51 protein-coding genes (1 of these 51 cut by a window edge) are annotated in these 56,518 nt (G+C 65.0%); 38 read left to right on the top strand and 13 right to left on the bottom strand.

The annotated features are described in order from the left end of the window. Both ligA and def read left to right on the top strand, forming a co-directional pair. Positions 1 to 1,627: the 3' portion of an NAD-dependent DNA ligase LigA gene (gene ligA / locus ACO2Q9_RS18140; RefSeq protein WP_423313349.1), read on the top strand. 443 nt of this gene lie to the left of the window's left edge; 1,627 of the gene's 2,070 nt are visible here — the last part of the coding sequence; its start codon lies off the left edge, out of view; it ends in the stop codon at positions 1,625 to 1,627. Positions 1,628 to 1,672: 45 nt separating this feature from the next. Next, on the top strand, positions 1,673 to 2,212 hold the full coding sequence (def, locus tag ACO2Q9_RS18135) for a peptide deformylase (RefSeq protein WP_423313347.1): 540 nt from the start codon (positions 1,673 to 1,675) through the stop codon (positions 2,210 to 2,212). A gap of 18 nt (positions 2,213 to 2,230) precedes the next feature. On the opposite strand, the gene ACO2Q9_RS18130 is transcribed toward def, so the two are convergent. The 3 genes from ACO2Q9_RS18130 to map form a co-directional block, all read right to left on the bottom strand. Beyond that, on the bottom strand, positions 2,231 to 3,073 hold the full coding sequence (locus ACO2Q9_RS18130) for a DUF4198 domain-containing protein (protein WP_423313345.1): 843 nt from the start codon (positions 3,071 to 3,073) through the stop codon (positions 2,231 to 2,233). A 149-nt stretch (positions 3,074 to 3,222) separates the two neighbouring features. Beyond that, the gene (locus ACO2Q9_RS18125; protein ID WP_423313343.1) at positions 3,223 to 5,832 is read right to left on the bottom strand and encodes a [protein-PII] uridylyltransferase; all 2,610 of its coding nucleotides are present in this window, start codon (positions 5,830 to 5,832) and stop codon (positions 3,223 to 3,225) included. A 7-nt stretch (positions 5,833 to 5,839) separates the two neighbouring features. Next, complete coding sequence (map, locus tag ACO2Q9_RS18120) at positions 5,840 to 6,646, bottom strand: type I methionyl aminopeptidase (RefSeq protein WP_423313341.1); 807 nt, start codon at positions 6,644 to 6,646, stop codon at positions 5,840 to 5,842. Positions 6,647 to 6,781: 135 nt separating this feature from the next. On the opposite strand from map, the gene purL reads away from it, so the two are divergent. Further along, the gene (gene purL / locus ACO2Q9_RS18115; RefSeq protein ID WP_423313339.1) at positions 6,782 to 10,798 is read left to right on the top strand and encodes a phosphoribosylformylglycinamidine synthase; all 4,017 of its coding nucleotides are present in this window, start codon (positions 6,782 to 6,784) and stop codon (positions 10,796 to 10,798) included. Between the two features lie 43 nt (positions 10,799 to 10,841). Beyond that, positions 10,842 to 11,753, top strand: a complete 912-nt coding sequence (locus ACO2Q9_RS18110) for a DUF808 domain-containing protein (protein WP_423313337.1) — start codon at positions 10,842 to 10,844, stop codon at positions 11,751 to 11,753. 73 nt (positions 11,754 to 11,826) lie between these two features. Here the strand turns inward: ACO2Q9_RS18110 and ACO2Q9_RS18105 are convergent, their stop codons facing one another. The 5 genes from ACO2Q9_RS18105 to ACO2Q9_RS18085 are packed head-to-tail and all read right to left on the bottom strand — an operon-like array spanning position 11,827 to position 15,446. Then, positions 11,827 to 12,606: a peptidylprolyl isomerase gene (locus tag ACO2Q9_RS18105; RefSeq protein WP_423313335.1), complete on the bottom strand. Its 780-nt coding sequence runs from the start codon at positions 12,604 to 12,606 to the stop codon at positions 11,827 to 11,829. Continuing rightward, on the bottom strand, positions 12,603 to 12,902 hold the full coding sequence (locus ACO2Q9_RS18100) for a BolA family protein (protein WP_423313334.1): 300 nt from the start codon (positions 12,900 to 12,902) through the stop codon (positions 12,603 to 12,605). Before ACO2Q9_RS18100 ends, ACO2Q9_RS18105 begins: the two co-directional genes overlap by 4 nt. After that, entirely contained in the window at positions 12,899 to 13,456 is a 558-nt protein-coding gene (locus tag ACO2Q9_RS18095; RefSeq protein ID WP_423313332.1) for a septation protein A, read from the bottom strand. The genes ACO2Q9_RS18100 and ACO2Q9_RS18095 overlap by 4 nt, the downstream gene beginning before the upstream one ends. 23 nt (positions 13,457 to 13,479) lie before the next feature. Beyond that, positions 13,480 to 13,923 (bottom strand): peptide-methionine (R)-S-oxide reductase MsrB, encoded by a 444-nt coding sequence (msrB, locus tag ACO2Q9_RS18090; RefSeq protein WP_423313330.1) that lies wholly within the window; start codon positions 13,921 to 13,923, stop codon positions 13,480 to 13,482. Continuing rightward, a complete protein-coding gene (locus tag ACO2Q9_RS18085; RefSeq protein ID WP_423313328.1) occupies positions 13,920 to 15,446 on the bottom strand; it encodes a protein adenylyltransferase SelO in 1,527 nt (508 codons plus the stop codon). The genes msrB and ACO2Q9_RS18085 overlap by 4 nt, the downstream gene beginning before the upstream one ends. A gap of 121 nt (positions 15,447 to 15,567) precedes the next feature. On the opposite strand from ACO2Q9_RS18085, the gene ACO2Q9_RS18080 reads away from it, so the two are divergent. From ACO2Q9_RS18080 to ACO2Q9_RS17995, 18 genes are all read left to right on the top strand, one after another. Beyond that, entirely contained in the window at positions 15,568 to 17,214 is a 1,647-nt protein-coding gene (locus tag ACO2Q9_RS18080) for a 3-(methylthio)propionyl-CoA ligase (RefSeq protein WP_423313326.1), read from the top strand. Between the two features lie 132 nt (positions 17,215 to 17,346). Further along, a complete protein-coding gene (locus tag ACO2Q9_RS18075; protein ID WP_423313324.1) occupies positions 17,347 to 18,579 on the top strand; it encodes a branched-chain amino acid ABC transporter substrate-binding protein in 1,233 nt (410 codons plus the stop codon). 136 nt (positions 18,580 to 18,715) lie between these two features. Further along, positions 18,716 to 19,750: a branched-chain amino acid ABC transporter permease gene (locus ACO2Q9_RS18070; RefSeq protein ID WP_423313322.1), complete on the top strand. Its 1,035-nt coding sequence runs from the start codon at positions 18,716 to 18,718 to the stop codon at positions 19,748 to 19,750. Between the two features lie 4 nt (positions 19,751 to 19,754). Continuing rightward, positions 19,755 to 21,050: a branched-chain amino acid ABC transporter permease gene (locus ACO2Q9_RS18065; RefSeq protein WP_423313320.1), complete on the top strand. Its 1,296-nt coding sequence runs from the start codon at positions 19,755 to 19,757 to the stop codon at positions 21,048 to 21,050. Continuing rightward, positions 21,047 to 21,838, top strand: coding sequence for an ABC transporter ATP-binding protein (locus ACO2Q9_RS18060; protein ID WP_423313319.1), 792 nt, complete (start codon positions 21,047 to 21,049; stop codon positions 21,836 to 21,838). Before ACO2Q9_RS18065 ends, ACO2Q9_RS18060 begins: the two co-directional genes overlap by 4 nt. 2 nt (positions 21,839 to 21,840) lie before the next feature. Continuing rightward, positions 21,841 to 22,536, top strand: a complete 696-nt coding sequence (locus tag ACO2Q9_RS18055; protein WP_423313317.1) for an ABC transporter ATP-binding protein — start codon at positions 21,841 to 21,843, stop codon at positions 22,534 to 22,536. 129 nt (positions 22,537 to 22,665) lie between these two features. Beyond that, positions 22,666 to 24,777 (top strand): 3-hydroxyacyl-CoA dehydrogenase NAD-binding domain-containing protein, encoded by a 2,112-nt coding sequence (locus ACO2Q9_RS18050; protein ID WP_423313315.1) that lies wholly within the window; start codon positions 22,666 to 22,668, stop codon positions 24,775 to 24,777. Between the two features lie 8 nt (positions 24,778 to 24,785). Beyond that, positions 24,786 to 26,261 (top strand): M20 family peptidase, encoded by a 1,476-nt coding sequence (locus tag ACO2Q9_RS18045; protein ID WP_423313314.1) that lies wholly within the window; start codon positions 24,786 to 24,788, stop codon positions 26,259 to 26,261. 42 nt (positions 26,262 to 26,303) lie between these two features. Beyond that, positions 26,304 to 27,479 (top strand): acetyl-CoA C-acyltransferase, encoded by a 1,176-nt coding sequence (locus ACO2Q9_RS18040; protein ID WP_423313312.1) that lies wholly within the window; start codon positions 26,304 to 26,306, stop codon positions 27,477 to 27,479. A gap of 21 nt (positions 27,480 to 27,500) precedes the next feature. Next, a complete protein-coding gene (locus ACO2Q9_RS18035; protein WP_423313311.1) occupies positions 27,501 to 29,333 on the top strand; it encodes an acyl-CoA dehydrogenase in 1,833 nt (610 codons plus the stop codon). Further along, positions 29,333 to 29,545, top strand: a complete 213-nt coding sequence (locus ACO2Q9_RS18030) for a hypothetical protein (RefSeq protein WP_423313309.1) — start codon at positions 29,333 to 29,335, stop codon at positions 29,543 to 29,545. The genes ACO2Q9_RS18035 and ACO2Q9_RS18030 overlap by 1 nt, the downstream gene beginning before the upstream one ends. After that, positions 29,542 to 29,862, top strand: coding sequence for a Dabb family protein (locus ACO2Q9_RS18025; protein WP_423313308.1), 321 nt, complete (start codon positions 29,542 to 29,544; stop codon positions 29,860 to 29,862). Before ACO2Q9_RS18030 ends, ACO2Q9_RS18025 begins: the two co-directional genes overlap by 4 nt. Continuing rightward, the gene (locus tag ACO2Q9_RS18020; protein ID WP_423313306.1) at positions 29,859 to 30,656 is read left to right on the top strand and encodes an SDR family oxidoreductase; all 798 of its coding nucleotides are present in this window, start codon (positions 29,859 to 29,861) and stop codon (positions 30,654 to 30,656) included. The genes ACO2Q9_RS18025 and ACO2Q9_RS18020 overlap by 4 nt, the downstream gene beginning before the upstream one ends. 18 nt (positions 30,657 to 30,674) lie before the next feature. Beyond that, the gene (locus tag ACO2Q9_RS18015; RefSeq protein ID WP_423313304.1) at positions 30,675 to 31,097 is read left to right on the top strand and encodes a PaaI family thioesterase; all 423 of its coding nucleotides are present in this window, start codon (positions 30,675 to 30,677) and stop codon (positions 31,095 to 31,097) included. A 51-nt stretch (positions 31,098 to 31,148) separates the two neighbouring features. After that, entirely contained in the window at positions 31,149 to 32,165 is a 1,017-nt protein-coding gene (locus ACO2Q9_RS18010) for an NADP-dependent oxidoreductase (protein WP_423313302.1), read from the top strand. A gap of 1 nt (position 32,166) precedes the next feature. Further along, a complete protein-coding gene (locus ACO2Q9_RS18005; RefSeq protein ID WP_423313300.1) occupies positions 32,167 to 33,813 on the top strand; it encodes an isovaleryl-CoA dehydrogenase in 1,647 nt (548 codons plus the stop codon). A gap of 2 nt (positions 33,814 to 33,815) precedes the next feature. Then, the gene (locus ACO2Q9_RS18000; protein WP_423313298.1) at positions 33,816 to 34,769 is read left to right on the top strand and encodes a glutathione S-transferase family protein; all 954 of its coding nucleotides are present in this window, start codon (positions 33,816 to 33,818) and stop codon (positions 34,767 to 34,769) included. Then, positions 34,766 to 35,674 (top strand): SDR family oxidoreductase, encoded by a 909-nt coding sequence (locus tag ACO2Q9_RS17995; protein ID WP_423313296.1) that lies wholly within the window; start codon positions 34,766 to 34,768, stop codon positions 35,672 to 35,674. Before ACO2Q9_RS18000 ends, ACO2Q9_RS17995 begins: the two co-directional genes overlap by 4 nt. A 27-nt stretch (positions 35,675 to 35,701) precedes the next feature. Here ACO2Q9_RS17995 and ACO2Q9_RS17990 read toward each other — a convergent pair whose 3' ends face one another. Beyond that, positions 35,702 to 36,487 carry a DUF1223 domain-containing protein gene (locus ACO2Q9_RS17990; protein ID WP_423313294.1) on the bottom strand — a complete coding sequence of 262 codons (786 nt, stop codon included), beginning with the start codon at positions 36,485 to 36,487 and terminating at the stop codon, positions 35,702 to 35,704. Positions 36,488 to 36,591: 104 nt separating this feature from the next. On the opposite strand from ACO2Q9_RS17990, the gene ACO2Q9_RS17985 reads away from it, so the two are divergent. After that, positions 36,592 to 37,383, top strand: coding sequence for a glycosyltransferase family 32 protein (locus ACO2Q9_RS17985; protein WP_423313293.1), 792 nt, complete (start codon positions 36,592 to 36,594; stop codon positions 37,381 to 37,383). A gap of 22 nt (positions 37,384 to 37,405) precedes the next feature. Here ACO2Q9_RS17985 and ACO2Q9_RS17980 read toward each other — a convergent pair whose 3' ends face one another. Then, a complete protein-coding gene (locus ACO2Q9_RS17980; protein WP_423313291.1) occupies positions 37,406 to 39,271 on the bottom strand; it encodes a monovalent cation:proton antiporter-2 (CPA2) family protein in 1,866 nt (621 codons plus the stop codon). A 138-nt stretch (positions 39,272 to 39,409) separates the two neighbouring features. On the opposite strand from ACO2Q9_RS17980, the gene ACO2Q9_RS17975 reads away from it, so the two are divergent. The 4 genes from ACO2Q9_RS17975 to ACO2Q9_RS17960 all read left to right on the top strand — a co-directional run bounded on the left by ACO2Q9_RS17975 (position 39,410) and on the right by ACO2Q9_RS17960 (position 44,720). After that, positions 39,410 to 41,767 carry a Tex family protein gene (locus ACO2Q9_RS17975; RefSeq protein ID WP_423313289.1) on the top strand — a complete coding sequence of 786 codons (2,358 nt, stop codon included), beginning with the start codon at positions 39,410 to 39,412 and terminating at the stop codon, positions 41,765 to 41,767. 125 nt (positions 41,768 to 41,892) lie between these two features. Beyond that, complete coding sequence (locus ACO2Q9_RS17970; protein ID WP_423313287.1) at positions 41,893 to 42,696, top strand: HDOD domain-containing protein; 804 nt, start codon at positions 41,893 to 41,895, stop codon at positions 42,694 to 42,696. 108 nt (positions 42,697 to 42,804) lie between these two features. After that, positions 42,805 to 43,629, top strand: a complete 825-nt coding sequence (locus ACO2Q9_RS17965) for an HDOD domain-containing protein (RefSeq protein WP_423313286.1) — start codon at positions 42,805 to 42,807, stop codon at positions 43,627 to 43,629. 5 nt (positions 43,630 to 43,634) lie between these two features. Continuing rightward, complete coding sequence (locus ACO2Q9_RS17960; RefSeq protein WP_423313284.1) at positions 43,635 to 44,720, top strand: phospholipase; 1,086 nt, start codon at positions 43,635 to 43,637, stop codon at positions 44,718 to 44,720. A 19-nt stretch (positions 44,721 to 44,739) separates the two neighbouring features. Here the strand turns inward: ACO2Q9_RS17960 and ACO2Q9_RS17955 are convergent, their stop codons facing one another. After that, complete coding sequence (locus ACO2Q9_RS17955) at positions 44,740 to 45,876, bottom strand: iron-containing alcohol dehydrogenase (RefSeq protein WP_423313282.1); 1,137 nt, start codon at positions 45,874 to 45,876, stop codon at positions 44,740 to 44,742. A 91-nt stretch (positions 45,877 to 45,967) separates the two neighbouring features. Here ACO2Q9_RS17955 and ACO2Q9_RS17950 point away from each other — a divergent pair, with 91 nt between their 5' ends. Beyond that, positions 45,968 to 46,927, top strand: a complete 960-nt coding sequence (locus tag ACO2Q9_RS17950; protein WP_423313281.1) for an alpha/beta hydrolase — start codon at positions 45,968 to 45,970, stop codon at positions 46,925 to 46,927. Positions 46,928 to 46,952: 25 nt separating this feature from the next. Continuing rightward, complete coding sequence (locus tag ACO2Q9_RS17945; protein ID WP_423313279.1) at positions 46,953 to 47,810, top strand: YbgC/FadM family acyl-CoA thioesterase; 858 nt, start codon at positions 46,953 to 46,955, stop codon at positions 47,808 to 47,810. Positions 47,811 to 47,829: 19 nt separating this feature from the next. Here ACO2Q9_RS17945 and ACO2Q9_RS17940 read toward each other — a convergent pair whose 3' ends face one another. Next, on the bottom strand, positions 47,830 to 48,828 hold the full coding sequence (locus ACO2Q9_RS17940) for a YgfZ/GcvT domain-containing protein (RefSeq protein WP_423313277.1): 999 nt from the start codon (positions 48,826 to 48,828) through the stop codon (positions 47,830 to 47,832). Positions 48,829 to 48,893: 65 nt separating this feature from the next. Here ACO2Q9_RS17940 and mltG point away from each other — a divergent pair, with 65 nt between their 5' ends. From mltG to ACO2Q9_RS17895, 9 genes are all read left to right on the top strand, one after another. After that, positions 48,894 to 49,889, top strand: a complete 996-nt coding sequence (mltG, locus tag ACO2Q9_RS17935) for an endolytic transglycosylase MltG (RefSeq protein ID WP_423313275.1) — start codon at positions 48,894 to 48,896, stop codon at positions 49,887 to 49,889. A gap of 4 nt (positions 49,890 to 49,893) precedes the next feature. Continuing rightward, positions 49,894 to 50,598: a dTMP kinase gene (gene tmk / locus ACO2Q9_RS17930; RefSeq protein WP_423313273.1), complete on the top strand. Its 705-nt coding sequence runs from the start codon at positions 49,894 to 49,896 to the stop codon at positions 50,596 to 50,598. Next, complete coding sequence (locus ACO2Q9_RS17925; protein WP_423313271.1) at positions 50,595 to 51,635, top strand: DNA polymerase III subunit delta'; 1,041 nt, start codon at positions 50,595 to 50,597, stop codon at positions 51,633 to 51,635. Before tmk ends, ACO2Q9_RS17925 begins: the two co-directional genes overlap by 4 nt. After that, positions 51,632 to 51,997 (top strand): PilZ domain-containing protein, encoded by a 366-nt coding sequence (locus tag ACO2Q9_RS17920; RefSeq protein WP_423313270.1) that lies wholly within the window; start codon positions 51,632 to 51,634, stop codon positions 51,995 to 51,997. The genes ACO2Q9_RS17925 and ACO2Q9_RS17920 overlap by 4 nt, the downstream gene beginning before the upstream one ends. A 41-nt stretch (positions 51,998 to 52,038) precedes the next feature. Beyond that, positions 52,039 to 52,845, top strand: a complete 807-nt coding sequence (locus ACO2Q9_RS17915) for a TatD family hydrolase (RefSeq protein ID WP_423313268.1) — start codon at positions 52,039 to 52,041, stop codon at positions 52,843 to 52,845. Further along, positions 52,842 to 53,501: an ankyrin repeat domain-containing protein gene (locus tag ACO2Q9_RS17910; RefSeq protein WP_423313266.1), complete on the top strand. Its 660-nt coding sequence runs from the start codon at positions 52,842 to 52,844 to the stop codon at positions 53,499 to 53,501. Before ACO2Q9_RS17915 ends, ACO2Q9_RS17910 begins: the two co-directional genes overlap by 4 nt. Positions 53,502 to 54,409: 908 nt before the next feature. Beyond that, positions 54,410 to 54,640: a hypothetical protein gene (locus tag ACO2Q9_RS17905; RefSeq protein ID WP_423313265.1), complete on the top strand. Its 231-nt coding sequence runs from the start codon at positions 54,410 to 54,412 to the stop codon at positions 54,638 to 54,640. 48 nt (positions 54,641 to 54,688) lie between these two features. After that, entirely contained in the window at positions 54,689 to 55,027 is a 339-nt protein-coding gene (locus tag ACO2Q9_RS17900) for a helix-turn-helix domain-containing protein (RefSeq protein ID WP_423313263.1), read from the top strand. Continuing rightward, the gene (locus ACO2Q9_RS17895; protein WP_423313261.1) at positions 54,960 to 55,982 is read left to right on the top strand and encodes a reverse transcriptase family protein; all 1,023 of its coding nucleotides are present in this window, start codon (positions 54,960 to 54,962) and stop codon (positions 55,980 to 55,982) included. The genes ACO2Q9_RS17900 and ACO2Q9_RS17895 overlap by 68 nt, the downstream gene beginning before the upstream one ends. 65 nt (positions 55,983 to 56,047) lie before the next feature. Here ACO2Q9_RS17895 and ACO2Q9_RS17890 read toward each other — a convergent pair whose 3' ends face one another. Continuing rightward, entirely contained in the window at positions 56,048 to 56,269 is a 222-nt protein-coding gene (locus ACO2Q9_RS17890; protein ID WP_423313260.1) for a heavy-metal-associated domain-containing protein, read from the bottom strand. Positions 56,270 to 56,518: the final 249 nt, after the last annotated feature.

Here is a 56,518-nt window from a genome sequence, read left to right as displayed (position 1 = left end):
CACGCGCGGCGACGGCGAGATCGGCGAGGATGTCACACAGAACATCCGCACCATCGGGCAGATTCCCCTCAGGCTCACCGGCAAGGCGCCGCATGTGCTGGAGGTGCGCGGCGAGGTCTACATGCGCCGCGACGATTTCGACAAGCTCAACGAACGCCAGCGCGAGAAGATCGCCGCCGGCCAGAAGAACGAAAAGACCTACGTCAATCCGCGCAACGCGGCCGCCGGAGCCGTACGCCAGCTCGACCCGGCCATTTCCGCGCAACGCCCGCTCAGTTTCTACGCCTACGGCTGGGGCGAGACGCAGGGCTGGGACGACAAACCCGACACGCAGGACGGCGTGTTGCGTGCGATGCAGGCCATGGGGCTGCCGGTCAGCGACCATCGCGAAGTGGTGCTGGGTGCCGAGGGCCTCGTCGCCTTCCATGCACGCATGGGGTCGTTGCGCGACCAGTTGCCCTTCGACATCGACGGTGTCGTCTACAAGGTCAACAGCCTGGCGCTGCAGTCGCAACTGGGCTTCGTGACGCGCGAGCCGCGCTGGGCCGTCGCGCACAAGTACCCTGCGCAGGAGCAACTGACGACGGTGCAGGCCATCGACGTGCAGGTCGGCCGCACCGGCAAACTCACGCCGGTGGCCAAGCTCGCGCCGGTGTTCGTCGGCGGCGTCACCGTCACCAACGCCACGCTGCACAACGAAGACGAAGCCCGCCGCAAGGATGTGCGCGTGGGCGACACCGTCATCGTGCGCCGCGCGGGGGACGTGATTCCCGAAGTCGTGTCTGTGCTGGCCGACAAACGCCAGCCGGGCGCGGAACTCTTCACCATGCCACGCAAATGCCCGGTCTGCGGCAGCGATGCGGTGCGCGAAGAAGGCGAGGCCGACTACCGCTGCACAGGCGGCCTGTTCTGCAAGGCGCAACGCAAGGAAGCATTGCTGCATTTCGCGCAGCGGCGCGCGATGGACATCGAAGGCCTGGGTGACAAACTGGCCGACCAACTGGTGGACGCAGACATCATCCGCACGCTGCCCGACCTGTACCGCCTCGGCCTCAGTGCACTTGCCGAACTCGACCGCATGGCCGAGAAGTCCGCGCAGAACCTGCTGGACGGACTGGAAAAATCCAAGCAGACGACGCTGCCGCGCTTCCTGTTCGGCCTTGGCATCCGCCACGTGGGCGAGGCGACGGCGAAGGACTTGGCGCGGCACTTCGGCAAGCTCGACGGCATCATGGACGCAACCGAAGCGCAACTGCTCGAAGTGAACGACGTCGGTCCGATCGTCGCGCAGAGCCTGCACACCTTCTTCAGCCAGCCGCACAACCGCGAAGTGATCGAACAGCTGCGCGCCTGCGGCGTCACCTGGCCCGAGAGCGAGCCCACCGCACAGGCCCCCAAGCCGCTGACCGGCAAGACGATTGTCATCACCGGCACACTGCCCACGCTGGGCCGTGACGAAGCCAAAGACCTGCTCGAAGCCGCCGGCGCAAAGGTGGCCGGCTCGGTGAGCAAGAAGACGGACTACGTCGTCGCCGGTGCCGAGGCGGGCAGCAAGCTGGCGAAGGCGCAGGAACTTGGCGTACCTGTGCTCGACGAAGACGGCATGCGCGCGTTGCTGGCGGGTTGAAGCCGCGCAGCCGTCTGAGCCGATGCCGAAAGGTATGCTTGCCGCATGACCGTCCGTGAAATACTCAAGATGGGTGATTCGCGCCTGCTGCGCATCGCCCAGCCTATCGCCCAGTTCGATACGCCGGAACTCCATGCACTGATCGCCGACATGTTCGAGACGATGCATGCGGTGAACGGCGCGGGGCTCGCCGCACCGCAGATCGGCGTCGACCTGCAGCTCGTCATCTTCGGCACAGACACCGTCAATCCGCGCTATCCGGATGCACCGCCCGTTCCGCGCACGGTGATCTGCAACCCGGTGATCACCCCGCTTGGTGCGGAAGAAGAAGAGGGCTGGGAGGGTTGCCTCTCCGTGCCCGGCCTGCGCGGCGTGGTGCCGCGGTGGTCGCGCATCCGGTACACGGGCTTCGACCCGAAGGGCGAGCCCATCGACCGCATCGCCGAAGGTTTCCACGCGCGCGTGGTGCAACACGAGTGCGACCACCTGATCGGCAAGCTCTACCCCATGCGCGTGCGTGACTTCACGCGCTTCGGGTTCACCGAGGTGCTTTTCCCCGGCCTCGATGCGACAGAGGACGATTGACGTCCTCCATGGCATCCGTCAGGGCGTCTGCACCCTGAAAGTCAGGGTGTAGTTGTAGCCGTACATGGGGGCGGCCGCACCCTCCGGCGCTGTGGCCCGATGCCGGATCAGCGCGAGGTAGATGCCCGGCTTGGCGAGCGCGTACGAGATCTTCCCCTGCGCATCGGTCTTCAGGCTGTCGGCGCTGTGCTGGTTCGACAGGTCCATGGCGGAGCGGTAGATGTCCACCTTCTGATCGGGCAGCGGCGCACCGTCGTGCTGCACGACGAACTCGAACTTCTCGCCGGTGACCAGGTCGCTGGGATGCGTGACAGGCACGATTTCGAGCCCGCGTCCGCGTGGCTTCAATGCGTCGCGAGTCGGGGCACCGGCCGTCACGTAGGCCTCGGAAACCGACAGCGACTGGTAGTGGCTGATCAGCTTCGCATCGGCCGGCATCACCTGTTTGGGGTCACGCGCCACGACGGTTTTTCCGTCACGCTCCCAGCTGCGGAAGATCGCGCCCAGACGCGGGCCCGTGCTCAGGCGGTACGTGCCCTTGGCATTCGGCAGCTTCTGCTCTGCGATCGTGCGGAGCTTGAACTGGCGGATGTCGCCGAACGGCAGCTGTGTGCCATCGGGTGCCGTGATGGCGAATAGCGTTTCACCGAAGACGACCTCGGGGACGAAGAACTTCTCGGTGAAGCTCGCTTCGACGCTGATGGTTTCGTTGGGCTGGATGTCGAAGCTGGTCGGCAGCAGATACGGGGTGTGCGCATACGCGCCCAGTGCAAGCGCCGACAGGACGGGCGCCAGGCAATGACGGAGACGGGGTGCGGCTGAGCGCAGGGACGGGAAGCGGTGTGTAGAGGAAATGGCCATGGTGTTGAAGTGATGAACACGGCTGGCTACTTCCTGCTGGCGCCATGGAAACGCCCGGATCGGGCGCCCCAGGGCCAACTGTCATTCCGCTGGCGTACTTGGAGAAGCGCCCATTCTATTTGCAATGAGAATTGCTATCAACAACGGCCTCAGGACGACAGCGCTTCCAGCAATTCCGTCTCGATCTCGATCTGCGCGCGGTTCTGCTGCAGCTCGGGCCCGTGGATGAGGAAGGTATCTTCCACGCGCTCACCCAGCGTGGTGACCTTGGCGAGCTGCAGGTTGATCTTGTGCTTCGCGAGCACGCGCGCCACGCTGTAGAGCAGGCCGGCGCGGTCGCTCGCGGAAATGTTGAGCAGCCAGCGCTGGGCCTTGTCGTCGGGGCGCAGGTCCACGCGCGGGGTGATGGGGAAGCTCTTCACGCGGCGCGAGACGCGACCGCGGCTCGGCGCAGGCAGCGGGCCGGGTTCCTCGATCGTGGTGTCGAGCTCGGCTTCCACCATGCTGATCAGTTCGCGGTAGTGCTCGGGCAACACCGACGTCACCACCTGGAAAGTGTCGAGCGCATAGCCGTTGGAGGCGGTGTGCACCTTGGCATCCAGGATGCTGAAACCGGCCTGGTCGAAATATCCGCAGATGCGTGCGAAGAGGTCGGGCTGGTCGGGCGTGTAGACCATGACCTGCAAGCCTTCGCCTACCGGCGAGAGCCGTGCACGCACGATGGCTCGCGCATCGGACACGGGTTTTTTCGTTTCGGGGTCGCGCGTGACGTGGCGCGACAGGTGCTTGGCGTGCCAGGCGATGTCCGCCGCCTCGTGGCGCATGAAGTAGCCGACATCCAGCGTCTCCCACAGCGGCTTGTGCGCATCGTGGGGCAGCGTGTAGAGGGCCAGCAGCACCAGCGCCTCGCGCTTGCGGGCCTCGACTTCGGTGTCCGGGTCGGGCGCGCGGCCGCCCAGCGTGCGCAGCGTGTAGCGGTACAGATCTTCGAGCAGCTTGCCTTTCCAGGCGTTCCACACCTTCGGGCTGGTGCCTCGGATGTCGGCCACCGTCAGCAGGTACAGCGCAGTCAGGTAGCGCTCGTTGCCGACGCGTTTGGCAAAGCCGTTGATCACGTCCGCGTCGCTCAGGTCTTCCTTCTGCGCGATGCGGCTCATGGTGAGGTGCTCGTGCACCAGGAATTCGATGAGCTTCGTGTCTTCCGCGTCGATGCCGTGCTGGCGGCAGAAGCGCCTCACGTCCTTCGCACCGAGCTCGGAATGGTCGCCGCCGCGACCCTTGGCGATGTCATGGAACAGGGCGGCCACGTAGAAGATCCAGGGCTTGTCCCAGCCGGCAGCCAGTTGCGAGCAGAACGGGTACTCATGCGCATGCTCGGCGATGAAGAAGCGCCGCACATTGCGCAGCACCATCAGGATGTGCTGATCCACCGTGTAGACGTGGAACAAGTCGTGCTGCATCTGCCCCACGATGCCGCGGAACACCCAGAGGTAGCGGCCCAGTACGGACGTCTGGTTCATCAGCCGCATGGCGTGCGTGATGCCGCTTGGCGGCTCCTGCAGGATGCGCATGAACATCGCGTGGTTGGCCGGGTCGTTGCGGAACTTGCCGTCCATCACCTTGCGCGCCGCATACAGCGCACGCAGCGTGCGGGCCGACAGGCCCTTGATGCCGACCGTCGTCTCGTACAGCAGGAAGGTTTCGAGGATGGCGTGCGGTTGCTTCACGTACAGGTCGTCGCTGTCCACTTCGAGCATGCCGGCCTTGTCCAGGAAGCGCTCGTTGATGGGGCGTGGCGCAGGAGTGACCGGATTGAGCCGCTCTTCGATGTTGAGCAGCAGGATCTGGTTCAACTGCGTCACGGCCTTGGCCGTCCAGTAGTAGCGGCGCATCAGCTCCTCGCTGGCGCGGCGGCCGCCTTCGCTCCTGAACCCGAACGACTCGGCCACGACCGTCTGCATGTCGAACACCAGCCGGTCTTCGCGGCGCTTGGCCAGCAGGTGCAGGCGCGCGCGGATGAGGCCCAGCAGCGCCTCGTTGCGCTTGATGCGGCGCGCCTCGAAGGGCGTGGCCAGGCCGCGCCGCGCGAGTTCGTCCCAGCTCTTGCCCAGCCCCGCCGCGCGGGCCACCCACTGGATCACCTGCAGATCGCGCAGGCCACCGGGGCTCTCCTTGCAGTTGGGTTCGAGCGAATAAGGCGTGTTCTCGAACTTGTTGTGACGCTGGCGCATCTCCAGCGTCTTGGCAACGAAAAATGCTTTCGGGTCCAGGTCCGCTTCGAAACGCTTGCAGAACCGGGCGAACAGGCTCGCGTTGCCGGTGATGAGCCGTGCTTCCAGCAGGGAGGTCTGAACCGTCACGTCCTTGCTGGCCTCGGCCACGCATTCGGACAGCGAACGCACGCTGGAGCCGATCTCGAGACCCGAGTCCCAGCATGAGCCGATGAAGGTTTCGATGCGGGCCTTGAGCGCCTCGTCGGTGTCGGGTGACTGGCCGTCGGGAAGGAGGACCAGCACGTCCACATCCGATTGCGGATACAGCTCACCGCGCCCGTAACCGCCCACCGCCACAAGTGCGAACGGCTTGCCGAATCCGGCGTGCGTCCACAGGTCACGCAACAGGCCGTCGGCCAGGACGGCCAGCTTTTGCAGCGTGGAGCGAACGCCCCGGGTCGAGCCGCCGCTGCTGGCGATGTTTTCGAGCAATGCGGCCTTGCGGACGCGATAGTCCTCTCGCAGCGCTTGCAGATCGGCGGACATGGCCCGCTCAGGCATTCACGAAGGCGGGCGGCGGCGGGCTGCCGGCGGACAGGGTCAGCACTTCGTAACCGGTTTCGGTCACCAGGACCGTGTGTTCCCACTGCGCGGACAGTGAATGGTCGCGCGTGACGATGGTCCAGCCGTCGCCGAGCTCCTTGATGTCGCGGCGACCGGCGTTGATCATCGGCTCGATGGTGAAGGTCATGCCGGGCTGGAGCTCTTCCATGGTGCCCGGGCGGCCGTAGTGCAGCACCTGCGGTTCCTCGTGGAATTTCTTGCCGATGCCGTGTCCGCAGAATTCGCGTACCACCGAATAGCCGCTCGCCTCGGCGAATTTCTGGATGGCGTGGCCGATGTCGCCCAGCCGCGCGCCCGGTTTGACCTGCACGATGCCGTGCCACATGGCGTCGTAGGTGATGGCGCACAGGCGTTTGGCCGCGATGGAGCCTTCGCCGATGATGTACATGCGGCTGTTGTCGCCGTACCAGCCGTCGTCGGTGATCACGGTGACATCGATGTTCATGATGTCGCCCTTCTTGAGCGGCTTGTCGTTCGGGATGCCGTGACACACCACATGGTTGAGCGAGGTGCACAGCGAAGCCGGGTAGGGCGGGTAACCGGGCGGCTGGTAACCGAGCGTGGCCGAGCGCGTGCCCTGCACCTTGACCATGTATTCGTTGGCCAGGCGGTCGATTTCCTTCGTGGTGGTGCCCTGTTTCACGAACGGGGTCAGGTAGTCCAGGACTTCCGAAGCCAGGCGGCATGCATGGCGCATGCCTTCGATGCCCTCGGCGTCTTTGTAGGTGATCGTCATGGCCGCAATTATCCCAGAGGGCGTCAGAGGGGGCAGGGTGCCGGTTAAAATCCGCATTGCCTGCGTGGCCCCAGTCAGCGGTCCGTGGCGAAGTTCTCCATTCCTGCACCCTCCTGCATCCTCAAGGCCACCAACGTGACCCTCCAAATCACCCAGTTCGAGGGCAGCAACGCCCTCAGTGCGTTCCGCGTCCGCCAATTGCTCCCCCGCCTCCAGGCGATCCACGGGAAGATCGATGGCATTTCGGCCCGGTTCGTGCATCTGGTGGCCTCCGAAACCGCGCCCGACGCCGCGCTGAAGGAGCGCCTGGCCGCGTTGCTGACCTATGGCGACCCGTACGAAGCCCCGCAGGGCGAAGCCGTCCTCGTCGTCGTGAGTCCGCGCCTGGGCACCGTGTCGCCCTGGGCGTCCAAGGCAACGGACATCGCCCACAACTGCGGCCTCGCACTCAAGCGTGTGGAGCGCATCGTCGAATACCGCGTCACGCTGAAATCCGGCCTGCTGTCGAAGGCTTCTCTGGACGAATCGCAATGGGCGGCAGTCGCCGCGCTGCTGCACGACCGCATGACCGAAAGCGCACTGGCTTCGCGCGACCAGGCCGCGAACCTTTTCACCGAGCTGCAGGCCGCGCCCATGGAGCACGTGGACGTGCTGGGCGGCGGCCGCGCCGCGCTGGAAGAAGCCAACCGGCACTTCGGCCTGGCACTGGCGGAAGACGAGATCGACTATCTGGTGGACGCGTTCAAGGGCCTGGCGCGCAACCCGACCGACGTCGAACTGATGATGTTCGCGCAGGCCAACAGCGAACACTGCCGCCACAAGATCTTCAACGCGAGCTTCACCATCGACGGCGTGGCGCAGGAAAAGAGCATGTTCGGCATGATCCGCCACACCCACCAGACGAGCCCGCAACACACGGTGGTCGCGTACTCGGACAACGCGTCCATCATGGAAGGCAATGCGGTGCAGCGCTTCATCGCGCCCGCCGGCAACTCGGCCAACCGCTACGAATCGCAAGCGGCCACACACCATGTACTGATGAAGGTGGAGACGCACAACCACCCGACGGCCATTTCGCCGTTCCCGGGCGCTTCCACGGGGGCGGGTGGGGAAATCCGCGACGAAGGCGCGACGGGGCGTGGCTCCAGGCCGAAGGCGGGCCTGACCGGCTTCACGGTTTCGCGACTGTGGCCCGCCGAAGGGCAAAGCATCGGCAAGCCCGGGCACATTGCCAGTCCGCTGCAGATCATGACCGAGGGCCCGCTGGGCGGTGCCGCCTTCAACAATGAATTCGGCCGTCCCAACCTGCTGGGCTACTTCCGCGAATACGAGCAGCAGGCAGGCGGCGTGGAGCGCGGCTATCACAAGCCCATCATGATCGCCGGCGGCCTCGGTCAGATCGACTCCGGGCAGACGAAGAAGATCCTTTTCCCCGCCGGCACGCTGCTGGTGCAACTGGGCGGGCCGGGCATGCGCATCGGCATGGGCGGCGGCGCGGCGAGCTCCATGGCCACGGGCGCCAACGCGGCAGAACTCGATTTCGACTCCGTGCAGCGAGGTAACCCCGAGATCGAGCGCCGTGCGCAGGAAGTCATCAACCATTGCTGGGCGCAGGGCGCGGCCAATCCGATCCTGGCCATCCACGATGTCGGTGCCGGTGGCCTGTCCAACGCCTTCCCCGAAATCACCAATGACGCCGGACGCGGCGCGCGTTTCGACCTGAGCGCGGTACCGCTGGAAGAGTCCGGCCTCGCGCCCAAGGAAATCTGGTGCAACGAAAGCCAGGAGCGCTACGTGATGGCCATCGCGCCGGAGTCGCTGGCCATGTTCCGTGCCTTCTGCGAACGCGAGCGTTGCCCGTTCTCCGTCGTGGGTGTCGCAACCGAAGAGCGCCAGCTGGTGCTGGCCGAAGGCGGTGAGCCTTCCGCCAATGCCGCTGAAACGCCGGTCGACATGCCCATGGACGTGCTGCTGGGCAAGCCGCCGCGCATGCACCGCGACGTGAAGCGTGTCCAGCGCAACTTCACGCCGCTCGACCTGGACGGCGTGAGCCTGCAGAAGGCGGCGATCGACGTGCTGAGCCACCCGACGGTGGCGTCCAAGCGATTCCTCGTGACCATCGGCGACCGCACCGTGGGCGGCATGAGCCACCGCGACCAGATGGTCGGCCCCTGGCAGGTGCCGGTGGCCGACTGCGCCGTCACGCTGGCCGATTACGACGGCTTCGCCGGCGAAGCCATGAGCATGGGCGAGCGCACGCCGCTGGCCGCCATGGACGCGCCGGCCTCCGGTCGCATGGCCGTGGCCGAGGCCATCACCAACCTGCTGGCCGCTCCGATGGACTTGAAGCGCGTGAAGCTCTCCGCCAACTGGATGGCCGCTTGCGGCGAACCCGGAGAAGACGCCGCGCTGTATGACACGGTGCATGCCGTGGGCATGGAACTGTGCCCGGCGCTGGGCATTTCGGTGCCGGTGGGCAAGGACAGCCTTTCGATGCGCACGCAGTGGAATGACAACGGCACGCAGAAGAAGGTCAGCTCGCCAGTGAGCCTGATCGTCAGCGCCTTCGCCACTTTGCCCGATGTGCGCGGCACGCTCACACCGCAGCTCGACGCGAAGGAAGAAGACACCACGCTGGTGCTGGTGGACCTGGGCCGCGGCCGTCACCGCATGGCCGGCAGCATCCTTGCGCAGTCGCTCGGGCAGTCCGGCTGCCCGGTGAAGGACGGCGTGCCTGATCTGGACGACCCGCAAGACCTGATCCGCCTGGTTGACGCAGTGAACGCATTGCGTGCCAAGGGTCAGATCCTGGCCTACCACGACCGCAGCGACGGCGGCCTGTTCGCAGCCGCCTGCGAGATGGCGTTTGCCGGTCACGTGGGTGTGGCGCTCAACGTGGACATGCTCGTCATCGAAGGCGACGGCATCAACGACAGCAAGATGGACACGGGCGATGCGAAGAACTGGGCCAGCCAGGTCAGCGCGCGCCGCGAGGAACTCACGCTCAAGGCGCTGTTCACCGAAGAGCTGGGCGTGCTGCTGCAGGTGCGTACGTCCGAGCGCAATGAGGTCATGCAGGTGCTGCGCGCGCACGGTCTCTCGCAGCACAGCCATTTCGTCGGCAAGACGCGGCCGGTGTCCTCCGCCATGGACGCGGGCAAGGGCGAAGTGCAGGTCTGGCGCGACACGAAGGCCGTGTTCAGCGCGAAGCTTCATGACCTGCACCAGGTCTGGGACAGCGTGAGCTGGAAGATCTGCCAGCAGCGTGACAACCCCGAAGGCGCGGATGCCGAACACGCCGCAGCGGGCCGGCCGGAAGACCCGGGTGCGCACGTCGCATTGACGTTCGATCCTTCGGACAACGTCGCCGCACCGTTCCTGAACCTGTCGCGCCCCAAAGTGGCGATCCTGCGCGAACAGGGCGTCAACTCGCATGTGGAAACGGCCTGGGTGTTCACGCAGGCCGGCTTCGACGCTTACGACGTGCACATGACCGACCTGCAAAATGGCCGCGCCGACCTGCGCGAGTTCAAGGGCATTGTGGCCTGCGGCGGCTTCAGCTACGGCGACACGCTGGGCGCGGGCATCGGCTGGGCACGCAGCGTCACGTTCAACGACGTGCTGTCCAGCCAGTTCAAGAGCTTCTTCGCGCGCACCGATACCTTCGGAATCGGCATCTGCAACGGCTGCCAGATGTTCGCCGAGCTGGCCGACATCATTCCCGGCGCCGGCGCGTGGCCGCGTTTCACCACCAACCGCAGCGAACGCTTCGAGGCGCGCCTGTCGATGGTGGAAGTGCTCGAGTCGCCCAGCCTGTTCTTCGCCGGCATGGCCGGCAGCCGCCTGCCCATTGCCGTGGCGCACGGCGAAGGCTTTGCCAACTTTTCACGTCGTGGCGACGCATCGAAGGCCATCGCTGCCATGCGCTACGTGGACAACCGCGGCCAGGCGACCGAAAGCTATCCGTTCAACCCGAACGGCAGCCCGGGTGGATTGACGGCGGTGACCACGGCCGACGGCCGTTTCACCGCGCTCATGCCGCACCCCGAGCGCGTCTCGCGCAACATCCAGATGAGCTGGACCTCCGGCGACCCCGGCGCGCACAGCCCGTGGATGCGCGTCTGGCAAAACGCGCGCCGCTGGGTCGGCTGACACGGCATACTCCGGGGAACAGAACTACCCGAAGGAAGAGGATATGGCCGGAAGCAGTCTGCTGGCCCTGATCGACGACATCGCCACGATCCTGGACGATGTCTCTGTCATGACCAAGGTGGCGGCAAAGAAGACCGCCGGTGTGCTGGGTGACGATCTCGCGCTCAATGCGCAGCAGGTCACGGGCGTCATGGCCGAGCGGGAATTGCCGGTCGTCTGGGCGGTCGCCAAGGGTTCGACGATCAACAAGATCATCCTTGTGCCCGCCGCGCTGGCCATCAGCGCGTTCATTCCCTGGGCGGTGACGCCGCTGCTCATGCTGGGCGGCGCTTTCCTCTGTTACGAGGGCTTCGAGAAAGTCGCGCACAAGTTCCTGCACAGCAAGGAAGAGGACGAGGCGGCACATGCCGCCAAAGTCGACGCGCTGGTGTCGGAGAACGTGGACATGGTCGCGTTCGAAAAGGACAAGATCAAGGGTGCCGTCCGTACCGATTTCATCCTGTCGGCGGAAATCATCGCGATCACGCTGGGCGTGGTGCAGAACTCACCCTTCGTCAACCAGGTTGCGGTGCTGTCGGGCATCGCGATCCTGATGACTGTCGGTGTCTACGGCCTCGTGGCGGGCATCGTGAAGCTCGACGACCTGGGTCTGTACCTCAGCCGCAAGGCAAGCGCTGCGGCGCGGGCGGTGGGGCGTGCCATCGTCGCTGCAGCACCATGGATGATGAAAGGCCTGTCCGTGCTGGGCACGGCAGCCATGTTCCTGGTCGGCGGCGGCATCCTCACGCACGGCATCGGTCCGCTGCACCATGCGATCGAGCGCGTTTCGGCGTCGGCCGGCGGTTTCTTCGGCGCGATCCTGCCGACGCTGCTCGATGGTGTGACGGGTGTTGTTGCAGGCGGCATCGTCGTCCTGCTGGTCATGGCGGTCAACAAGGCGCGCGGCCATCGCTGAGGCACGCTACCGGACCGGCCAAACAAAAAAGCCCGGCATTGCCGGGCTTTTCTTCTTGAAGGGCCGAAGCGTCTTACTCGACCTTCGCCTTCTCGCGCAGTTCACGCTGGAAGCTTGCCATCTTCTGCTGCACCATCTGCTGCTCGAGTTGCGGCTTCACTTCCTCGAACTTCGGGAAGCTGATCTCGCGCACGTCGTCCACGCGGATGACGTGCCAGCCGAACTGGCTCTGCACCGGCGCATCGGTGGTCTGGCCCTTCTTCAGCGCAACCATGGCCTTGGTGAACTCGGGCACGAAGGCATTGGCGGGCGACCAACCCAGATCGCCACCTTCAGCGCCCGATCCGGGGTCCTTGGATTGCTTCTTGGCGATCTCGTCGAACTTGCCGCCCTTCTTCAGGCTGGCGATGATGGTCTTGGCCTGGTCTTCCTTCTCCACGAGGATGTGGCGGACCTTGTATTCCTGGCCGGCGTTCGCTGCCACGAGCTTGTCGTATTCGACCTTCAGGTCGGCATCGGTGACCGGGTTCTGCTTGCGGTAGTCGTTGAACAACTCGCGGATCAGGATGCTCTGGCGCGCCAGCTCGACCTGCGCCTTGTAGTCTTCCGAAGCGTCGAGGCCGCGCTTCTGCGCTTCCTGCATGAACACCTCGCGCATGATGACTTCCTCGCGCAACTGGCCTTCCATTTCGGGGGGTACGGCGCGGCCGGAGGCGGCGAGTTGCTGGACCAGCACGTCCATGCGTGCCTTGGGAACGGCTTTGCCGTTGACGATGGCCACGTTCTGGGCGAGAGCGGGCAACGAAGCAGCCAGCACGGCCGCAGCAGCAATGCTTGTGAGGAGTTTTTTCATGGGGTTTCCTTGGCGGGCAGCACTTCTATGGCAATAGCGTGCACACCCTGGTCGATAAAATCTTGCAGCGCATCATACACAAGGCGATGCTGCGCCACGCGGGGCTTTCCGGTAAACAAAGGTGAGGCGATCCGCACCCTGAAATGGGTGCCGTAACCCAGCGGCCCGGCACCCGAATGACCTGCATGCGCGGCGCTTTCATCGAGCACTTCGAGCCGCGATGGCGTGAGCCGTTCGGCCAGACGGACCTGCAATTCGCCGGCCTGCGGCAAGGCCGTTGAAGCGGCGGTGCTCAAGGGTTGCCTGCCTCGTTGCCGGGTTCGTCGGACTTCATGTACTTGCTGAAGTACATGAGCTGGCCGACCATGAACACCACCATCAGGCCCACGACACCGAACACCTTGAACAGGCCCCAGGTCTTCTCCGAGAAGGTGTAGGCCACCCACAGGTTCAGGCCGCCCAGCGCCGCCATGAACACCGCCCAGCCCATGTTGAGTCTGGACCATGCGTGGTCCGGCAGCGTGAGTTGCTCCTTCATCAGCATCTGGATGAAGTTGCGCTTGAACAGCACGGGGCCGAGCAGCAGCGCGGTGGCGAAGATCCAGTAGATTACCGTCGGCTTCCACTTGATGAACACCGGGTTGTGCAGCACCAGCGTGGCAGCGCCGAAGGCCAGGATGACCGCCAGCGTGAACCACTGCATGCCCGTGACCTTCTTGCGCAGAACCAGCAGGCCGAGCACCTGCAGCGTCATGGCCGCCATGATGACCATCGTGGCGACGTAGATGTCGAACAGGTAGAGCGCGCCGAGGAAAAGGACGCCGGGCAGGAAGTCGAAGAACAGTTTCATGAATGATGCGGGAGATGCCGGAATCAGGATTTTGCGGGTTCGTCCCACGACTCTCCGGGTCGCGGTGCGAAATCCAGCGACGCTGAATTCATGCAGTATCGCAGCCCGGTGGGAGCCGGGCCGTCCGGAAACACGTGGCCCAGGTGCGCGCCGCAGTTGGCGCAGACCGTTTCCGTACGCACCATGCCATGGCTGCGGTCCACGATCTCGCGGATCGCGCCCGGGATGGCTTCCTTGTAGAAGCTCGGCCAGCCGCAGCCCGCGTCAAACTTGGTTTCAGAATCGAACAGTTTGGCACCACAGCAGATGCAGTTGTACTGGCCCGTGGCCCAGTGCTCCTCGTATTTGCCGGTGAACGGGCGCTCGGTCGCGGCGTGCCGTGTCACTTCGAAAGCTGCAGGCTCCGCGCCCTTTTCGGCCAGGATGGCTTTCCATTCCGCGTCTGATTTCTGGATTTTCGTGGTCATGATGAGCAGCTGATCTCGATGGTGGAAGCCCATTCGGGCGGGAACCCGGCCCACGATTCGTGCGCCGGATGCTCGTCAAATGGGGCCGAAAGCACGTCGGCCAAGGCTTGGAGTGGCGAAAAGTCGCCAAGTTTCGCGGCCTGGATGACTTCTTCGCCCAGATGGTTGCGCAGCACGAATTTCGGGTTGGCGGCGAGCATTCGGCGGCCGGTTTCCGCCCGGTCCGCTCCGACGCGGACGTCGAAACGCTGCAGCCAGTCGTCCAGGGTAGGACGGTCCAGCAGAATGTCCCGCACAGGTTCGGCGGCGGCCCGATCGGGCGTGCCGGCGATGTGGTGCGACAGGCGTCGCCAGAAGATGGTGTAGTCGGCCTGCTCGCTGGCCAGCAGCTTGAGCGCGGACTCGATCAGCTCGCGGTCCTCCGGACGGCTGTCCACCAGGCCGAGCTTGGCACGCATGGCGTTTTCGAGGGCTTCGGGGAACTGTGTCTTGTACGGCTCGAGCGCCGCGAGTGCCAGTTCCTGGTCGAACTCCTGTTCACCGTTCCCGCTTTCTGCGGCCGGGCTGATCAGCGGCAACAGTGCCTGACCCAGACAGAACAGGTTCCAGTAGGCGATGTTGGGCTGGCGGTTGTAGGCGTAGCGGCCCTGCGTGTCGCTGTGGTTGCAGATGTGCGCCGGGTTGAAGCCGTCGAGGAACTGGAACGGGCCGTAGTCGATGGTCAGGCCCAGGATGCTCATGTTGTCGGTGTTCATCACCCCGTGGCAGAAGCCAACGGCCTGCCAGTGCGCCATCAGACGCGCCGTACGGGCACTCACCGCCTGCAGCAGGTTGGCATACGGGTTACCGGCCAGCGTCGTGGCGTTGCGACACTCGGGGTAGTAACGGTCGATGACGTAGTCCGCCAGCTTCCTGAGTTCGTCGTGCTGTCCGCTGTAGGCGAAATGTTCGAAATGCCCGAAGCGCACGAAGCTGGGCGCCACGCGCGTCACCACGGCCGCGGTTTCCATGGTCTCCCGGCGCACGGGCGCATTCGAGCCTGTCACGCAGAGCGCGCGGCTGGTCGGCACGCCCAGCGCATGCATCGCCTCGCTGCACAGGAATTCACGGATGGAAGAGCGCAGCACGGCTCGGCCGTCGCCCATGCGCGAATACGGCGTGAGGCCGGCACCCTTGAGCTGGATTTCCTGGCCCTTGTCCGTCTCGCCCAGCAGGATGGCGCGGCCGTCGCCCAACTGGCCGGCCCACACGCCGAACTGATGGCCGCTGTAGACGCTGGCCAGCGGGTCGCTGCCAGCCAGGGGAATATTGCCGGTGAAAGCCTCGAGTGCTTCCTGCGACGCCACCCATTCATCGGACAGGCCGAGTTCGCGCGCCATCGCGCGACTGGTGCCGACCCAATAGGGCGAGGGCAGGGGGCGTGGCGAGAGGCGCGTGAAGAAAGCGTCGCCCAGGCGCGAAAAGCCCTCCTGCCAGTGCAGTCCGCTGTCCGCCGCAACGGCGGCCGAGGTGTTGGCGTTCATGCTGGCGATTGTCCCGCAGTTGACTCAAGTCAGCGCCGGTGAGGGCATTCCCGCATCCGGCGGCATGTTGCATCGCGCAATACTGCGGTATCCAGAAAAAACCACAGACCAAGGAGTACGCATGCTGGGTTTGATGCAAGACCAACCGCTTCTGATTTCCACGCTGATCGATTTCGCCGACCGCCATCACCGGGACGGCGAGATCGTCTCGCGCCGCGTGGAAGGCGACATCCACCGCTACACCTGGAAGGACGTCGCGGCGCGTTCGCGCCAGGTCGCCGGCGCGCTGGATGCACTGAAACTGGGCGTGTCGGACCGCGTGGCCACCATCGCCTGGAACGGGTACCGGCACCTGGAGATGTATTTCGGCGTCAGCGGTTCTGGCCGCGTCCTGCACACCATCAACCCGCGCCTCCACCCGGAGCAGATCGCATGGATCGTCAACCATGCCGAAGACCAGGTGCTGTGCTTCGACACGACCTTCCTGCCCATCGTGCAGGCCGTCCACGCCAAGTGCCCGACGGTGAAGCAGTGGATCGTGATGTGCGATGCCGACAAATGCCCCAAGGACTCCGGCATCCCCAACCTGCAGAGCTACGAGGCCTGGATCGGCGCGCAATCTGCGGACTACGTCTGGCCGGTGTTCGACGAGAACACCGCCTCGAGCATGTGCTACACGAGCGGCACCACGGGCAACCCCAAGGCTGCGCTCTACAGCCACCGCTCCACCGTCCTGCACGCCTACGCCGCCGCGCTGCCGGATGTAATGAACCTGTCCGCGCGCGACTCGGTGCTGCCGGTGGTGCCGATGTTCCACGTCAACGCCTGGGGCATTCCGTACTCGGCTGCGCTCGTGGGCTGCAAACTCGTCTTCCCCGGCCCGGCGCTGGACGGCAAGTCGGTCTATGAACTGGTCGAAGCCGAAGGCGTCACCTTCGCGGCCGGTGTGCCCACCGTCTGGCAGATGCTGCTCGGCCACATGAAGCCGGGGGGCCTGAAGTTCAGCAAGCTCAACCGCACCGTCATCGGCGGCTCGGCCTGTCCGCCGGCCATGATCACGGCCTTCCAGGACGACTACAACGTCGACGTGCTGCACGCCTGGGGCATGACCGAGATGAGCCCGCTCGGTACGCTGTGCACGCTCAAGAACAAGCACCTGTCGCTGCCGAAGGACGCGCAGATGAAGATCCGCCTCAAGCAGGGTCGGGCGATCTACGGCGTGGACATGAAAATCGTGGGCGACGACGGCAAGGAGCTGCCGTGGGACGGCAAGGCCTTCGGCGACCTGCTGGTCAAAGGCCCCTGGGTCGTCAGGGAATACTTCAAGGGCGAGGGCGGCAATCCGCTGGTGAAAGACGAAAACGGCGTGGGCTGGTTCCCCACCGGCGACGTGGCCACCATCGACCCGGATGGTTACATGCAGATCACGGACCGCAGCAAGGACGTCATCAAGTCCGGCGGCGAGTGGATCAGCTCCATCGACATCGAGAACATCGCCATGGCGCATCCGGCCGTGGCCATGGCCGCCTGCATCGGCATGAAACACCCCAAGTGGGACGAGCGGCCTGTGGTTGCCGTGGTGAAGAAGCCGGGCGCGGAAGTGACGCGCGAGGACCTGATCGGCTTCTTCGAGGGCAAGACCGTGGCCAAGTGGCAGATTCCGGACGACATCATCTTCGTCGAGGCCATTCCCCTGGGTGCCACCGGCAAGATGCTCAAGACGAAGCTGCGCGAGCAACTGAAGGACTACACGCTGCCCACGGCCTGAAACGGCCACAAACCAGTCGCGAACCGGTCGCTAACCAGTCGCAAAGGCGACGGTGGTAGGTGCAATCCCTGAGCGCTGCATCGCACAAATCTGGCTACTCTGCGGCGTACAAGGAATTACAAGGAGACAAGCATGAAACTGATCGTCAAATCCGTGGCGTTTGCCGCCATGACCCTCGCCATGACTGGCGCTTTCGCCCAGAAGGGTGAAACCGTCAAGATTGCGTTCATCGACCCGCTCTCCGGCCTGATGGGGCCGGTCGGCAACAACCAGGTCAAGAGCTTCCAGTACTTCGCCGAGGTGTTCAACAAGAGCAACCCGGCGGGCGTGAAGTTCGAACTGGTGACCTTCGACAACAAGCTCAGCCCCGCCGAAAGCCTGAACGCGCTGAAGGCCGCGCTCGACCAGGGCGTGCGTTACATCACGCAGGGCAACGGTTCGTCCGTCGCCGGTGCGCTGATCGACGCGGTCAACAAGCACAACGAGCGCAACCCCGGCAAGGAAGTCATCTTCCTGAATCACTCGGCCGTGGACCCGGACTTCACCAACAGCAAGTGCAGCTACTGGCACTTCCGCTTCGACGCGGACACCTCGATGAAGATCGAGGCCATGACGACCTTCATGAAGGACCAGCCGGACATCAAGAAGGTGTATCTGCTGAACCAGAACTACTCGCACGGCCATCAGGTCGCCGCCTACGCCAAGGACAACCTCAAGCGCAAGCGCCCGGACGTGCAGATCGCCGGCGAAGACCTTCACCCGCTCGCCCAGGTGCGTGACTTCGCACCGTACATCGCCAAGATCAAGGCCTCGGGCGCCGATACCGTGATCACCGGCAACTGGGGCTCCGACCTGGCGCTGCTGATCAAGGCGGCCAACGAAGGCGGCTACAACGGCAAGTTCTACACGTACTACGCCGGCATCACCGGTTCGCCGACGGCGCTGGGCACGGCCGCCGCAGGCCGCGTCTACCAGATCGCCTACAACCACTACAACATGCCCGGCCAGATGGGCAAGTGGCAGACCGAGTTCAACCAGAAGTACAAGGACGACTTCTACACCGGCTCGGTCATCCAGATCTACTCGGCACTGACCGAAGCCATGGCCAAGGCCAAGTCCACCGACCCGGTGAAGGTTGCGGCAGCGCTGGAAGGCCTGTCGTGGAAGAGCTTCAACGGTGAAGTGCAGATGCGCAAGACCGACCACCAGCTGCAGCAGCCGCTGTACCTGACCGTCTGGCAGAAGACCGACGCCAAGCACCCGTACAGCCCCGAGAACACGGGCATGACGCTGGTGCCGGTGAAGGAATTCCCGCCGTACGTCTCCAGCACACCGACCAGCTGCCAGATGAAGCGTCCGGGCTGATTGCGGCGCACCCGCTGGATGCAGGGGGCCTGACAGATGAAGATCGGTCGGGCCCTTTTTTCAGGCACGGTTTTCTGCGGTTAACCTCGGGCCGTTGCCCGGCAGGGATTCTCTTTTCGGAAGAAGCAGTACACACATGGAGTTCATGATCATCTCCCTGCTCAACGGGCTCAGCTATGGCCTGTTGCTGTTCATGCTGAGTTCGGGGCTCACGCTGATCTTCAGCATGATGGGGGTGCTCAATTTCGCGCACGCCAGCTTCTACATGGTGGGGGCCTACGTCGGCTACACGCTGTCGGGCTTCATCGGTTTCTGGCCGGCCCTGGTCATCGCGCCGCTGATCGTGGGCCTGCTCGGCGCGGGCTTCGAGCGGATGAGCCTGCGCAAGGTGCACAAGTACGGTCATGTGCCCGAGTTGCTCGTCACGTTCGGGCTTTCTTACATCCTGCTCGAGCTGGTGCAGCTCGTGTGGGGCCGCACGGCTGTCGAGTTCAAGCCGCCGGCCGTGCTGCAGGGGCCGGCGTTCACGCTGGTGCACAACGCCGAAGGCATGGGCTTCGTCTGGGGCGCCGCGCCGGCCGAGATGTGCACCGCCGCAGCGGGCGTGGCCGAACGCGTGTTCTGCTCGCCGTTCCCGGCCACGCGCGGCTTCATGATGCTCGTGGCGCTGCTGATGCTGCTGGCGCTGTGGCTGCTGCTCACACGCACGCGCATCGGGCTGGTCATCCAGGCCGCGCTCACGCACCCGGACATGGTCGAGTCGCTGGGCCACAACGTGCCGCGTGTGTTCATGCTGGTGTTCGGCGCCGGCACGGGGCTGGCCGCACTGGCCGGCGTGATCGGCGGCAGCACCTTCGTCACCGAGCCGGCCATGGCAGCCACGGTGGGATCGGTGATCTTCGTGGTGGTGGTGGTCGGCGGCATGGGTTCGCTGTCGGGCGCATTCCTCGCGTCGGTGCTGATCGGCGTCATCCAGACGTTCGCGGTGGCGTTCGACTACTCCTTCATCACGCTCGCGCAGCAGCTGGGCATCGAACTCAGCGATGCGGCGAAGAACAACTCGGTGGTCAAACTCACGCTGTCGCAGGTGGCGCCGATCCTGCCGTACCTGTTCCTGGTGCTGATCCTCATCTTCCGGCCCAAGGGCCTGCTCGGCACGCGGGAGGGCTGAAGTCATGGCGCGCTCGCACTACGAATTCAGGCCGTACAACGTCGGCCGCTGGATCATCTGGGGCGCGTTCGCGCTCATCATGGGCGTGGCACCGCTGCTGTTCGGCAGCAACCTGTCGCTCACCATGCTCTCGCAGATGGGCATCGCCATCATCGCCTGCCTGTCCTACAACATGTTGCTGGGGCAGGGCGGCATGCTCAGCTTCGGCCATGCGGTGTACACGGGGCTGGGTTCGTACATGGCCATCCATGCGCTCAACCAGGTGACGGCCGGCGCGTTCAAGCTGCCGGTCAGCCTGATTCCCATCGTCGGAGGTCTCGCAGGCATGGCCTTTGCCATCCTGCTGGGCTACGTGACCACGCGCAAATCTGGCACGACCTTCGCCATGATCACGCTGGGCATGGCCGAGCTGGTGTTCGCCATGTCGCTGATGTTCTCCGAGTTCTTCGGCGGCGAGGCCGGCGTGTCGGGCAACCGCGTGGCGGGGCAGGCGTTCTTCGGCATCACCTTCGGGCCGCAGCGGCAGGTGTACTACCTGATCGCGGTCTACACCTTCATCTGCGTGGCGCTCATGTACGCCTTCACGCAGACGCCGCTGGGCCGCATCCTCAACGCGGTACGCGACAACCCCGAGCGCGTGGAGTTCATCGGCTACAACACGCAGCGCGTGCGCTACACGGCCTTCATCATCGCGGGCTTCTTCGCCGGCATCTCGGGTGGCCTCGCAGCCATCAACTTCGAGATCGTCACGGCCGAGGTGGTGGGCGCGGCACGCTCGGGCGGCTACCTGCTGTTCACGTTTCTCGGTGGTGCGACGTTCTTCTTCGGGCCGATCATCGGCGCCATCCTGATGGTGCTGGCCTTCGTGCTGTTCTCCGAATTCACCAAGGCGTGGCTGCTGTACCTGGGCCTCATCTTCCTGTTCATGGTGATGTACGCGCCGGGTGGCATCGCCAGCCTGATCATGATGAACCTGCGTGTGGCGAAATTCGGCAAGCTGCGGCAGGTCTGGACGAGTTACCTCGGCCTGGCGGTGACCGGCCTGACGGTGCTGGCGGGCGCGGGCGCGATGATCGAAATGATCTATCACCTGCAACTGGCCAGTGCCCTGGGCGATGAATTGCAGTTCCTGGGCATCACGTTGAACGCGCGCGGCCTGGACAGCTGGTTCGGCTCGGCCTTCGTGCTGCTCACCGGCCTCGGCCTGTTCGAGCTCGCCCGGAGGCAATTCAGGCATGACTGGGGTGAAGTGCAGGTGGAGATCGAGAAAGAGATCAAGCGGCGGGAGACGGCGGTATGAACGCAACCACCTCGTCGGCGCCTTTTGCTGTGGAACTGCGCGACCTGCGCAAGAGCTTCGGCAAGACCGAGATCATCCGGGGTGCCAACCTCGCGGTGAAGGCGGGTGAGCGCGTTGCCATCATCGGACCGAACGGTGCCGGCAAGTCCACGCTGTTCAACCTGATCAGCGGCCGGTTCGAGCCCAGCAGCGGCGAAGTGATGCTGCACGGCCAGCGCATCGACGGCAGGAAGCCGTTCGAGATCAACCGCATGGGCCTGTCGCGCAGCTTCCAGATCACCAACATCTTCCCCAAGCTCAGCGTGTTCGAGAACCTGCGCTGCGGCGTGCTCTGGAGCCTGGGCTACCGTTACACCTTCCTGAAATTCCTCTCGCGGCTGGACGACGCCAACGACCGCGCCGAGGAACTCATGGAGATGATCAAGCTCGACAAGAAGCGCGACGTGCTGGCGATGAACCTCACCTACGCCGAGCAGCGTGCGCTGGAGATCGGCATCACCATCGCCGGGGGCGCGAGCGTCATCCTGCTGGACGAACCGACGGCGGGCATGAGCAAGAGCGAGACCACGCGTTTCATCAACCTGATCAAGGACATCACCGTCGGCAAGACGCTGCTGACGGTGGAGCACGACATGGGGGTGGTGTTCGGCCTGGCCGACCGCATCGCGGTGGTGGTGTACGGCGAGGTCATTGCCTTCGATACGCCCGACGCCGTGCGCGCCAACCAGCGCGTGCAGGAGGCCTATCTCGGCTCCGTCATTGCCGAGCATCAGGCGCAAGGACACTGAAGATGCTGCAGATCGAAAATCTTCACGCCTATTACGGCAAGAGCCACGTCCTCCACGGCGTGAGCATGGAAGTGGGCAAGGGCGAGATCGTCGCGCTGCTGGGCCGCAACGGCTCGGGCCGCTCGACCACCGCCAAGGCCATCATGGGCCTGGTGGACTGCGACGGCTCGGTGCTCTGGAAGGGCCAGCAGATCCGCGGGCGCAAGGCCTTCGAGATCGCGCACCTGGGCCTGGGCTATGTGCCCGAGAGCCGCGACATCTTCCCCAAGCTCACCGTGCACCAGAACCTGCAGCTCGGCCAGAAGGGTTCGGGCAAGGGCAGCCGCTGGAGCTTCGAGGACATGTACCGCATGTTCCCGCGTCTGAAGGAGCGCGAGCACACCGAGGCCGGCGTCATGTCCGGTGGCGAGCAGCAGATGCTCACGCTGTGCCGAACGCTCATGGGCGACCCGGACCTGATCATCATCGACGAGCCGACGGAGGGCCTCGCGCCCAAGATCGTCGAGCTCGTGGCCGACTACCTCAAGGTGCTGCGCGAGCGCGGCGTGTCGGTGCTGCTGATCGAGCAGAAGCTCACCATCGCGATGAAGATCTCTGATCGCTGCCTCGTCATGGGGCACGGCAGCATCGTCTTCCAGGGCACGCCGGAAGCGCTGCGCAACGACGCTTACATCCGCAAGGAATGGCTCGAGGTCTGAGCGCCGCGGAACCTGTCACCATGTCACGGCAGGGACAAGCACCGGTTGCGGTGTCACGGACTGCCTATAGAATAAAAATCGAACGATCGTTCTTTTTCCCTTCTCCCAATCTCCCCGAAGGAAACCGGCATGACCGCTGAATACAAAGTCCATGGCGACGTCGCCGTGATCACCCTGAACAATCCTCCGGTCAACGGGCTGGGCTACGACACCCGCAAGGCCGTCACCGACGGGCTGGCCAAGGCCAACGGCGACGCAGCGGTGAAGGCCATCGTGCTTACCGGTGCCGGCAAGGCGTTCTCGGGCGGTGCGGACATCAAGGAATTCGGCAGCCCCAAAGCGCTGGCCGAACCGAACCTGCTGAGCGTGATCCTCGCGGTGGAGAACTCGGCCAAGCCGGTGGTTGCAGCCATGCACAGCGTGGTGATGGGCGGCGGTCTGGAGCTCTCGCTCGGCGCGCACTACCGCATCGCCGCGCCCGGTGCGAACGTCGCGCTGCCCGAAGTGAAGCTGGGCCTCATTCCCGGCGCCGGCGGTACGCAGCGCCTGCCGCGCGTGCTCGGCGTCGAGGTGGCGCTGAACATGATCGTCTCGGGCGAGCCGGTGAAGAGCGAGATGCTCGCTTCGCTGCCGGGCCAGAAGCTGTTCGACAAGATGGCCGCGTCCATCGAATCGCTGCCCGAAGAAGCGCTGGCCTTCGCGAAGGAAGTCGCCGCAAAGCATGCCGACGGCAGCCCGCTGCCGCTGGTGCGCAACCTGCCGTGCAAGCACCCGATGGGCGACGCGTACTTCCAGTTTGCGCGCAACATGGTCAAGGGCATGGCGAAAAACTTCCCCGCGCCGGGCAAGTGCGTGGATGCGGTCGAAGCTGCGACAAAGATGAAGTTCAACGACGGCATGCTCTTCGAGCGCGAGATCTTCATCAACCTGATGTGGACGCCCGAATGCCGCGCGCTGCGCCACATCTTCGCGGCCGAACGTGCCGCGTCCAAGATTCCCGACGTGCCGGAAGACACGCCCAAGCGTGACATCAAGGCCGTGGCCGTCATCGGCGCGGGCACCATGGGTGGCGGCATCACCATGAACTTCCTGAACGCCGGCATCCCCGTGAAGATGCTGGAGATGAAGCAGGAAGCGCTGGACCGCGGCATCGCGACCATCCGCAAGAACTACGAGGCACAGGTCAAGAAAGGCAAGCTGAAGGCAGACAAGTACGAGCAGCGCATGAGCCTGCTGACGACCACCCTGAGCTACGACGACATCAAGGACGCCGACCTCGTGATCGAGGCTGTGTTCGAGGAAATGGGCGTCAAGCAGAAGGTGTTCGAGACGCTGGACGGCGTGATGAAGAAGGGCGCGATCCTCGCGTCCAACACGTCCACGCTCGACCTGGACAAGATCGCCGCGTTCACCAAGCGCCCCGAAGACGTGGTCGGCATGCACTTCTTCAGCCCGGCCAACGTGATGAAGCTGCTCGAAGTGGTGCGCGGCAAGAAGACCGCCAAGGACGTGCTCGCCACCGTCATGGCGCTGGCCAAGAAGATCAAGAAGACGGCCGTGGTCTCCGGCGTGACCGACGGCTTCATCGGCAACCGCATGATCGAGCGCTACAGCCAGCAGGCTGGCTTTTTGCTGGACGAAGGCGCGACACCGCAGCAGGTGGACAAGGCCATCGAGAAGTTCGGCTTCGCGATGGGTCCGTTCCGCATGGGCGACCTGGCCGGCAACGACATCGGCTGGGCCATCCGCAAGCGCCGCGCCATCGAGAAGCCGGACATCAAGTACAGCAAGACGGCCGACCTGCTGTGCGAGATGGGCCGCTTCGGCCAGAAGACCGGCGCCGGCTGGTACGACTACCAGGCCGGCAAGCGCGACGCGATTCCGTCGAAGCTCGTGACCGACATGATCGAGAAGAACCGCGCCGACAAGGGCTTCACCGCCCGCAAGATCTCCGACGAGGAAATCGTGCAGCGCCTCGTGTATTCGCTGGTGAATGAAGCCGCGCTGATCCTGGAAGAAGGCATCGCGTCGAAGGCGAGCGACATCGACATGGTATACCTCACCGGCTACGGCTTCCCGATCTACCGCGGCGGTCCGATGCACTACGCCGACCAGATCGGCTTGTTCAACGTTGCCGAGTCGATGAAGCGCTTCCAGAAAAACCCGATGGACGACGCGAAGTTCTGGGAACCCGCACCGCTCATCAAGAAGCTGGTGGCCGAGGGCAAGACCTTCAACTGATCCAGCCCATGATCAAACGTGTCTTGTCCGGATTGCTGGCGCTCGTCGTGCTGCTGGTGGTGGCCGTCACGGTCAACACCCTGCGGCAGGGCTCCCGGCAGATCGACGTGCCGGCAGCGCCGCCGCTGGCCGTGGACGAAAAGGCCGTCGCCGAGAAGCTGGCCGGCGCGATTCGCCTGCAGACGGTGTCGAGCCTGACGGACCCGGAGGCGAACGCCGCGGAGTTCCTCAAGTTCCATGCATACCTGCAGGAGCGCTTTCCGCGGGTGCATGCGTCGCTCAAGCGCGAACTCGTCGGCGGTTATGCCTTGCTCTACACGTGGACCGGGACGGACGCCCGTGCGAAGCCCATCGCGCTCATGGCGCACCATGACGTGGTGCCCATCGAGCCGGGCACTGAAGGCAAGTGGAAGTCCAGCCCCTTCGCCGGCGAAATCCGCGACGGCTTTGTCTGGGGCCGGGGTGCCTGGGACGACAAGGGCAACCTCATCGCGCAGCTCGAAGCCATCGAAACGCTGCTGGCTGGCGGGTTCCAGCCGAAGCAGACCGTCTACGTCATCTCCGGCGCGGACGAAGAGGTCAGCGGTCTGCGCGGTGCCAAGGCGATCGCAGCGCTGCTGAAATCTCGCAATGTCCAGCTCGACTTCGTGCTGGACGAAGGACTGTTCATTGCCGACGGTCTCATGCCGGGCCTGACCAGACCAGTCGCCATCATCGGCATCGCGGAGAAGGGCTATATCTCCGTCGTGCTCAAAGCCACGGGAACGCCGGGGCATGCGTCGGCGCCGCCGCCGCCGGGCAACACCGCCATCTCGCGCATCAGCGCTGCGCTGCGCAAGCTCGACGAAGAGCAGTTGCCGGCCGCCATGAAAGGCGTGGCCCGCGAGATGTTCGAGACGATGGCGCCCGAGATGAGCGGCTTTCAGCGCGTGGCGCTGTCGAACCTCTGGCTGTTCGGTCCGATCGTGCAGAAGCAGCTCGAGAAGAGCGGCAGCACGAACGCCATGCTGCGCACGACAACCGCACTGACGATCGTGCAGGCAGGCAACAAGGACAACGTCATCCCCGGCCAGGCCGAGGCCGTGGTGAACTTCCGGATCATGCCTGGCGAAACACGCCAGACGGTGCTGGCGCACGTTCGCTCCAAGGTGGGCGAGGGCATCGAGGTGACCGAGATGCAGGGTGCCGTCGATCCGACCGGCATCTCGCCGACAGAGGCGGCGCCATACCAGACCCTGAACCGCACGATGCGCTCGCTATTCCCTGATGTCCTGGTCGCACCTGCGCTCTATGTAGCGGGGTCAGACTCGCATCATTTCACCGGATTGACCGACAACATCTACCGCTTCTCGCCGGTGCGGGTGAAGCCGGAGGACCTCCCCCGGCTGCACGGCACCGACGAGCGCATCGCGACCGCCAACCTGGCGGAACTGGTGCGCTTCTATCACCAGCTGCTGCGCAACCTGAACGCGCCGGCATCCTGAATCCCAACGCCTGATCCGAGACTTCTCCAGAAAGGAACCGCCATGACCAAAGCCGTCATCGTCTCCACCGCCCGCACGCCGCTTGCCAAGAGCTGGAAGGGCGCTTTCAACATGACGCACGGCGCAACGCTGGGCGGCCACGCGGTCAAGCATGCGCTTCAGCGCGCCGGCATCGAAGGCGGCGAAGTGGAAGACGTCATCATGGGCTGCGCGAACCCCGAGGGTGCGACCGGCGCCAACATCGCCCGCCAGATCGCGCTGATGGCCGACCTGCCGATCAGCGTGTCGGGCATGACGGTCAACCGCTTCTGTTCTTCCGGCCTGCAGACGATCGCACTGGCTTCACAACGCATCATCTCGGGCGAAGGCGAGGTGTACGTGGCCGGCGGCGTGGAAAGCATCTCATGCGTGCAGCAGGAGATGAACCAGCACATGCTGCGCGACCTCGACCTCGACAAGAAGAAGCCCGAAATCTACTGGTCGATGCTCGAAACTGCCGAGCAGGTCGCCAAGCGCTACAACATCAGCCGCGACGCCATGGACGAATACGGTGCGGCCAGCCAGCAGAAGGCCTGCGCCGCGCAGGCGGCCGGCAAGTTCACCGACGAGATCGCGCCCATCAAGGTCAAGGCCGGGGTGGCCGACCCGGTGCTGGGGCTGATCACCAAGGAAGTGACGTCCAGCGTGGATGAAGGCCTGCGCGAAGGCACGACGAAGGAAAGCATCTCGGGCATCCGTTCCGCCGTTCCGGGCGGTGTGGTGTCGGCCGGTAACGCCAGCCAGTTCTCCGACGGCGCAGGCGCCTGCGCCGTGGTGAGTGAGGAATACGCCAGCCGTAAGGGCTTGAAGCCCCTGGGCCGCTTCCTCGGCTTCGCGGTGGCCGGTTGCGAGCCCGACGAAATGGGCATCGGCCCGGTGTTCGCCGTGCCCAAGGTGCTCAAGAACCTGGGCCTCAAGATCAGCGACATCGACCTGTGGGAGCTGAACGAAGCCTTCGCCGTGCAGGTGATCTACTGCCGCGACAAGCTGGGCATTCCGCCCGAACTGCTCAACGTCAACGGCGGCGCGATCGCGGTCGGGCACCCCTATGGCGTGTCGGGCCAGCGCCTGACCGGCCATGCGCTCATCGAAGGCAAACGCCGCGGCGCAAAGAAGGTCGTGGTGACCATGTGCATCGGCGGCGGCATGGGCGCTGCGGGCGTTTTCGAAGTGCTCTGACGCGCGCAGCGAAAGCGGCTCATGGCCCTGCGCGCCACACTCGACTTCCTGCTGCATCACTGGCTCGACGTCCAGTCGCTGACGGCACGCGAGCGCTTTGCCGAGCATTCGCGCGAGACCTTCGACGCGGTGCTCGACACCTGCGAGCGCATCGCGCGTGAGAAGTACGCGCCGTTCAACCGGCTCGTCGACACGCAGGAGCCGCACTTCGACGGCGAGAAAGTGATCCTGCCGCAGGCGACACATGACGCGCGCAAGGCCTATGCCGAGTCCGGCATGCTGAGCGCCGCGCAGGACTACGACATCGGCGGCATGCAACTGCCGTACACGGTCGAGGCGGCGGCGAATTCGTTCTTCGCGATGGCCTCGGTGAGTATCAGTTCGAGCCTGCTCACGGTCGGCAACGCCAATTTGCTGATGGCACATGGCACCGAAGCGCAGAAGAGGGTGTTCGCGCTCGACGAATTCTCGGGCCGCTGGTCCGGCACGATGTGCCTGTCGGAACCGCAGGCCGGCTCGTCCCTGAGCGACGTGGCCACGCGGGCGGTGCCTGATGGCGATGACTTCGCGTCCGACCCGCTCGGCCCACGCTACCGCCTCAAGGGCAACAAGATGTGGATCTCGTCCGGCGAGCACGAGATGACCGAGAACATCATCCATCTGGTGCTCGCCAAGATCCCGGGTGCGGACGGCAAGCTCGTGCCGGGCACGCGGGGCATCTCGCTGTTCATCGTGCCGAAGAAGCTGGTGGACGAGCAGGGCCAGCTCACCGGCGTGCGCAACGACGTGGCGCTGGCCGGCCTGAACCACAAGCTCGGCTGGCGCGGTACCACCAACACGCTGCTCAATTTTGGCGAGGGCAAGTTCCCGGTAGGCGGGCAGGCCGGCGCGGTGGGCTATCTGGTCGGCAAGCCGGGTGAAGGCCTGCGCTGCATGTTCCACATGATGAACGAGGCGCGCATCGGCATCGGCATGGCGGCGACGATGCTCGGCATGGCCGGCTACGAGGCTTCGCTCGACTACGCGCGCAACCGTCCGCAGGGCCGGCCCATCGGCGTGGCTGGCAAGGACGCCGCCCAACCGCAGGTGCGCATCATCGAGCACGCCGACGTCAAACGCATGCTGCTGGCACAGAAGTCGTATTGCGAAAGTTCGCTGGCGCTGCTGCTGTACTGTGCGCGTCTGGTGGACGAGCAGCACACCGGTGAGCCGCAGTCGGCAGACGACGCGCGATTGCTGCTGGAAGTGCTGACGCCCGTGGCCAAGAGCTGGCCCAGCGAGTGGTGCCTCGAAGCGAATTCACTGGCCATCCAGATCCACGGCGGCTACGGTTACACGCGCGACTTCCCGGTCGAGCAGTACTGGCGCGACAACCGCCTGAACATGATCCACGAGGGAACGCACGGCATCCAGGCGGCCGACCTGCTGGGCCGAAAGGTGGTCATGGAAGGCGGGCGCGGCCTGCAGTTGCTGGCCGCCCGCATCAACGCGACGATCGAGCGCGCCATCCATCTGCCCGGGTTTGCCACGCATGCCAATGCGCTGGGCAAGGCGCTGGCCCACATCGGCGCGGCCACCAAGGCCGCATGGGCCACGGGCGACCCCGCGCATGCGCTGCCCAACGCCGTGCCCTACATGCAGGCGTTCGGCCACACCGTCATGGCGTGGATCAGCCTTGACGTGGCGCTGAGTGCGGTTGAAGGCGATGCGGCAGAATCACAGCCCATGACCAACGGCCGGACGGGCGCCATGCAGTACTTCTTCCACTACGAACTCCCCAAGATCGACGCCTGGCTGAAAGTCGTCGAAACCCGCGACCTGACCTGCGCAGGCTTTCCTGAAGAGGCGTTCTGATGGCGTCGGCGACAACGCTGGCGCGACTGGAAATCTGGATCTGGGTGCTCATCTACGGCGGCTTGTTCGGCGTGGTGCTCGGCTGTGCGGTGCAGCGCTTCGAAGAGCCCGCCGATCTCACGTCCACCGTGCTGTTCGTCATGGGTGGCATCGCGGCGGCCCTGGGCTTCGCGCTCATTTATGTGCGTTCCCGGCTGAAGGAGGGTCCATGATCCGCCACATCGTGATGTGGAAATTCCACGAAAGCGCCGACGGCGCCGACAGGGCGACGAACTTGCGCAAGGCCAAGGCATTGCTGGACGCCTGCGCCGATATCGCGCCGGGGACACGCGAGTTCGAAGTCGCCATCGCACAATCGGGCTTCGAATGCACCTATGACCTCGTGCTCAATTGCGTGTTCGAGGACGCAGCGGCGCTGCAGGCTTACCAGGAACATCCGCGCCATGTGGCACTCAAGCCTTTCATGAGCGCCGTGCGGCTGGAGCGCCAGTGCATGGACTACGAAATCCAAGGAACAACCAGGACATGACGACACCCCGCAGCATCCAGAAACTGTTCGATCTGACGGGCAAGACCGCGCTCGTCACCGGCGGATCGCGTGGCCTCGGCCTGCAGATGGCCCAGGCCCTCGGCGAGGCCGGCGCGCGCATCATGGTGAGTTCGCGCAAGGCGGCCGATCTGGAAGAGTCGGTGGCCGACCTGAAGAAGTCAGGCATCGACGCGCAATATATCGCCGCGGATTGCGCAATCGAGTCCGACATCCACCGCCTGGCGGATGAGACGCTGGCGAAATTCGGCCAGGTGGACATCCTCGTCAACAACGCCGGCGCTGCCTGGGGTGCGCCGGCGGAAGACCATCCGACGGAAGCGTGGGACAAGGTGATGAACCTCAACGTGCGGGGCTATTTCCTGCTGTCGCAGCGCATTGCGAAGAAAAGCATGATCGAACGGCGCAGCGGGCGCATCATCAACCTCGCGTCCATCGCGGGGCTGGGTGGCAACCCGGCCGGCATGAATACGATTGCCTACAACACGTCCAAGGGCGCGGTGATCAACTTCACGCGCGCGCTGGCCGCCGAATGGGGCAAGTACAACATCACCGTCAACGCCATCTGCCCGGGTTTCTTTCCGAGCAAGATGACGGCCGGCACGCTCAAGGCCATGGGCGAGGACAAGCTGGCCGCCCACGCGCCGCTGCAGCGCCTGGGCGACGACGAAGACCTCAAGGGCCTGTGCGTGCTCTACGCCTCCGACGCCGGCAAGCACATCACCGGCCAGTGGCTGGCGGTGGACGGTGGCGTGAGCATCGTCACGGGCGGCTGATCATCCGGCAGGTGGTGCATGGACTTCGGCGCGCACATTCCCTTTGTCGAGCTGCTCGGCTTCAGCCTGCACGTCTTCTCGGACGGGCAGTCGGAGTTGCGCTATGACCCGAAGCCCGAGCATCTGAACTCCTTCGACGTCACGCACGGCGGCGCCTGCATGACCCTGCTCGACGTGACCATGGCCGCCGCCGCGCGCAGCGTCCAGCCGGCCTCGGGCGTGGTCACCATCGAGATGAAGACGAGCTTCATGCAGCCTGCACGCGGTGTGCTCACCGGCAAGGGCCGGCTTCTGCATCGCACGACCAAGATGGCCTTTGTGGAAGCCACCATTTACGACGCCGAGGGCCGTGCCTGCACGCATGCCACCGGCACTTTCCGCTATGTGCCGCGTCCACCGCCGGAAAGCGGCGGGCCCGCACCCAACCTGCCGACCGACTGACGGGCCCCTCTGCCAGAGGGCCCGTGGCCGGCTTCAAGTCAAGGAGACAACATGCCCGCCAACCTGCAGATCGTGCTGGACAACCGCCCGACGGGTGAAGCCAGCGAGGCCAACTTCCGCATCGCACAGACGGAGACGCCGCCGCTCAAGGACGGGCACGTGCTCGTGCGCCATCACTACCTCAGCCTGGACCCTTACATGCGCGGGCGCATGAGCGAGTCCAAGAGCTATGCGGTGCCCCAGCCGCTCGGACAGGTCATGCAGGGCGGCACGGTGGGCGAAGTCGTCGAAAGCCGTCATCCCGGTTACACGCCGGGCGACAAGGTCGTCGGCTTCGGCGGCTGGCAGCATTTCAGCGTGGCAGACGCGTCGCAGCCCGGCTCGCTGCGCAAGGTGGACACGACGCACGTACCGCTCAGCCACTATCTGGGCGCGGTCGGCATGCCGGGCGTGACAGCCTGGTACGGCCTCGTGAAGATCATCGAGCCGAAGGCGGGCAACACGCTGGTCGTCACGGCGGCCAGCGGCGCGGTGGGAAGTGCTTTCGGCGCGCTGGCCAAGGCGCGCGGTTGCCGTGTGGTGGGTGTTGCGGGTGGCGAAGACAAGTGCCGCTACGTGACGGAAGAGCTCGGCTTCGATGCCTGCATCGACTACCGCACGCACCCGGACGCGTCCTCCATCGGCAAGGCACTCGATGCCGCATGCCCGGACGGCATCGATGGCCACTTCGAGAATGTCGGTGGCTACATCTTCGACGCGGTGCTCGATCGCATGAACGCGTTCGGCCGTATCGCGTTGTGCGGGTTGATCTCCGGCTACGACGGCCAGCCGATCCCGCTGGCCAACCCGCGCGCGTTGCTCGTCAGCCGCCTGCGGATCGAAGGCTTCATCGTCAGCGAGCACATGGAGGTCTGGCCTGAGGCGCTGCGCGAGCTCGGCGGACTGGTCGGCAGCGGCAAGCTGCGGCCGCGCGAATCCGTGGCACAGGGGCTGGAAGCAGCGCCTGCCGCATTCATCGGTCTGCTCAAGGGGCGCAACTTCGGGAAGCAGTTGGTCAAGGTGATCTGACATGCAGGCCACGCACGAGGTCTTCAACCAGCCCGAACCGCTGGTCGACTACAACCTGTTCGAAGGCAACCGGCCGCTGCAGGACGCGTTGCGTTTCAATGCACCGAAGCTGGACACGGCATCGCTGTCGAAACTCGGCGCGCTCGCCGGTTCTCCGGACATGCAGACGCATGCACGCCTGGCCAACACGAAGCTGCCCGAGCTGCACACGCACGACCGTTTCGGCCGTCGCATCGACCGGGTGGAGTTCCACCCGAGCTATCACACGCTGATCGGCGCGGCCATGGAAGCCGGCCTGCACGGCACCCCGTGGGCCGGTGAATCGGCAAGCCCCCATGTGCTGCGCGCGGCGGGATTCATGCTCTTCACCGAGCTCGAGCCTTCGGTGCTATGCCCGATCTCCATGACGTATGCGGTGACGCCCGCGCTGCGCGCCAACCCCGCCATCTACGCGGACTGGGCGCCACAACTCACGCGGCGCGCTTACGATCCGCGCCTAGTTCCCTGGCGCGACAAGCCCGGCGTGACCATGGGTATGGGCATGACGGAAAAGCAGGGCGGCTCCGACGTGCGGGCGAACACGACGCGCGCCGAACCCGACGGCCAGGACGATTGGGGTGACCGCTATCGCATCACCGGCCACAAGTGGTTCTTTTCCGCGCCGATGTGCGATGCCTTCCTCGTGCTCGCGCAGACGAAAAGCGGGCTGTCGTGCCTGTTCCTGCCACGCGTGTTGCCAGACGGCACGCTCAATGCGCTGCACATCCAGCGCCTGAAGGACAAGCTGGGCAACAAGGCCAATGCGAGCTCGGAGGTGGAATTCCACGGCGCTGCCGCGTGGCTCGTGGGCGAAGAGGGCCGCGGCATCCCGCAGATCCTCGAGATGGGCACGATGACGCGGCTCGACTGCGCCTTGGGCACCACCGGCCTGATGCGACAGGCGCTGTCCATCGCGCTGAACCACGCGTCGCAGCGGCAGGCGTTCGGCAAGCCGCTGATCGAGCAGCCACTCATGCGGAACGTGCTGGCCGATCTGTCGCTGGAGTCCGAAGCGGCCACGGCGCTGGCGATCCGTCTCGCGCGCGCATTCGATCACCGCGACGACCCGCACGAAAACGCCATGGCGCGGCTGCTCACACCCGTCGCCAAGTTCTGGATCTGCAAGCGCGGCAGCCACTTCGCGCAGGAAGCCATGGAGTGCCTGGGCGGCAACGGCTATGTGGAGGAGGGCGGCGAAGGCATCATGGCCCGTATCTACCGCGAGATGCCGCTCAACTCGATCTGGGAAGGCGCGGGCAACATCATGGCGCTGGACCTGCTGCGAGCCCTGCGAAAGCAGGACACGGCTGCCGCGCTCGCACACGAACTCGCGCCGGTGCGCGGCGCGCATGCGGCACTCGACCGCCTGGCCGATGCGCTGCCCACGCGCGTGGAAGAAATGGCCACGGAAATGGAAGCACGCCGCCTTGCGCAGGACGTGGCCCTCGCCATCCAGGCCGCGCTGCTCCACCAGACCGCACCATCCGCCGTGTTTGCCGCCTTCTGCGATTCACGCGTGGCCGGCAACTGGGGGCATGCCTTCGGTTCGCTGGGTGCGGCCACCGATTTCGACACCATCATCGCGCGCGCCGTGCCGCGGGGAGATTGACCATGAGCGACCCGATCCTGCCCGACATCATCCTTCACCACTACGCAACCTCGCCGTTCTCCGAGAAGCTGCGCCTCGCGCTGGGCTACAAGCAGCTCGCGTGGAAGTCGGTGATCATCCCGAACATCGCGCCCAAGCCGGACCTGCTGGAGTTGACCGGCGGCTACCGGCGCACACCGGTGCTGCAGATCGGCGCGGACATCTACTGCGATACCGCGCTCATCTTCGACGTGCTCGAACATCTGCAGCCGATGCCCTCGCTCTACCCCGAGCCCTCCAAGGGCATGGCGCGCACGCTCGCGCAGTGGGCCGACAGCACGCTGTTCTGGGCGGCCATGGCGCACAACCTCGGCCCCAAGGGCGCTGCGCACCTGTTCGCGGGTGCGCCACCCGAAGCGCTCAAGGCTTTCGGCGACGACCGCAAGGCCATGAGCACGGGCATGCTGCGCCTGCGGCCTGCCGATGCGCTCCCTGCGTACCGCTCGTACCTGCGGCGGCTGTCGGACATGCTGGATGACGGCCCCTACCTGCTGGGCGAATTGCCTTGCGTCGCCGACTTTTCCGCCTATCACCCCCTGTGGTTCACGCGTACGCGTGTGCCGCCGATGGCCGGCGTGCTCGACGCCACCCCTGCCGTGCTCGACTGGATGGACCGCATGGCCGCAATCGGCCACTGCACGATGGAAAAGATCCGTTCTGCCGACGCCATCGAAACAGCAGCCCAGGCGCAGCCCGTGCCGGTGGTCGATGCGCCGTTCCAGGACGACCACGGCATCCCGCTCGGAAGCCGCGTCACCATCGCAGCCGAAAGCTTCGGCACCGAACCGACCGAGGGCGAGCTCGTCGCTGCCACGCGCATGCACTACACGCTGCGCCGCACCGGTGAACGCGTCGGCACCGTGCACGTTCATTTCCCCCGCATCGGATACGTACTCAAACAAGTGGAGACCACATGATCGACAACTTCGAGGGCAGGACCGCCGTCCTCACCGGCGCAGGCTCGGGCTTCGGGCTCGAGTGCGCGCGCATCGGCGCAGCGCGCGGCATGAACCTCGTGCTGGTGGACGTGCAGCAGGATGCGCTGGACAAGGCGAAGGCCGAAATGGAAGCCGCCGGCGCCCAGGTGCTGGCGCGCAAGGTGGACGTGGCCGACGCGAAAGCCATGGAGCAACTGGCAGCCGACGTGCAGCAGCGCTTCGGCGCACCGAACTTCGTATTCAACAACGCGGGCGTCGGCGCGGGCGGGCTGATCTGGGAAAACACCATCGCCGACTGGGAGTGGGTGATGGGCGTGAACGTCTGGGGCGTGGTGCACGGCGTGCGCCTGTTCACGCCGATGATGCTGGAGGCAGCCCGCAAGGATCCGCAGTGGCAGGGCCACATCGTCAACACCGCCAGCATGGCCGGCCTGCTGACACCGCCCAACATGGGCGTCTACAACGTCACCAAGCATGCCGTGGTGAGCCTGACCGAGTCGCTCTACCAGGACCTGCGCCTCGTCACCGACCAGATCGGCGCGAGCGTGCTGTGCCCGTACTTCGTGCAGACCGGCATCAGCCAGAGCCACCGCAACCGCCCCGGCGGCGCGCTCGCAGCCGACAAGCCGACGAAGAGCCAGATCATCAGCCAGGCCATGACCGACAAGGCCGTGGGCTCCGGCAAGATCACCGCTGGCGAAGTCGCGCAGAAGGTTTTCGACGCGATCGAGGCCGACCAGTTCTACATCTACAGCCACCCGAAGGCGCTGGCCAACGTGGCGAGCCGCATGGAAGCCATCGTCGAAGGCCACAACCCGCCCGACCCGTTTGCCGAGCGGCCAGAGATCGGCGTGCAGCTGAAGGCGGCGCTGCGGGCTGCCTGATCCTGGCGGGTCAGGCGGGAAGCCGCGTCAGCTGCACACCGCCGACAGGCCCTGCAAGGGCTTGCCGCTTTCGGGCTCGTACACCACCAGGTTCACCTGCCGGGCGTGTGCCGCCAGCGGCGCGACGGTTTCCAGCCTGAGCGTCTGTCCACCGCGGTATTCGCCGACCGGCGTGTACTGGCGCACGACGAAATCGTGTTGCAGGTACTCGCCCCGGTTTTCACCGGCCTTCACGCGCGAACTGTGGCCGTGCTCGGTGACCGTCCAGTAGGCCGCCCAGCGCTGCACGCCTTCGGCGGGTTGCACGACGGCTTCGAAGCTCTGCGTTCCCGTGCGGCGCAAGGTGATGGCCGCGCGCGCCTGCTCGTCCGCCGGCTTGCCCGGACTCAGCGCGGAGCCCGGCCAGCCCCGCCAGTCCTTGCCGTTGCGCACCACCTGCGGGGTGTAGATGTTGCGCAGCCGGTTGGACAGCGCGACTTCGCGTTGCCGCTGCGTGTGGGCCGGCGCGGCGAAGCGGTCCACCCAGCCGATGTAGTCCCAGTACCCGACGTGGAAGGCCTGCACGACAGCACCGGTCCGGGCCTGCCCGGCTTTCAGGGTAGACAGCCACTGGTCCGCAGGCGGGCAGGACGAGCAACCTTCGGAGGTGTAGAGCTCGATCACGGGATTGAGCACGGCGCCGCTGCGCGCTTCGCAGTGGGAGGCCGGAGCTGCCTGCTGCGCCATCAGCTGACCGGCCACAAGCGTCATCGACGCGCAGACGGCGAGGGAACGAAGCTTGACGCGAGGGACGACGTGAGGTGCAACGGGCATGGGAGGTCTCCGGTCTGATGGCACTGGCCGTGCCAGCAGGTCATTGTGATACGCCCAGCCCGGCGCGGCCAGCCCCCCATGGTGACCTGCGCGACAATCCGCGAATGGCCGTTCCCCGCCGAATCATCCAGACGCAGCGCGACCCCTCCATCCAGCAGGAGCTGAGGCAGACCTGGGTTGCGCAGCATCCCGGCTACGAATACCTCTTCTTCGACGATGCGCAGTGCCACGACCTGATCGCGACGCGCCTGCCGCATTTCCTGAAAACCTACGACGCCTTGCCGCTGCCGGTGCAGAAGGCAGACTTCTTCCGGTACGCCGCCATCCACGAACTGGGCGGTCTGTATGTGGACGTGGACACCATCTGCCGCGCGCCACTGCACAGCTATGTGGACCTTTCGGCGGACGCGATGGTGATCTGCCCGGAGATGGTGCCGACCGAATGGCCGGAGGGCTTCGGCAGCTACGTGCGGCGCTTCTGCATTCCGCAGCAGTTCGCACAGTGGGCGTTCTGCGCGCCGCCCGGCCATCCCGCACTGGCATTGCTGCTCGAGCGCATTGCCTATTACGTCTCGCGCTTTTCGCCACAGGATCTGGCCGGCATCAGCCAAATGGACTTTTTCACGCTGGAGCTGACCGGCCCCCGGGTCTTCACGCACGTGATGAACGAATTCCTTTCGGGCAGCCGGGAAGGGCGCATCGCCGAACTGCCGCGTCGCACCTGGGGCGCCTGGCCCTGGGAGCATCAGGCGCAGACCCTGCCGGACGACATCAAGCTCACCCACCTGTTCTCCAGCGCCTGGTGGCCGAGCAAGCAGAAGCAGCCACCGGGCCAGCCCCAGAAACAAGTCCGCCGGGCACCCTTGCCCAAGGTCAACTTCAATATCCGCTACTGACTACGGAGCGGGCAGCAGCCGGTCAGCGCGCCGGTTCAGCGGCGGCCGGCGACTGTTCATCGTCTTCCTCGCCTTCGATCGCCTGGGCGGCCTCTTCGTTGAGCGCCTTGCCTTCGCGCTGCGGCTTGATGAGCGGCGTCGGCGCCCATCGGTTGCCCTGCAGCGTCTGCTCGTCCAGACGGCGACCGGAAAGCTCGGCTTGCAGGCGCTCGGCATCGCGACGCCGCACGGTCTTGGTGACTTCCCGCACATCGGCGTCCGCCACACCGAGCTCACGCAGCGCTTCCGCACCGAAGGCAAGGGCGGACTCGAAAGTCTCGCGCAACTGGAAAGCCACGCCCTTTTTGATCAGTTCGGCCGCGTGCTGGCGATCGAACGCACGTGCCAGGATCGGCGTGAGCGGATATTCGCGCTTGATCAGGTCGACGACATGGTTGATGGTTTCCTTGTCGTCCACGCAGACCATGATGGCCTTGGCCTTGCCCGCGCCGCTGGCATGCAGCACGTCGGCCCGCGTGCCGTCGCCGTAGTACAGCTTGAAGCCGAAGCGCAGCGCGGAACGGATCATGTCCGTGTCACGCTCGATGATGATGGTGTCCACGCCACGCGCCAGCAGCGACAGTGAAGCGATCTGCCCGAAGCGGCCGAAGCCGATGACGAGCACCGTGCCCGACACGTCCTGCGGCTCGTCGATGCCTTCCATGCTCTCGGGCGCTTTCTCTTCCTTGGGCAGCATGCGGCCCATGCCGATGACGATGAGCGGCGTGAGTGCCATCGAGATGATGATGGCCGCCGTCAGCACCGCGTTCATCGGTGCGTCGATGATGCCGCCCGCGGCAGCAGCCGAGAACAGCACGAACGCGAATTCGCCGCCCTGCGCCATGACACCGGCACGCTCCAGCGCGTCGTGGTGGTTCGCCTTGGCGATGCGCGCGACCACATAGATGCCGATCGCCTTGAGCACCATGAATGCCAGCACCGCCGCCACGATGCGCGGCCAGTCGGCCAGCACCAGCGGGATGTTGAGCGACATGCCCACGCTCATGAAGAAGAGGCCGAGCAGGATGCCGCGGAACGGCTCGATGTCCGCCTCCAGCTGATGACGGAATGTCGATTCGGACAGCATCACGCCGGCAGCAAACGCGCCCATCGCCATCGAGAGGCCGCCCCAGTCCATGGCCAATGCAGCGCCGAGCACCACGAGCAGCGCGGCAGCCGTCATGACCTCGCGCGCCTTGGAGTTGGCGAGCACGCGGAACATGGGGTTCAGCACCCATTTGCTCACGGCGATCAACCCCGCAAGCGCGGCAAGGGCGATGCCCACCGTCACCCAGCGGGACACGGCCGGGCCGTTGTTCGAGTTCTCGGGGGAGAGCGCCGCCACGATGGCCAGCAAGGGCACGATGGCCAGGTCTTCCAGCAGCAGGATCGAGACGATGTGCTGTCCGCGCGTGGTGGACGTGAAGCCCTGCTCGTCCATCAGTTGCATCACCGTCGCGGTGGAGGTGAGCACGAAGCCCATGGCCGCGATGAAAGCCACCGGTGCGGACAGGCCGAACAGGATGCCCAGCCCGGTCAGCAACGCACCGCAGGCCACCACCTGCGCCAGCCCCAGCCCGAAAATCGCCTTGCGCAGCGACCACAGGCGCGAGGGCTGCATTTCGAGGCCGATGACGAAGAGGAACATCACCACGCCGAGCTCAGCCACGTGGAGGATGTGCTGGGGCTCGCTGAAAAAGCCGAAGCCGAACGGGCCGATGATCAGGCCGGCGGCGAGGTAGCCGAGCACCGAGCCGAGGCCCAGCCGGCGGAACAGTGGCACCGCAACGACGCCGGCGGCCAGCAGCACGACGACCTTGCCCAGTTCTCCCGCGTTATCGACAGCCATCGATGCTCCCGCTTCTGTTTTGGTGTGTGGTTTTCAATTGGTGACGATGGTAACTGCCCGCAGCTTCACCGCGCCCCGGAAGGGGCATGGGGCTGTGGCAAACTCGCCCGCTTTCCCCGAGAGACCATCCAGAGAGACATGCTGAAAATCATCCGCCAGATAGCCCAGGAACTCAAAGTCGCGGAAGGCCAGGTGAAGGCCGCCGTCGAACTGCTGGACGGAGGCGCCACGGTGCCCTTCATCGCGCGATACCGCAAGGAGGCCACCGATGGCCTGGACGACGTGCAACTGCGCGAACTGGAGGCTCGACTGGCCTACCTGCGCGAACTCGAAGAACGCCGCGAAGCCGTGGTCAAGAGCATCGAGGAGCAGGGCAAGCTCACCCCCGAACTGCTGGCCGCCATCGTCGCCGCACCGACCAAGCAGGAGCTGGAAGACCTGTACCTGCCCTTCAAGCCGCGCCGCCGTACCAAGGGTCAGATGGCGCGCGAAGCCGGCATCGAGCCGCTGGCCGACAAGCTGTTCGCCGACCCGACGCTCGACCCGCAAACCGAGGCGCAGGCTTTCGTGAAGCCCCCGGTCGACGGTCTCGATTTCTCTACCGTGCCAGCTGTGCTGGACGGCGTGCGCGACATCCTTTCCGAGCGCTGGGCAGAAGACGCCGCGCTGGTGCAGCAGATGCGCCAGTGGCTCTGGACCGAGGGCCTGCTGCGCTCCTCGCTCATGGCGGGCAAGGACGAGAACAACCCCGACGTTGCCAAGTTCCGCGACTATTTCGAGTACGACGAACCCATCGGCCGCGTGCCGTCGCACCGCGCGCTGGCCGTGTTCCGCGGCCGCGCGCAGGACATCCTGGACGCCAAGCTGGTGCTGCCGGTGGAGCCCGAGCCGGGTAAACCGTCCATCGCGGAAGGCAAGATTGCGCTGCATCTGGGCTGGAGCCACCAGGGGCGCGCTGCCGACGACCTGATCCGCAAGACGGTGGCCTGGACCTGGCGCGTGAAGCTGTCCCTGTCCACCGAACGCGACCTGTTCTCGCGCCTGCGCGAAGAGGCCGAGAAGGTCGCCATCAAGGTCTTCGCCGACAACCTGCGCGACCTGCTGCTGGCCGCACCGGCCGGCCCGCGCGTCGTGTTGGGGCTGGACCCCGGCATCCGCACCGGCGTGAAGGTGGCCGTGGTCGACGCCACAGGCAAGCTGGTCGACACCGCCACCGTATTCCCCCATGAACCGCGCAAGGACTGGGAAGGCTCCTTGCACACACTCGGCAAGCTGTGCGCCAGGCACAGCGTCAACCTCATCGCCATCGGCAACGGGACGGCCAGCCGCGAGACGGACAAGCTCGCTGGCGACCTCATCAAGCTGCTGGCGAAGATGAGTGCCCAGGCTGGAGCGCCCGAGTTGCAGATCGAGAAGGTGGTGGTCAGCGAAGCAGGCGCGTCGGTGTATTCCGCCAGCGAGTTCGCCAGCCAGGAAATGCCCGACGTGGACGTGAGCCTGCGCGGCGCAGCCAGCATCGCGCGCCGCCTGCAGGACCCGCTGGCCGAGCTCGTGAAGATCGACCCCAAGAGCATCGGTGTCGGGCAGTACCAGCACGACGTGAACCAGAGTGAACTGGCGCGCATGCTCGACGCCGTGGTGGAAGACTGCGTGAACTCGGTCGGCGTGGACCTGAACACCGCCAGCGTGCCGCTGCTCTCTCGCGTATCGGGGCTGTCGGCCAGCGTGGCCAAGGCGGTCGTTCGCTGGCGCGAAGCCAACGGCGCATTCGGCAGCCGCAAGCAGTTGCTGGATGTGACCGGCTTCGGGGCCAAGACGTTCGAGCAGAGTGCCGGCTTCCTGCGCATCCGCGGCGGAACGAATCCGCTGGACGTGACTGGCGTGCACCCGGAAACCTATCCGGTCGTCGAAAGCATGATCGAGAAAACAGGCAAGCCGATCGCCGAGCTGATGGGCCGGGCGGACATGCTCAAGACGCTCAAGCCTGAGCTGTTCGCCAACGAGAAGTTCGGCGTCATCACGGTGAAGGACATCCTCTCCGAACTGGAGAAGCCGGGCCGCGACCCGCGCCCCGATTTCAAGGTCGCCCGCTTCAATGAAGGCGTCGAAGACATCGTCGACCTCAAGGAAGGCATGGAGCTCGAGGGCACGGTGAGCAATGTGGCGCAGTTCGGCGCGTTCGTCGATCTCGGCGTCCACCAGGACGGGCTGGTCCACGTGAGCCAGCTCAGCAACCGCTTCGTGAACGACGCACGCGAGGTCGTGAAGACCGGCGATATCGTGAAGGTGCGCGTGCTGGAGGTGGACGTTGCCCGCAAGCGCATCAGCCTGACCATGAAGCTCGATGCCCCCGCGCGCGCGGGTGGTGGCAAGGCCGCAGGGCAGGGCAACCGCTTCGAACCGGCAGGCCGCGGGCAACAGCGTCGCCCGGACGCCACAGCCGGAGGCACTGCAATGGCTTCTGCATTCGCAAAACTGAAGGGATTGAGCCGCTGATCAAACCGGCTGCTACTTTGCGCTTCATAATGGCTTCATGTATCCGGATGTGTCCGTGCTCTTCGATGGCCTCAGCGCCAGGGCACACCCGCGAATGGGAGAGATGACCGCCATGGAGTCACACAGTGCAACTTGAAGCCCTGCTTGCCCAGCCAGGGGCGCTGCCTGCAGCCCCCGCCGCCACGGCGCAATTGATATCGGGCCTGGACGACCCCGATATCGACACCGGCACCGTCGCCGCCTGCATCTCCACCGATCCGGTTCTCACGGCCAAGCTGCTCAAGCAGGCGAACTCGTCGTTTTTCTGGCGCGGCCGCACCGTCGGCAGCGTGGAAGATTCCTTGCGCATCCTCGGCCTGCGCAAGGTCCGTTCGCTGGCCATCGCCATGGTGATGAACCAGAGCTTCCCGTCCGTCAGCCCCGACCGCCTCCAGCAGTTCTGGAGCTACAGCCTGAACACCGCCGAACTGGCGCGACGCCTCGCGATGGAAATCGACCTCGACGATGGCGAGGCCTACACCTCCGGCCTGATCCATGCCGTGGGCGAACTGCCGATGCGCGTGGGCATGTCCGATGCCATGGACCGGCTCGACTCGGTGTGCAAGCCGCTCGCGCTGAACCGCGCCGAGGCCCAGGATGCCATCTTCGGTTATTCGTACGCGCACGTCGGCGCCGAACTGGCCAAACGCTGGAAGTTTCCCTGGCGCATCGTCAATGGCGTGGCCAACCACGTGCGCCCGTATGAAAACGACGTGTACGAGCCATTGGCCGGCGTGATCCATCTGGCCGCCTGGCGCGCGCGCGGGATCGAGCTCAACCTGCGTGCCAAGGAACTGATCACGACCTATCCCGACCTCGTGGGCGAGGCACTGGGCATCGATCCCGACGGAATCCTGAACTACGAGTCGGGTTCGGAAGAATTCTCCTGATCAGCGCCGCTGATTTCCGGCAATTCCGTTGATTGGTCACAGTCGGCCACGCGGGGACAACGCATAATCTGTTTCAGATTTATACATATTGGATAGACATACCGTTTCATGGAGCTGAATGCACTGCTGGCCTCTCACAAGGCCGTACCCAGCATGCCGAAGGTGGTCGCTCTCCTCATGGTGGAGCTGGACCAGCCTGAGCCTGACGTCCGCAAGGTCAGCAAACTCATCAGCGCCGACCCCGGCCTGACGACCCGTATCCTGCAGATCGCCAACTCGGCGTTCTTCCAGCTGTCCCGATCCATCAGCGAAGTCAACGAAGCCGTGGCCATCCTCGGCCTCGTGCAAGTGCGCTCGCTCGTCAGCGCCGTGTCGCTCGTCGGTACTTTCCAGGTGGTGCAGGGCATCAACATGCAGCAGTTCTGGCGCTACAGCCTGAACACCGCCAAGCTCTCGCGCTCGCTCGCGCTCAAGCTCGACCAGAACGAGGCCACCGCTTTCACCTCCGGACTGATCCACTGCGTGGGCGAACTCGTGATGCATCTGGGCATGCCCGAGAAGATGGTGACGCTCGACCAGGAAGTGCCCCCGCTGTCGCTCAAGCGCGCGCGCGCCGAACGCCGCACCTTTGGCTACTGCTACGCCAGCGTCGGTGCGGGCTTCGCGCGCAAGTGGAACTTCCCGCAGGCGATCGTCGATGCGCTCGAGTACCAGTACGCACCATTCGAGAACGACGTGTATGAGCCGCTGGCCGGCATCATCCACCTGTCGGCCTGGCGCGCCCGCGCCAAGGAAGCCAACCTGGGTGACAAGGAGCTGGCTGTCACCTTCCCCGACACCGTCGGCCTCGCGCTCGGCCTGGACATCGACATGGTGCTCCAGCAAAGCCCGATCGACTGGACTTCGAAGGCGGAAGTGAACAGCTTCGCCTGAAGCCCTTGAAAGCCTTGCGCGTCCATGCGGGCCCTGCGGCCCGCAAACTCATCGAGCAGGAAGGCCTGCGCGCGCAGGACGTGCGCGTGGTGCCCGGCGCGGCGGGCGGCCCGAAGGGGCTGATCCTCGGTCCGCTGGACCGTTTCATCTTCGGCGACTGGCTGGCCGGCTCTTCGCATGAAGTGCATCTGGTCGGCGCGTCGATCGGTGCCTGGCGCATGGCCACGGCCTGCCTGCAGGACCCGGTGGCCGCCTTCGAGCGGCTGGAGCACGACTACATCCACCAGAACTACGACGTGCCCCCCGGCAAGAAACGGCCGAGCGCCGCGCATGTGAGCGAGCTGTTCGGCCAGAACCTGAAGGCGTTCTACGGCGGGCGCATCGGCGAGGTGCTGGGCAATCCGCGGTACCGGCTGCACATCGTCACCTCGCGCGGGCGACATGTGCTGGCGCGCGAGCACGGCCTCGGCACGCCGCTGGGTTATCTGGGCGCGTTCCTCACAAACACGCTGCACCGCAAATCGATGGGCGCGTGGCTGGAGCGCGTGGTGTTCTCCGCGCCGGGCGCGCCGCTGCCGTTCGGCACGGGCGACTACCGCACGCGGCAGGTGGCGCTGGACGAAGCCAACTTCAGCGCCGCGCTGCAGGCCAGCTGCTCCATTCCTTTTGTGCTGCAATCGGTGCCGGACATTCCCGGCGCGCCGCGCGGCGCCTATTGGGACGGCGGCATCACCGACTACCACCTGCATCTGCATTACCAGACGACGGCGAAGGAGGGCACGCCCGGCCTCGTGCTGTACCCGCACTTCCAGAAGTCCGTGGTGCCCGGCTGGCTCGACAAGGGCTTGAAGTGGCGGCACAAGGCCACGCCATTCCTCGACAGCATGGTGGTGCTGGCGCCCGACCCGGAATGGGTGAAGACCTTGCCCAACGGCAAGCTGCCCGACCGCACCGACTTCACCCGCTACGGCACCGACCTGCAGGCCCGCGTGAACGCGTGGGGCACAGCCGTGCGCGAGGCACAGCGCCTGTCGGACGAACTGCAGGAATGGCTGGCAAAGCCGGACCTGGGCCGGCTCGAACCGCTCTGACGGCCTCGGCTGACCGCGGCTACATCGAAGCCGACAGCAACGCGCGGTAATCGTCGGCGCTGGCCAGCCGCGGATTCGTCTTGTGGCAATGATCGGCGAGCGCACCTTCGATGATGCGGCCGAACCAGTCTTCCTGGACGCCCATCGACGCGAGGCCGTCCGGTAGACCGAGCCGTGCGCTCATGTCGCGGATGGCCTCGGGAACATCACCGGCCGAGGACAGGCCCATCGCATGCGCCATGCGCTCCAGCCGCTTTTCAGCGCGCACCGACTCATGCTCCGAATTGAAGACGACGACGGCCGGCAGGAACATCGCATTCAGCGTGCCGTGATGCAGGCGCGGGTCGACGCCGCCCAGGCTGTGGCTCAGCGAATGCACGCAACCGAGCCCTTTCTGGAAGGCCATCGCGCCCTGCATCGACGCGCTCATGAGCTGGCGGCGCGCCTCGCGGTCCTGTCCGTTCTGCGTGGCGCGCTCGATGTGCGCCCATCCGCGCGTGAGGCCGTCCAGCGCGATGCCGTCTGCCGGGGGGTTGAACGCCGAAGACATGAAGGTTTCCATGCAGTGCGCGATGGCGTCCATGCCGGTGGCAGCGGTCAGCCGGGGCGGCAGGCCCAGCGTGAGTTCGGGGTCGCAGATGGCCGCCTTCGGAATCAGGTGCGGCGAATGGAAGCCGAGTTTGCGGTGGTCGTCCACGATGATGATCGCGCCGCGCGCCACTTCGCTGCCGGTGCCGCTGGTGGTGGGCACGGCGATTACCGGCGCTGTCTGCGCGCTGATGCGCGGCGAGCCGCCCTCGATCGTGGCGTAGTGCGTGAGCGGGCCGTCGTGCGTGGCGGCGATGGCGACGCCCTTGGCGCAGTCGATGGCCGAGCCGCCGCCGACTGCAATGAGGCCGTCGCAGTTCTTCGCCTTGTAGATTTCCGCCGCTGCACGCACGGCGGTTTCGGTCGGGTTGGAGGGCGTCTGGTCGAACACGGCGACCGGCATGCCGGGCAAGGCGTCCAGCGCTTTCTGCAAAATGCCCGCGGCTTTCACCCCGGCGTCGGTGACCACCAGCGGGCGGGTGATGCCCACGCGTTCGCATTCGCTTTTGAGCAGCGCGATGGCGCCATGGTCGAACTGGATCAGCGTGACGTAGTTGATGAAGGCCATGCCGGTAGGGTTGCGCAAGTCACGGTAGGATGCAACGCCACAAACCCTTGTCTTCCGTCGCGAGTGCGACAGCCGCAACAGCCCATCACGCATGACCACCCCCTGGCAGGAACACGCAAGCCGCCTCACGCCGCAGATGCGCAGCGTCATCGAGCGCATGGCGCGCGCGGGGCATCCCCCGTTCCATTCGCTCACGCCCGACGAGGCGCGCGCCGCTTACGAGAAGGGCGCGAACGTGCTCGAACTGCCACGCGCACCGCTCGAGCGCGTGGAGGACTTCAGCATCAGCACGCGCGACGGTCACGCCATGCCGGCGCGGCTCTACGCCCCGTCGCGCGACGTGCTGCCGGTGCTGTTGTACTTCCACGGCGGCGGTTTCACCATCGGCAGCATCGCCACGCACGACGTGCTGTGCCGCGAGCTGAGCCGGCTTTCCGGCTGCATGGTGGTGTCGCTCGACTACCGGCTCGCGCCCGCGCACCGCTTTCCCGTGGCGGTACACGACGCGCAGGACGCGATGCAATGGCTGGCCGCGCACGGCAACACGCTGGGCGCCGACCCGAAGCGCCTTGCACTTGGCGGCGACAGCGCGGGTGGAACGCTGGCGGCGGTCTGTGCACTCATGGCGCGTGACGCCGGCCTGCCGATCGCACTGCAGTTGCTGTTCTATCCCGGCACGACCGCGCATTCGGACGCCGAGTCCAACCGCCGCTTCGCGCAGGGGCTGATCCTGGACGCGGCGAGCATCGCCTTCTTCTTCGACCAGTACATCCCCGAGCGGGCCGACCGCGAGGATTGGCGTTTCGCGCCGCTGAACGCCGAAGACGTGGAACATGTCGCACCCGCCTGGATCGGCCTGGCCGAGCTGGACCCGCTGGTGGACGAGGGCGTCCAGTACGCCGACAAGCTGCGTGCGGCGGGCGTGGCGGTGGACCTTGAAATCTACCGTGGCGTCACGCACGAGTTCATCAAGCTTGGCCGCGCGATTCCCGAGGCGCGGCAGGCACATATGGACGCCGCAGCAGCCCTGAAAGCTGCGCTCTTCAAGTGAACAAGAAAACGAAAGACAAGACGAGATGAAAAGACAGGACTTCCGTTTCTTCCACCGGCTGCGCGTGCGCTGGGTGGAGGTGGACATGCAGCAGATCGTGTTCAACGGGCACTACCTGATGTACTTCGACACGGCCTTTGCCGACTACTGGCGCGCCCTCGCGGTGCCGTACTACGAGGCGATGCACCAGTTGGGCGGCGACCTGTATGTGAAGAAGGCGTCGGTGGAATACCACGCTTCGGCCCGCTATGACGACCAGCTGGACGTCGGCCTGAAATGCACACGCATCGGCAATTCATCGATGGTGTTCACCGGTGGCATCTTCCGTGGCGACGAACTGTTGATCACGGGTGAACTGATCTACGTTTTCGCCGACCCGGCCACGCAGACCTCGCGCCCGGTCCCGCAGGCACTGCGTGACCTGCTGACCGGCTTCGAAGCCGGCGAGCCGATGGTCGAGGTGAAAACGGGCGCGTGGGACACGCTCGGACCCGATGCATCGAAGATCCGCACCGCCGTCTTCGTCGAGGAGCAGAAGATCCCGATGGATATGGAGTGGGACGAAGCGGACGCGACCGCCGTGCACGCCGTGGCCTACAACCGGCTCGGCATGCCGCTGGCCACCGGGCGATTGCTCCAGCACCCGGAAGGCGAGACGCGGGTCGGTCGCATGGCGGTCTCACGCGTGCTGCGTGGAGCCAACCTCGGCCAGGCCGTGTTGCGCGCGCTGGAAGATGTGGCGCGCCAGCGCGGCGACAAGGCCATCCATCTGCATGCGCAACGCAGCGCCGAGGCGTTCTATCGCCGGTTGGGCTACGGGATCGCGGGCGAGCCGTTCGAGGAAGTCGGCATTCCGCACATCGGGATGAAGCTCGATCTTTGAGGCGCGGCTGCAGCGCGCGTCAGATGTCGTCGAGCAGTTCGTAAGGCAAGGGGAGCAGGTCGAGCGCCGGGCCTTCGGCGGGCCCCGCCGTCACACCGGGTGCTCCGGCCAGAAGTCCAGCGGCCTGCGCGGCACTGACCTGCATGGAGACGATCGCGTCGAAACCGCCGCCGGGCGCCGCCGCAGACTGCACCACCGTGCCGCTCGGCTGCGCCGCATCCGCACCCGCCTCGAAAACTTCCTGCCCGGCGGCCAGCGGCGAATCGGCATGCACGAGGTAGGCGCGGCGCTTGAGCGTGCCGCGGAACTGGCTGCGCGCCACCACTTCCTGGCCGGGATAGCAGCCCTTCTTGAAGTTCACGCCGCCGACCGATTCGTAGTTGAGCATCTGCGGCACGAAGGCTTCGGCCACTGGCACCGTCAGCCTGGCCACGCCGCTGCGGACCTCGCTCCACAGCCAGATTTCCGTGTCCACCGCATCGCCAGCGGGGGCCGGCGACGACACAGGAGCCACCCACAGCGCGCGAGGTTGACCTTCGGCGGGGTAGAGCGTGACGATGCTGGCATCGCCGGCTTCCACACGACGCCACGGCGGCAGGGTCGTGTCCACGGCGGCCCGGGCGGCATCACCCAGCAGGCCGAAGAGCGAAAAATCAGCCGTCGCATCGGTGAGTTTCACCTTGGCACGCAGCACGAACATCGACAGGCGCTTGAGCGTGGCCGGCAGCAGGTCGCGGCTGATGACGAGCAGGATTTCCGTCTCGCTGCGCTTGAAGCCGATGAAGCTGGCCTGCATGCGGCCTTTGGCGGTGCACAGGGCGGCGAGGCGCGCCTCGGAAGTGTTCAGCAACACAAAATCCTGCGTGAGCTGGCCGTGCAGGAACTTGGCAGCCTCTTCGCCTTCCGCGCGGATGACGCCGAGATCGGGCAGGGCGGCGACGCCATGGAGGAGCTGATCGATGGGAATCGCGAGCGGATTCGCGAGGGGATTCGGCAAAGCAGCGGAAATGGCGGTCATGGGGTGAATTATCATCGTCGCTTCAATCCATTCCTCCCTGTGGGGACAGCCTGGGGCCTCAGCCGGTGCGTCGTTTTTTCTTCGTGAGTTTCGTGCTGGCCGCGCTCGTGGCTCTGGGTGCCGGTGCCTGGGCGTTGTGGTGGCTGCACCAGCCGCTGCCGCTGGCTTCGCCGACCGTGGACCTGTCCATCGAACCCGGCACCACGCCGCGCGGCGTGGCGCAGACAGCGGTCGAGTCCGGCGTCGTCACCAACCCCGACCTGCTCTATGCCTGGTTCCGCTTTTCCGGCCAGGACCGGCAGATCAAGGCCGGCAGCTACGAGATCGAGCCCGGCACGACGCCGCGTGCGCTGCTGCAGAAACTCGTTCGCGGTGAAGAAGCGCTGCGCGCCATCACCATGGTCGAAGGCTGGACTTTCAGGCAGGTGCGCGAAGCCCTGGGCCGTGCCGATCAGCTCAAACCCGATTCGCGCGGCATGAGCAACGAAGCGTTGATGGCCGCCCTCGGCAGGCCCGGGGTGCTTCCGGAAGGCCGTTTCTTCCCGGACACCTACACCTACGCCAAGGGCAGCAGCGACATCGCCGTGCTGCGTCGCGCCCTTCACGCCATGGACAAGCGGCTCGACGCGGCCTGGGCGCAACGCGCGCCCGGCATCGCCGTCAAGACGCCGGATGAGGCACTCATCCTCGCCAGCATCGTCGAGAAAGAAACCGGCCGCCCGAGCGACCGTGCCGAGATTTCGGCGGTGTTCAACAACCGCCTGCGCATCGGCATGCCGATGCAGACCGACCCGACCGTCATCTATGGCATGGGCGACGCGTTCGACGGCAACTTGCGCCGCCGCGACCTGCAGACCGACACGCCATTCAATACCTACATGCGAAGCGGTCTGCCGCCCACGCCGATCGCCATGCCGGGCAAGGCTTCGTTGATTGCCGCCGTTCAGCCGGCCAGCAGCAAGGCACTTTATTTCGTGTCCAGGGGCGACGGCTCCAGCCATTTCAGCAGTTCGCTCGATGAGCACAATCGTGCGGTCGACAAGTACCAGCGGGGGAAATAGCGACATGAATGAGTCGAATTCCCAGACGGAAGCCCGCAGGGGGCTTTTCATCAGCTTCGAAGGCATCGACGGGGCAGGGAAGTCCACGCACATCGACGGACTGGCTTCCGCCTTCCGGGAGCAGGGCCGCGCCGTCACGCTGACCCGCGAGCCGGGTGGCACACCGCTGGCTGAGAAGCTGCGCGCCATGGTGCTCAATGATCCGATGGACCCGCTGACCGAGGCGCTTCTCATCTTCGCGGCGCGACGCGACCATCTGAAGCAGGTGATCGAGCCCGCGCTGCTGCGCGGCGAGGTGGTGCTGTGCGACCGCTTCACCGACGCCACCTTCGCCTACCAGGGCGGCGGCCGGGGGTTCGATCTGGACGTACTGCGCACGCTCGAAGCCTGGGTGCAGATCCGTGACGACGGGCACGGCGAAGGCCTGCTGCGCCAGCCGGACCTCACCGTCTGGTTCGACCTGCCGCCCGAAACCGCGGCCGAGCGGCTTGCCGGCGCGCGCGTGCCCGACCGCTTCGAATCGCAGCCTGTCGAGTTTTTCCGCAAGGTGGCCGAAGGCTACGCCGCCCGTGCGGCCGCCGATCCGGACCGCTTCGCGCGCGTCGATGCCGCGCAGGAGCGACACAAGGTCTGGCAGCAGATCACCAGCCATTTCGTGCGGCGTGGTCTGCTGGCGATCATGGTGGCGTCACGAGGAGGCCCGGCGTGAGTTCGGCGGCCGACGCACCCGAGGCACAGAAGGCGCCGCCCCCGTGGGTGGGAGGGCAGTTGCAGGCCCTGCTCGCCCAGCGTGGCCACGCCTGGCTGCTGCAGGGCCCGTCCGGCCTCGGTCAGTATGAGCTCGCGCTCGGCATGGTTCGCGCCTGGCTGTGCGACGCGCCCACGCCCTCGGGCGCGTGCGGCCATTGCGGCAGTTGCCACGCCATCGACGTGCGGACCCACGCGGATCTGTGCGTGCTCATGCCCGAGACCGCCATGCTCGACATGAACTGGCCCTTGCCGGAAAAAGCGCAGCAGGACATCGACGACAAGAAGCGCAAGGCCAGCCGCGAAATCCGCGTGGATGCCATGCGCGATGCCGTGGAGTTCGCCCAGCGCACGAGCGCCCGCGGTCGCGGCAAGGCGGTGCTGGTGTACCCGGCCGAGCGCATGAACACCATCACGGCCAACACGCTGCTCAAGACGCTGGAAGAACCGCCAGGCGATGTGAAATTCGTGCTGGCCAGCGAGGCCTCGCACCAGCTGCTGCCCACCATCCGCAGCCGTTGCCTCGGGCACACCATGAGCTGGCCCTCGCAGGACGCCGCGCTCGTCTGGCTGAAAGAGCAGGGCGTTGCCCCGGCCGATGCGCCCGTGCTCCTGAACGCCGCCGGTGGTCGCCCTGCCGATGCGCTGGCCTACTGGCAATCCGGCCGGCATGCCAAAGCCTGGTCGCTGCTGCCCAAGGCCGTTGCCCGGGGCGACGTGACCGCACTGTCAGACTGGACGCCGCCGCAGGCCATCGACGCGCTGCACAAGCTCTGCCACGATCTGCTGGCCGTGCATGCCGGTGCAGCGCCGCGCTTTTACGCCGCACAGGACCTGCCTTCCGCCGGATCGCCGCAAGCCCTGTCGCGCTGGGCGAAGGCGCTCGCCCAGGCAGCACGCGTTGCGGAACACCCCTTCAATGCGGGACTCATGCTGGAATCGCTTGTGAGCGAGGCCAGAATCGCCCTAAACTCCAGGACAATCCCCTCCAAGACATGAGCACCGCACCCGGACCCGCCACACCACGGCCCAGCGTCATCCAGCTGGCCATCAAGGAAAAGGCAGCGCTGTATGCGGCCTACATCCCGCTCTTTGCGGAAGGCGGCATGTTCATTCCCACCACGCGTGAATACCGGCTGGGTGACGACGTCTATGTGCTGTTGACCCTGCCCGAAGACCCGCAGCGCTATCCGGTCGCCGGCAAGGTGGCATGGGTCACGCCGGCGCGTGCGTCCGGCAACCGCACGCAGGGCGTCGGCATCCGTTTTCCGCAGGACGACAAGTCGCGCCAGCTCAAGCTCAAGATCGAGGAAATCCTCGGCGCATCGCTGGCTTCCGACCGGCCGACGCAAACCATCTGAACGCTCGCGGGTGAGGGCCGCAGTGTTCCAATTGCCTTGCCATGTTCACCGATTCCCATTGCCATCTGACTTTTCCGGAGCTGGCCAGCCAGTTGCCGGCCATTCGCGACGCCATGGACGCCGCGCAAGTGACCCGCGCCCTGTGCATCTGCACCACGCTCGAGGAGTTTCCGGACGTCCACGCGCTGGCCAACCGTTATGACAACTTCTGGTGCAGCGTGGGCGTGCACCCCGACAACGAAGGCGTGACCGAGCCGACTCAGCAGGGCCTGCAGGATCTGGCCGCCCTGTCGCGCGTGGTTGCCATCGGGGAAACCGGGCTCGACTACTACCAGATGGACGAGCGCAAGGGCGGCCGTACCGTAGCCGACATGGAATGGCAGCGCGACCGCTTCCGCACGCACATCCGCGCTGCCCGGCAGACGGGCAAACCGCTCATCATCCACACCCGCGCGGCCTCGGACGACACACTGGCGATCCTGAAGGAAGAGGGGGAAGACGGCTCCCCGGGCGCAGCGGGCGGGGTTTTCCACTGCTTCACCGAGACGGCCGAGGTGGCGCGCGGTGCGCTCGACCTGGGTTACTACATCTCGTTTTCCGGCATCCTGACCTTCAAGACGGCGCAGGAGCTGCGCGAAGTCGCCCGCTTCGTCCCGATGGACCGGATGTTGATCGAAACCGACAGCCCGTACCTGGCCCCCGTGCCATACCGGGGCAAAACCAACAATCCGTCGTACGTGCCGCACGTGGCCCGGCAGATCGCGGAACTGCGCCAGACGACGCCAGAAGCGATCGGCGAGGCCACCAGCCGCAATTTCGACACCTTGTTCAAAGGAGTCCGATCATGAGAAATTACTTGAGATATCTTTTATATCTATTTGTTTTCATTGAATTCGGCGCCACGCAAGCCGGTTCCTACGACGACTTCTTCATCGCCATCAAACGTGATGACGCAGCGACCATCACGCAGTTGCTGCAGCGCGGGTTCGACCCGGGAACGCCGGATCCGTCGGGCCAGCCGGCGCTTCTCGTGGCGGTCAAGGAGCCATCGATCAACGCGGCCAAGGCACTGATCGCCTGGCCCAAGACCAAGGTGGAAGTGCGCAACGCCGCCGACGAGAGCCCGCTCATGCTGGCGTCGCTCAAGGGACTCGACGATGTGGTGGCCGCGCTGATCAAGCGCGGCGCCGACGTCAACAAGACCGGCTGGACGCCGCTGCATTACGCGGCCACACACGGGCACCTGAACGTCATGAAGCAATTGCTGGAGGCTCATGCCTATATCGACGCCGAATCGCCGAACGGCACGACGCCGCTCATGATGGCGGCGCACTATGGCACGCCGGCCGCCGTGAAGCTCCTGCTCGAAGCCGGAGCGGATACGACGCTCAAGAATCAGCAGAACCTGACCGCCGTCGATTTCGCACGCAGGAACAACCGGACGGAGTCGGCCGATCTGATCCTGGCATCGGCGCGAAGCAAACAGCCCCGGGGAACCTGGTGAAGCCGGCATCTTCGCTGTCTGCCGTATTTGATAAATTCTGTAGTACTGGATTCGTGTTGCTTTTGAATTTCCTTCGAAAAGATGTCAATCGGGTATTGAGATCGTTGCATATTTACTCAGCGCTTCAGCGTTGCAATTCAAAAGCAACGCTAAAACTGGCGCTGGGCTCGGTCTGAACGGTTTCTCCCAAGGTCTGTTGCATTCATTGCGGCAGGCCGAACTCGACAGACAGTTTTGTGATTTCGCGAAGCTGCAGCGCAATGCCACGCCCAGGTGCGGCTGGACAAAGACGGTTCGACTAGCGTATTCGGCATTTGTTTGGACCAACTGGGAGCCGGTGCCTTATGGGTTTCCGCGGGAGTTAGTGCTGCAGTGTTCCTCGCGCTGCTGGCGGTCGCAGCGCCCAGGCCTAAAAGTGAGTGACCGTGGGAGGACCTCAATGCGTTGTTCACAAGTGTTCGCTAACGAAAGTGCCAGCACTGTTGGAGCACCTTTGTTACGCGTTGATGCACAAAAAATGAACTGCCAGTGATTTTTTGGTTGGTTAAGTCCATTTTTTGTGCTCCAATTCATCTCACGGCGGGGGGAAACATGGCCCCGGCGCGGTTCAGTAGGTTTGTGTTTTCTCTTACCCAAGAAGGTGGAAGGCTCAGTGGTTGGGTGCCAGTGATGGCGCCGCTTCGTCAGGCAGTTGATGAGGCTAAAAACGCAGCTCGCGGTCGTTCGGCGGCGAGTGGACAGCGAAGGTCTCAGGCCGACGTGCTTAGTGCTTTGTGCTTAGCTCGTGGACTTGATGGGGACGTTCGATAGTCAGCGGCAACTGTGGTGGGCTTGGTGTCGAGTTGGCTCCTTTACGGCGCTGCCTTGAATGGGGACGCAGGGCAATTCCGCTCTGTAAGGAGAGTCCAATGGACAAACAAACTTGTGAGAACCACATCACGGTCCTGAAGAAGGTTCGTGGTGCTTGCGATAGCCAACTCGACGTCGGTGTAAAGGCTGAATTGGACGCGGTAATCGAGGCGCTTGAGCGCTTCGAACCACACCATGGCGCAGACCGAGCAATGAAGCTCGTAGAGCGCGCACTTCGGATCATCGCGGTGATCGTCAAAATCATGACGAACATCGGAGGTTGGATGTGATGCCAAACACCCCAAGCCCATTCTTTGTTTTTCTGGTTTAAGGCACACATGGACATAGGCAACGCAATTCAGCTCGCCAGGAAGAAGCGAAAGCTCTCCCAGGGTGAATTGGCTGGGCGTGCAGGCATCTCCGCGTCCTACCTCTCCATGCTTGAACGAAACCGGCGCGACCCCCCGCTGTCCACGGTAAGCCGCATCGCAGACGCTCTGGTAATGCCAGTGGAGATACTGTTCTTCCTGGGGGCCGAGGGCAGCGAGCTAGGGCGATTGGACCGAGAGTTAGCTGGTCAACTAGCCTACACCGCCTTGGAGCTTCTGAATGAGCCTATCCCTCAACAAGCCAAGTTACCCTCACAAGCCGATCTGGAGTCCGGAGAACTTAGCTGAGGCACTGCGCACAAGCGTGACTGAATTGCAGGCGATGGCGGGATTTGCTGATCGCTCCTACAGGTTGGTGAAGCTTGAGCCAGGCGTAACCCGCGAGGTTTACAGCGCAAAGCCCAAGCTTAAGGAAATTCAAAATCGCATCAAGTTAGCCATCTTGACGCGAGTAGCATTCCCCAGCTATCTGACCGGAAGTGTGAAGGGAAGGGACTACATCACCAATGCCCGATTGCATGCGGGTTCGCGAATTCTCATCTGCGAAGACGTCACGAAGTTTTTCCCATCAGTCACTGCGGAAGTGATTTTTGATATCTGGAGGCACTTTTTTGGCTTCTCAAATCAAGTTGCAGCGCTTTTGACGCGACTGACCACGAAGGCGGGTTCGCTTCCTCAAGGCGCTAGCACGAGCAGCTATCTCGCAAACCTAGCCCTTTGGCGTGACGAACCCATACTGCAAGCGAAATTGGCTGCGCACGGGATCACGTACTCGCGCTACGTTGACGACATGGCGATGTCCTCCAGGGGCAATCTGGAGTCAGCAGAGATCGAGCGAGTAATCGCAGATGTGTACGGGATGCTGCGAAGAAACGGGCTGTCTGCAAAGCGTAAGAAGCACGAAGTATTCACTAGCTCTGAGCGCATGATCGTGACAAAGGTGGTGGTGAACACCAAACCTTCTTGGAACTCGCATCGTCGTGCGGCCGTTCGAACACAAGTCCATGTTCTAGAGCAGCGGGTGTCTTCAGGGGAAACCAGCGCTGAACTGTACAAATTCGTTGACAGGACTGGGAATCTCGTTGGACAACTCGGAAGATTCCACAAGCGAGAGGCAGAACTTCTCAGACAGAGAGTTCGAAGAGCGCGCGAGACCCTCCAAGCGAGGGGTGCAACCTTCATTACGACCTCCACCCTCGGGCATCAGACTGATCCAGAGTCTTCCTGGCTGCCTTGGGAATAGTTGCCGCAGGGAACGATGCTACCTCGCCCGTGTGGACCTCTAAGAAAGATCGCCGCCATTCATGATCAACAGTCGAGCTGGTCACCTACCTCCACTGATGACGCGACAACGACTGAAGCCCGCTCAGTAGCGATATTCACGGTCACCTCACGGACACCCGGCACGGCTCTGAGAGCCTTCTCGACCCGCCCAACACAGGAGCCGCAGGTCATGCCCGAAATAGGGAAATTCAGCTGTGTGTTCGAAAGAGACGCGGACGTTAGCGCCTCGATGGCTGTGGCATTCATGTCAACTCCAAGAAGTGTTCGGCTCCGGCAGTTACCGGCAGTCGAACTGTCAGGCTTGACACGGTGGGAGACACAAGTGGCGAACACGCGGCTTCGGACCACCAACGGACTTGACCTTCCCTGGGGTCTCCTCGTTTTCAGTGCAATAAGTGACGGTACGAAAAGCTAGCACTGGCGCGGAGGTGGTGTTGGTAGATCGTTGATTTCATTGACTTTCCTGTTCACTTTCAAATCTGCGATTCGTGGCGT

This window comes from Variovorax sp. VNK109 (assembly GCF_049445855.1).
In the GTDB taxonomy this organism is placed as follows: domain Bacteria; phylum Pseudomonadota; class Gammaproteobacteria; order Burkholderiales; family Burkholderiaceae_C; genus JAGOCV01.
The sequence above is the reverse complement of the archived record's forward strand: the minus strand, read 5'-3'. Positions and strand labels throughout refer to the sequence as shown.

Bases quoted from the DNA above. Each gene is read 5' to 3' on its own strand.
- def (WP_423313347.1), top strand. From the start codon at position 1,673: ATGACCGTCCGTGAAATACTCAAGATGGGTGATTCGCGCCTGCTGCGC.
- ACO2Q9_RS18130 (WP_423313345.1), bottom strand. From the start codon at position 3,073: ATGGCCATTTCCTCTACACACCGCTTCCCGTCCCTGCGCTCAGCCGCA.
- ACO2Q9_RS18125 (WP_423313343.1), bottom strand. From the start codon at position 5,832: ATGTCCGCCGATCTGCAAGCGCTGCGAGAGGACTATCGCGTCCGCAAG.
- map (WP_423313341.1), bottom strand. From the start codon at position 6,646: ATGACGATCACCTACAAAGACGCCGAGGGCATCGAAGGCATGCGCCAT.
- ACO2Q9_RS18110 (WP_423313337.1), top strand. From the start codon at position 10,842: ATGGCCGGAAGCAGTCTGCTGGCCCTGATCGACGACATCGCCACGATC.
- ACO2Q9_RS18105 (WP_423313335.1), bottom strand. From the start codon at position 12,606: ATGAAAAAACTCCTCACAAGCATTGCTGCTGCGGCCGTGCTGGCTGCT.
- ACO2Q9_RS18095 (WP_423313332.1), bottom strand. From the start codon at position 13,456: ATGAAACTGTTCTTCGACTTCCTGCCCGGCGTCCTTTTCCTCGGCGCG.
- msrB (WP_423313330.1), bottom strand. From the start codon at position 13,923: ATGACCACGAAAATCCAGAAATCAGACGCGGAATGGAAAGCCATCCTG.
- ACO2Q9_RS18085 (WP_423313328.1), bottom strand. From the start codon at position 15,446: ATGAACGCCAACACCTCGGCCGCCGTTGCGGCGGACAGCGGACTGCAC.
- ACO2Q9_RS18080 (WP_423313326.1), top strand. From the start codon at position 15,568: ATGCTGGGTTTGATGCAAGACCAACCGCTTCTGATTTCCACGCTGATC.
- ACO2Q9_RS18075 (WP_423313324.1), top strand. From the start codon at position 17,347: ATGAAACTGATCGTCAAATCCGTGGCGTTTGCCGCCATGACCCTCGCC.
- ACO2Q9_RS18070 (WP_423313322.1), top strand. From the start codon at position 18,716: ATGGAGTTCATGATCATCTCCCTGCTCAACGGGCTCAGCTATGGCCTG.
- ACO2Q9_RS18065 (WP_423313320.1), top strand. From the start codon at position 19,755: ATGGCGCGCTCGCACTACGAATTCAGGCCGTACAACGTCGGCCGCTGG.
- ACO2Q9_RS18060 (WP_423313319.1), top strand. From the start codon at position 21,047: ATGAACGCAACCACCTCGTCGGCGCCTTTTGCTGTGGAACTGCGCGAC.
- ACO2Q9_RS18055 (WP_423313317.1), top strand. From the start codon at position 21,841: ATGCTGCAGATCGAAAATCTTCACGCCTATTACGGCAAGAGCCACGTC.
- ACO2Q9_RS18050 (WP_423313315.1), top strand. From the start codon at position 22,666: ATGACCGCTGAATACAAAGTCCATGGCGACGTCGCCGTGATCACCCTG.
- ACO2Q9_RS18045 (WP_423313314.1), top strand. From the start codon at position 24,786: ATGATCAAACGTGTCTTGTCCGGATTGCTGGCGCTCGTCGTGCTGCTG.
- ACO2Q9_RS18040 (WP_423313312.1), top strand. From the start codon at position 26,304: ATGACCAAAGCCGTCATCGTCTCCACCGCCCGCACGCCGCTTGCCAAG.
- ACO2Q9_RS18035 (WP_423313311.1), top strand. From the start codon at position 27,501: ATGGCCCTGCGCGCCACACTCGACTTCCTGCTGCATCACTGGCTCGAC.
- ACO2Q9_RS18030 (WP_423313309.1), top strand. From the start codon at position 29,333: ATGGCGTCGGCGACAACGCTGGCGCGACTGGAAATCTGGATCTGGGTG.
- ACO2Q9_RS18025 (WP_423313308.1), top strand. From the start codon at position 29,542: ATGATCCGCCACATCGTGATGTGGAAATTCCACGAAAGCGCCGACGGC.
- ACO2Q9_RS18020 (WP_423313306.1), top strand. From the start codon at position 29,859: ATGACGACACCCCGCAGCATCCAGAAACTGTTCGATCTGACGGGCAAG.
- ACO2Q9_RS18015 (WP_423313304.1), top strand. From the start codon at position 30,675: ATGGACTTCGGCGCGCACATTCCCTTTGTCGAGCTGCTCGGCTTCAGC.
- ACO2Q9_RS18010 (WP_423313302.1), top strand. From the start codon at position 31,149: ATGCCCGCCAACCTGCAGATCGTGCTGGACAACCGCCCGACGGGTGAA.
- ACO2Q9_RS18005 (WP_423313300.1), top strand. From the start codon at position 32,167: ATGCAGGCCACGCACGAGGTCTTCAACCAGCCCGAACCGCTGGTCGAC.
- ACO2Q9_RS18000 (WP_423313298.1), top strand. From the start codon at position 33,816: ATGAGCGACCCGATCCTGCCCGACATCATCCTTCACCACTACGCAACC.
- ACO2Q9_RS17995 (WP_423313296.1), top strand. From the start codon at position 34,766: ATGATCGACAACTTCGAGGGCAGGACCGCCGTCCTCACCGGCGCAGGC.
- ACO2Q9_RS17990 (WP_423313294.1), bottom strand. From the start codon at position 36,487: ATGCCCGTTGCACCTCACGTCGTCCCTCGCGTCAAGCTTCGTTCCCTC.
- ACO2Q9_RS17985 (WP_423313293.1), top strand. From the start codon at position 36,592: ATGGCCGTTCCCCGCCGAATCATCCAGACGCAGCGCGACCCCTCCATC.
- ACO2Q9_RS17980 (WP_423313291.1), bottom strand. From the start codon at position 39,271: ATGGCTGTCGATAACGCGGGAGAACTGGGCAAGGTCGTCGTGCTGCTG.
- ACO2Q9_RS17975 (WP_423313289.1), top strand. From the start codon at position 39,410: ATGCTGAAAATCATCCGCCAGATAGCCCAGGAACTCAAAGTCGCGGAA.
- ACO2Q9_RS17965 (WP_423313286.1), top strand. From the start codon at position 42,805: ATGGAGCTGAATGCACTGCTGGCCTCTCACAAGGCCGTACCCAGCATG.
- ACO2Q9_RS17955 (WP_423313282.1), bottom strand. From the start codon at position 45,876: ATGGCCTTCATCAACTACGTCACGCTGATCCAGTTCGACCATGGCGCC.
- ACO2Q9_RS17950 (WP_423313281.1), top strand. From the start codon at position 45,968: ATGACCACCCCCTGGCAGGAACACGCAAGCCGCCTCACGCCGCAGATG.
- ACO2Q9_RS17945 (WP_423313279.1), top strand. From the start codon at position 46,953: ATGAAAAGACAGGACTTCCGTTTCTTCCACCGGCTGCGCGTGCGCTGG.
- ACO2Q9_RS17940 (WP_423313277.1), bottom strand. From the start codon at position 48,828: ATGACCGCCATTTCCGCTGCTTTGCCGAATCCCCTCGCGAATCCGCTC.
- tmk (WP_423313273.1), top strand. From the start codon at position 49,894: ATGAATGAGTCGAATTCCCAGACGGAAGCCCGCAGGGGGCTTTTCATC.
- ACO2Q9_RS17920 (WP_423313270.1), top strand. From the start codon at position 51,632: ATGAGCACCGCACCCGGACCCGCCACACCACGGCCCAGCGTCATCCAG.
- ACO2Q9_RS17915 (WP_423313268.1), top strand. From the start codon at position 52,039: ATGTTCACCGATTCCCATTGCCATCTGACTTTTCCGGAGCTGGCCAGC.
- ACO2Q9_RS17910 (WP_423313266.1), top strand. From the start codon at position 52,842: ATGAGAAATTACTTGAGATATCTTTTATATCTATTTGTTTTCATTGAA.
- ACO2Q9_RS17905 (WP_423313265.1), top strand. From the start codon at position 54,410: ATGGACAAACAAACTTGTGAGAACCACATCACGGTCCTGAAGAAGGTT.
- ACO2Q9_RS17900 (WP_423313263.1), top strand. From the start codon at position 54,689: ATGGACATAGGCAACGCAATTCAGCTCGCCAGGAAGAAGCGAAAGCTC.
- ACO2Q9_RS17895 (WP_423313261.1), top strand. From the start codon at position 54,960: ATGAGCCTATCCCTCAACAAGCCAAGTTACCCTCACAAGCCGATCTGG.
- ACO2Q9_RS17890 (WP_423313260.1), bottom strand. From the start codon at position 56,269: ATGAATGCCACAGCCATCGAGGCGCTAACGTCCGCGTCTCTTTCGAAC.